Origin of the sequence: Burkholderia sp. BCC0322, from assembly GCF_902833045.1 — a bacterium.
Lineage (GTDB): Bacteria > Pseudomonadota > Gammaproteobacteria > Burkholderiales > Burkholderiaceae > Burkholderia.
Genome location: NZ_CADFDU010000002.1, coordinates 55,771 through 112,290, shown reverse-complemented (window position 1 = coordinate 112,290; position 56,520 = coordinate 55,771). Strand labels below are relative to the sequence as shown.

The 56,520-nt window shown below is 68.8% G+C and carries 51 protein-coding genes and 1 pseudogene (2 of these 52 cut by a window edge); 27 read left to right on the top strand and 25 right to left on the bottom strand.

Features of this window, described 5'->3' with window-relative positions; genetic code table 11:
- Positions 1-692, top strand: partial view of an MFS transporter gene (locus HWX39_RS06625; protein WP_175966358.1) — the 3' portion only. 520 nt of this gene lie to the left of the window's left edge; the window shows 692 of its 1,212 coding nt (coding positions 521-1,212); its start codon lies off the left edge, out of view; the stop codon is at positions 690-692.
- A 147-nt stretch (positions 693-839) separates the two neighbouring features.
- Positions 840-1,379 (top strand): DUF4303 domain-containing protein, encoded by a 540-nt coding sequence (locus tag HWX39_RS06620; protein ID WP_175966356.1) that lies wholly within the window; start codon positions 840-842, stop codon positions 1,377-1,379.
- Between the two features lie 70 nt (positions 1,380-1,449).
- Here HWX39_RS06620 and HWX39_RS06615 read toward each other — a convergent pair whose 3' ends face one another.
- From HWX39_RS06615 to cobA, 7 genes are all read right to left on the bottom strand, one after another.
- Positions 1,450-2,148, bottom strand: a complete 699-nt coding sequence (locus tag HWX39_RS06615; RefSeq protein ID WP_046548002.1) for a fumarylacetoacetate hydrolase family protein — start codon at positions 2,146-2,148, stop codon at positions 1,450-1,452.
- Between the two features lie 125 nt (positions 2,149-2,273).
- Entirely contained in the window at positions 2,274-3,215 is a 942-nt protein-coding gene (locus HWX39_RS06610) for a helix-turn-helix transcriptional regulator (RefSeq protein WP_175966354.1), read from the bottom strand.
- 119 nt (positions 3,216-3,334) lie between these two features.
- Positions 3,335-4,120 carry a YkgJ family cysteine cluster protein gene (locus HWX39_RS06605; RefSeq protein WP_175966352.1) on the bottom strand — a complete coding sequence of 262 codons (786 nt, stop codon included), beginning with the start codon at positions 4,118-4,120 and terminating at the stop codon, positions 3,335-3,337.
- Positions 4,121-4,130: 10 nt separating this feature from the next.
- The gene (locus HWX39_RS06600) at positions 4,131-4,778 is read right to left on the bottom strand and encodes a uracil-DNA glycosylase family protein (protein ID WP_175966350.1); all 648 of its coding nucleotides are present in this window, start codon (positions 4,776-4,778) and stop codon (positions 4,131-4,133) included.
- A gap of 122 nt (positions 4,779-4,900) precedes the next feature.
- A complete protein-coding gene (locus tag HWX39_RS06595) occupies positions 4,901-5,953 on the bottom strand; it encodes a CmpA/NrtA family ABC transporter substrate-binding protein (RefSeq protein WP_175966348.1) in 1,053 nt (350 codons plus the stop codon).
- Between the two features lie 5 nt (positions 5,954-5,958).
- On the bottom strand, positions 5,959-6,555 hold the full coding sequence (locus HWX39_RS06590) for an ANTAR domain-containing protein (protein ID WP_175966346.1): 597 nt from the start codon (positions 6,553-6,555) through the stop codon (positions 5,959-5,961).
- A gap of 153 nt (positions 6,556-6,708) precedes the next feature.
- Positions 6,709-7,479: a uroporphyrinogen-III C-methyltransferase gene (gene cobA, locus HWX39_RS06585; protein ID WP_175966344.1), complete on the bottom strand. Its 771-nt coding sequence runs from the start codon at positions 7,477-7,479 to the stop codon at positions 6,709-6,711.
- A 663-nt stretch (positions 7,480-8,142) separates the two neighbouring features.
- Between cobA and HWX39_RS06580 the strand changes: the two genes are divergently transcribed.
- Genes HWX39_RS06580 through HWX39_RS06565 form a run of 4 tightly spaced genes read left to right on the top strand, consistent with a single transcriptional unit; the run spans position 8,143 to position 16,698 of the window.
- Positions 8,143-9,471: an MFS transporter gene (locus tag HWX39_RS06580; RefSeq protein WP_175966342.1), complete on the top strand. Its 1,329-nt coding sequence runs from the start codon at positions 8,143-8,145 to the stop codon at positions 9,469-9,471.
- 21 nt (positions 9,472-9,492) lie between these two features.
- Complete coding sequence (gene nirB, locus HWX39_RS06575; RefSeq protein WP_175966340.1) at positions 9,493-12,090, top strand: nitrite reductase large subunit NirB; 2,598 nt, start codon at positions 9,493-9,495, stop codon at positions 12,088-12,090.
- 38 nt (positions 12,091-12,128) lie between these two features.
- Positions 12,129-12,476: a nitrite reductase small subunit NirD gene (gene nirD, locus HWX39_RS06570; RefSeq protein WP_175966337.1), complete on the top strand. Its 348-nt coding sequence runs from the start codon at positions 12,129-12,131 to the stop codon at positions 12,474-12,476.
- A 16-nt stretch (positions 12,477-12,492) separates the two neighbouring features.
- Entirely contained in the window at positions 12,493-16,698 is a 4,206-nt protein-coding gene (locus tag HWX39_RS06565; protein ID WP_175966335.1) for a bifunctional nitrate reductase/sulfite reductase flavoprotein subunit alpha, read from the top strand.
- Positions 16,699-16,741: 43 nt separating this feature from the next.
- Here the strand turns inward: HWX39_RS06565 and HWX39_RS06560 are convergent, their stop codons facing one another.
- Positions 16,742-17,518, bottom strand: a complete 777-nt coding sequence (locus HWX39_RS06560; protein WP_175966332.1) for an SDR family oxidoreductase — start codon at positions 17,516-17,518, stop codon at positions 16,742-16,744.
- Between the two features lie 4 nt (positions 17,519-17,522).
- Positions 17,523-17,960, bottom strand: coding sequence for a heme-binding protein (locus tag HWX39_RS06555; RefSeq protein WP_175966330.1), 438 nt, complete (start codon positions 17,958-17,960; stop codon positions 17,523-17,525).
- Positions 17,961-18,055: 95 nt separating this feature from the next.
- Here HWX39_RS06555 and HWX39_RS06550 point away from each other — a divergent pair, with 95 nt between their 5' ends.
- The 4 genes from HWX39_RS06550 to HWX39_RS06535 all read left to right on the top strand — a co-directional run bounded on the left by HWX39_RS06550 (position 18,056) and on the right by HWX39_RS06535 (position 23,785).
- A complete protein-coding gene (locus tag HWX39_RS06550; RefSeq protein ID WP_175967613.1) occupies positions 18,056-18,970 on the top strand; it encodes a LysR family transcriptional regulator in 915 nt (304 codons plus the stop codon).
- An 80-nt stretch (positions 18,971-19,050) separates the two neighbouring features.
- A complete protein-coding gene (locus HWX39_RS06545) occupies positions 19,051-19,485 on the top strand; it encodes a hypothetical protein (RefSeq protein ID WP_175966328.1) in 435 nt (144 codons plus the stop codon).
- A gap of 428 nt (positions 19,486-19,913) precedes the next feature.
- On the top strand, positions 19,914-22,508 hold the full coding sequence (gene mprF, locus HWX39_RS06540; RefSeq protein WP_175966326.1) for a bifunctional lysylphosphatidylglycerol flippase/synthetase MprF: 2,595 nt from the start codon (positions 19,914-19,916) through the stop codon (positions 22,506-22,508).
- Complete coding sequence (locus HWX39_RS06535) at positions 22,505-23,785, top strand: virulence factor family protein (RefSeq protein WP_175966324.1); 1,281 nt, start codon at positions 22,505-22,507, stop codon at positions 23,783-23,785. The genes mprF and HWX39_RS06535 overlap by 4 nt, the downstream gene beginning before the upstream one ends.
- An 80-nt stretch (positions 23,786-23,865) precedes the next feature.
- On the opposite strand, the gene HWX39_RS06530 is transcribed toward HWX39_RS06535, so the two are convergent.
- The 6 genes from HWX39_RS06530 to uxuA all read right to left on the bottom strand — a co-directional run bounded on the left by HWX39_RS06530 (position 23,866) and on the right by uxuA (position 30,773).
- Complete coding sequence (locus HWX39_RS06530; protein WP_175966322.1) at positions 23,866-24,297, bottom strand: DUF934 domain-containing protein; 432 nt, start codon at positions 24,295-24,297, stop codon at positions 23,866-23,868.
- Positions 24,294-26,078 (bottom strand): nitrite/sulfite reductase, encoded by a 1,785-nt coding sequence (locus tag HWX39_RS06525; RefSeq protein WP_175966320.1) that lies wholly within the window; start codon positions 26,076-26,078, stop codon positions 24,294-24,296. The genes HWX39_RS06530 and HWX39_RS06525 overlap by 4 nt, the downstream gene beginning before the upstream one ends.
- A 197-nt stretch (positions 26,079-26,275) precedes the next feature.
- Complete coding sequence (locus tag HWX39_RS06520; protein ID WP_175966317.1) at positions 26,276-26,671, bottom strand: hypothetical protein; 396 nt, start codon at positions 26,669-26,671, stop codon at positions 26,276-26,278.
- Positions 26,672-26,763: 92 nt separating this feature from the next.
- Complete coding sequence (locus tag HWX39_RS06515) at positions 26,764-28,197, bottom strand: PLP-dependent aminotransferase family protein (protein WP_175966315.1); 1,434 nt, start codon at positions 28,195-28,197, stop codon at positions 26,764-26,766.
- 129 nt (positions 28,198-28,326) lie between these two features.
- Complete coding sequence (locus tag HWX39_RS06510) at positions 28,327-29,637, bottom strand: MFS transporter (protein ID WP_175966313.1); 1,311 nt, start codon at positions 29,635-29,637, stop codon at positions 28,327-28,329.
- A 71-nt stretch (positions 29,638-29,708) separates the two neighbouring features.
- Complete coding sequence (gene uxuA / locus HWX39_RS06505; protein ID WP_175966311.1) at positions 29,709-30,773, bottom strand: mannonate dehydratase; 1,065 nt, start codon at positions 30,771-30,773, stop codon at positions 29,709-29,711.
- 264 nt (positions 30,774-31,037) lie between these two features.
- Here uxuA and HWX39_RS06500 point away from each other — a divergent pair, with 264 nt between their 5' ends.
- From HWX39_RS06500 to HWX39_RS06490, 3 genes are all read left to right on the top strand, one after another.
- Positions 31,038-31,760, top strand: a complete 723-nt coding sequence (locus HWX39_RS06500) for a FadR/GntR family transcriptional regulator (protein ID WP_175966309.1) — start codon at positions 31,038-31,040, stop codon at positions 31,758-31,760.
- Between the two features lie 158 nt (positions 31,761-31,918).
- A complete protein-coding gene (locus HWX39_RS06495; RefSeq protein ID WP_175966307.1) occupies positions 31,919-33,049 on the top strand; it encodes an extracellular solute-binding protein in 1,131 nt (376 codons plus the stop codon).
- Positions 33,046-34,836: a GGDEF domain-containing protein gene (locus HWX39_RS06490; RefSeq protein ID WP_175966296.1), complete on the top strand. Its 1,791-nt coding sequence runs from the start codon at positions 33,046-33,048 to the stop codon at positions 34,834-34,836. Before HWX39_RS06495 ends, HWX39_RS06490 begins: the two co-directional genes overlap by 4 nt.
- 85 nt (positions 34,837-34,921) lie before the next feature.
- On the opposite strand, the gene HWX39_RS06485 is transcribed toward HWX39_RS06490, so the two are convergent.
- The 3 genes from HWX39_RS06485 to HWX39_RS06475 all read right to left on the bottom strand — a co-directional run bounded on the left by HWX39_RS06485 (position 34,922) and on the right by HWX39_RS06475 (position 37,135).
- On the bottom strand, positions 34,922-35,221 hold the full coding sequence (locus HWX39_RS06485) for a DUF4148 domain-containing protein (protein ID WP_175966294.1): 300 nt from the start codon (positions 35,219-35,221) through the stop codon (positions 34,922-34,924).
- A gap of 280 nt (positions 35,222-35,501) precedes the next feature.
- Complete coding sequence (locus tag HWX39_RS06480; protein ID WP_027791787.1) at positions 35,502-35,756, bottom strand: hypothetical protein; 255 nt, start codon at positions 35,754-35,756, stop codon at positions 35,502-35,504.
- A gap of 53 nt (positions 35,757-35,809) precedes the next feature.
- Entirely contained in the window at positions 35,810-37,135 is a 1,326-nt protein-coding gene (locus tag HWX39_RS06475) for a D-serine ammonia-lyase (protein WP_244134933.1), read from the bottom strand.
- Positions 37,136-37,238: 103 nt separating this feature from the next.
- Between HWX39_RS06475 and HWX39_RS06470 the strand changes: the two genes are divergently transcribed.
- Complete coding sequence (locus HWX39_RS06470) at positions 37,239-38,195, top strand: LysR substrate-binding domain-containing protein (RefSeq protein WP_175967610.1); 957 nt, start codon at positions 37,239-37,241, stop codon at positions 38,193-38,195.
- Between the two features lie 369 nt (positions 38,196-38,564).
- Here the strand turns inward: HWX39_RS06470 and HWX39_RS06465 are convergent, their stop codons facing one another.
- The gene (locus HWX39_RS06465) at positions 38,565-39,413 is read right to left on the bottom strand and encodes a sulfite exporter TauE/SafE family protein (protein ID WP_175966290.1); all 849 of its coding nucleotides are present in this window, start codon (positions 39,411-39,413) and stop codon (positions 38,565-38,567) included.
- Positions 39,414-39,729: 316 nt separating this feature from the next.
- On the opposite strand from HWX39_RS06465, the gene HWX39_RS06460 reads away from it, so the two are divergent.
- Complete coding sequence (locus HWX39_RS06460) at positions 39,730-40,626, top strand: LysR family transcriptional regulator (protein WP_175966288.1); 897 nt, start codon at positions 39,730-39,732, stop codon at positions 40,624-40,626.
- A gap of 123 nt (positions 40,627-40,749) precedes the next feature.
- On the top strand, positions 40,750-41,382 hold the full coding sequence (locus tag HWX39_RS06455; RefSeq protein ID WP_175966286.1) for a LysE family translocator: 633 nt from the start codon (positions 40,750-40,752) through the stop codon (positions 41,380-41,382).
- Positions 41,383-41,454: 72 nt separating this feature from the next.
- On the opposite strand, the gene yddG is transcribed toward HWX39_RS06455, so the two are convergent.
- Positions 41,455-42,399, bottom strand: coding sequence for an aromatic amino acid DMT transporter YddG (gene yddG / locus HWX39_RS06450; protein WP_175966284.1), 945 nt, complete (start codon positions 42,397-42,399; stop codon positions 41,455-41,457).
- Positions 42,400-42,542: 143 nt separating this feature from the next.
- Between yddG and HWX39_RS06445 the strand changes: the two genes are divergently transcribed.
- On the top strand, positions 42,543-42,917 hold the full coding sequence (locus HWX39_RS06445; RefSeq protein WP_175966272.1) for a hypothetical protein: 375 nt from the start codon (positions 42,543-42,545) through the stop codon (positions 42,915-42,917).
- Between the two features lie 66 nt (positions 42,918-42,983).
- Here the strand turns inward: HWX39_RS06445 and HWX39_RS06440 are convergent, their stop codons facing one another.
- Complete coding sequence (locus HWX39_RS06440) at positions 42,984-44,669, bottom strand: metallophosphoesterase family protein (RefSeq protein WP_175966270.1); 1,686 nt, start codon at positions 44,667-44,669, stop codon at positions 42,984-42,986.
- Positions 44,670-44,987: 318 nt separating this feature from the next.
- Between HWX39_RS06440 and HWX39_RS06435 the strand changes: the two genes are divergently transcribed.
- The 4 genes from HWX39_RS06435 to HWX39_RS06420 all read left to right on the top strand — a co-directional run bounded on the left by HWX39_RS06435 (position 44,988) and on the right by HWX39_RS06420 (position 47,206).
- Positions 44,988-45,287 carry a YXWGXW repeat-containing protein gene (locus HWX39_RS06435; protein WP_175966268.1) on the top strand — a complete coding sequence of 100 codons (300 nt, stop codon included), beginning with the start codon at positions 44,988-44,990 and terminating at the stop codon, positions 45,285-45,287.
- 241 nt (positions 45,288-45,528) lie between these two features.
- Complete coding sequence (locus tag HWX39_RS06430) at positions 45,529-46,293, top strand: RNA polymerase sigma factor (RefSeq protein WP_175966265.1); 765 nt, start codon at positions 45,529-45,531, stop codon at positions 46,291-46,293.
- A complete protein-coding gene (locus HWX39_RS06425; protein WP_175966263.1) occupies positions 46,290-46,706 on the top strand; it encodes a hypothetical protein in 417 nt (138 codons plus the stop codon). Before HWX39_RS06430 ends, HWX39_RS06425 begins: the two co-directional genes overlap by 4 nt.
- Entirely contained in the window at positions 46,703-47,206 is a 504-nt protein-coding gene (locus HWX39_RS06420) for a periplasmic heavy metal sensor (RefSeq protein WP_175953836.1), read from the top strand. Before HWX39_RS06425 ends, HWX39_RS06420 begins: the two co-directional genes overlap by 4 nt.
- A 152-nt stretch (positions 47,207-47,358) precedes the next feature.
- Here HWX39_RS06420 and HWX39_RS06415 read toward each other — a convergent pair whose 3' ends face one another.
- Complete coding sequence (locus tag HWX39_RS06415; RefSeq protein ID WP_244134932.1) at positions 47,359-48,216, bottom strand: alpha/beta hydrolase; 858 nt, start codon at positions 48,214-48,216, stop codon at positions 47,359-47,361.
- A gap of 619 nt (positions 48,217-48,835) precedes the next feature.
- Here HWX39_RS06415 and HWX39_RS06410 point away from each other — a divergent pair.
- From HWX39_RS06410 to HWX39_RS06395, 4 genes are all read left to right on the top strand, one after another.
- Positions 48,836-50,230 carry a DUF1800 domain-containing protein gene (locus tag HWX39_RS06410; protein ID WP_175966261.1) on the top strand — a complete coding sequence of 465 codons (1,395 nt, stop codon included), beginning with the start codon at positions 48,836-48,838 and terminating at the stop codon, positions 50,228-50,230.
- On the top strand, positions 50,227-51,390 hold the full coding sequence (locus tag HWX39_RS06405) for a DUF1501 domain-containing protein (RefSeq protein WP_175966259.1): 1,164 nt from the start codon (positions 50,227-50,229) through the stop codon (positions 51,388-51,390). Before HWX39_RS06410 ends, HWX39_RS06405 begins: the two co-directional genes overlap by 4 nt.
- 62 nt (positions 51,391-51,452) lie before the next feature.
- On the top strand, positions 51,453-51,671 hold the full coding sequence (locus HWX39_RS06400; protein WP_175967606.1) for a YXWGXW repeat-containing protein: 219 nt from the start codon (positions 51,453-51,455) through the stop codon (positions 51,669-51,671).
- A 163-nt stretch (positions 51,672-51,834) separates the two neighbouring features.
- Positions 51,835-52,242 (top strand): lysozyme inhibitor LprI family protein, encoded by a 408-nt coding sequence (locus HWX39_RS06395; RefSeq protein ID WP_175966257.1) that lies wholly within the window; start codon positions 51,835-51,837, stop codon positions 52,240-52,242.
- Between the two features lie 46 nt (positions 52,243-52,288).
- On the opposite strand, the gene HWX39_RS06390 is transcribed toward HWX39_RS06395, so the two are convergent.
- Together HWX39_RS06390 and HWX39_RS06385 are read right to left on the bottom strand one after the other, a co-directional pair.
- Complete coding sequence (locus tag HWX39_RS06390; RefSeq protein WP_175966255.1) at positions 52,289-53,482, bottom strand: tyrosine-type recombinase/integrase; 1,194 nt, start codon at positions 53,480-53,482, stop codon at positions 52,289-52,291.
- A gap of 137 nt (positions 53,483-53,619) precedes the next feature.
- Positions 53,620-53,976, bottom strand: a pseudogene (locus HWX39_RS06385) (helix-turn-helix transcriptional regulator); the annotation flags it as partial.
- A gap of 172 nt (positions 53,977-54,148) precedes the next feature.
- Between HWX39_RS06385 and HWX39_RS06380 the strand changes: the two are divergent.
- Positions 54,149-54,529, top strand: a complete 381-nt coding sequence (locus HWX39_RS06380) for a DUF4377 domain-containing protein (RefSeq protein WP_175966253.1) — start codon at positions 54,149-54,151, stop codon at positions 54,527-54,529.
- Positions 54,530-54,538: 9 nt separating this feature from the next.
- On the opposite strand, the gene HWX39_RS06375 is transcribed toward HWX39_RS06380, so the two are convergent.
- On the bottom strand, positions 54,539-55,927 hold the full coding sequence (locus tag HWX39_RS06375) for a DHA2 family efflux MFS transporter permease subunit (RefSeq protein ID WP_175966251.1): 1,389 nt from the start codon (positions 55,925-55,927) through the stop codon (positions 54,539-54,541).
- 158 nt (positions 55,928-56,085) lie between these two features.
- On the opposite strand from HWX39_RS06375, the gene HWX39_RS06370 reads away from it, so the two are divergent.
- A protein-coding gene (locus tag HWX39_RS06370; RefSeq protein ID WP_175966249.1) for a LysR substrate-binding domain-containing protein crosses the window boundary here: on the top strand, positions 56,086-56,520 show its 5' portion. Its footprint extends 426 nt past the window's final position; 435 of the gene's 861 nt are visible here — the first part of the coding sequence; it begins with the start codon at positions 56,086-56,088; its stop codon lies beyond the right edge, outside the window.

The window sequence follows — 56,520 nt, the reverse complement described above, 5'->3', positions numbered from 1 at the left end:
GCGCGGCCGGCGTCGCGCTGTTCGTCTGGTGTGCGTTCGATCTCGTCGAAACCCATGCGAACCGGTCGTCGAGCCTCGCGCAGCAGCTTCGCGCGTATCCGGCGCTGCTCCGTGCGCGCCGTTTCTGGGCCTATGCGCTCTGCATGGCGTTTTCGACCGGCTCGTTCTACGCGTTCCTGGCCGGTGCGCCGCTCGCCGCGCAAACGGTGTTCGGCATCGCGCCCGCGGAGATCGGCGTCTACATGGGCACCATCACGGCCGGCTTCGTGTGCGGCAGCTTCCTGGCCGCGCGTTACGCGCGCCGCTACGCGCTGGCCACGACGATCCTGTGCGGGCGCGTCGTCGCATGCGCGGGGCCGTTGATCGGCCTCGCGCTGATGTTCGGTGGCGCGACGCAGGCGATTGCATGGTTCGGGCCGTGCGTGCTGGTCGGCATCGGCAACGGGCTGACCAATCCCGGGGCGCATGCCGGCGCGGTGTCGGTGCGCCCGGAACTGGCAGGCAGCGCGTCGGGGCTGGCGGGCGCGATGACGATCGCCGGCGGCGCCACGCTTTCGTCGCTGACGGGGGCGGTGTTGACGGCCGGCAACGCGGGCTATGCGCCGCTCGTGATGATGCTGTTGTCGGCCGCGATCGCGCTGGCGGCGGCCGTCTGTGTGCGGGTGTTCGATGCGAGGGAGGCCGGGCGGTGAACGGGGGCGCGCGGAACCGGGCACAGCTGAGGGCACGCTACCGTGCCGCCGGCGATTGGCGGACAATCGACCGAATATCGGGAGACGACGCACCCGCCGCACGCCGAGCACGCGCCGACGCGCGAAGGGCGACTGGACGAGGACGTGATGAGCGACTTTTCTGATTTCCAGCGTGACATTGCCGATGCCGCGAGAGCGACATTCCGGGCGCTGCGGGCGCAGCACCCGGACGAGCATTTCTACGCGTTCGCGCTGTATACCGACAGCGGCGCGATGACCGTGGTGCCGGCGGCCAATTCGGTCGAGGGGCTGCGCCGGATCCGCGCGCAACAGGCGATCCCGGACGACGACCCGTGGTATGTGTGGGGCTTTTCCGAATGGGCGTACGCGGCGGCGGAAGCGTCGCCGTTCAATGCGATCTGCGGCAAGCTTGCCGATGACGTGCTGAGCCCGCAGTTTGTCCGGTCGAGATTCCCGGAATTTTCGCGGCAACTGCATGCCGAGATGATCGGGGCGTTGCGCCTGCTCGATCGCGAGGGCCTGTTCGGCACGGGCGACGAAAGGGCGGCGATCACGCTGTTCGTGTCGATCAGCGACGACGACGCTGCCGAAGCGCTGGAAAACGAATCGGCGAAGGTGCTGAATCCGCCGGCCGTCGCCGACGCTTTCCTGCGCCGCTACGACTGACCGACATCGGGATATCGCACGGCGGCCCCGGGCAGGTGGCCGCCGTGCGTGCCGCGTGACGGCCTACGGCTTACGGCTTCGCGCCCACGACGAATTCGAACGTCGCGACGCCGTCGACGCCGCCCGTGACGCGGTCACCGGGCTGCAGTGCGCCAACGCCGGCCGGCGTGCCGGTGAAGATCAGGTCGCCGGCCTTCAGCTCGACCGAGCGCGACACATAGGCGATGACGTCGGGCACGGCCCAGATCATGTCGGCCAGGTCGCCTTGCTGGCGCGTGTCGCCGTTCACCGCGAGCCAGATGCGGCCCGTCGCCGGGTGGCCGGTGGCCGATGCCGCGCGCAGCGCGGTCACGGGGCCCGATGCGTCGAAGCCCTTGGCCCAGTCCCACGGGCGGCTCAGCTTCTTCGCTTCGGCCTGCAGGTCGCGGCGCGTGAGGTCGACGCCGACGCCATAGCCCCATACGTGCGACAGCGCGTCGGCCGGGTCGATCGACCGGCCGTCCTTGCCGATCGCGACGACCAGCTCGATTTCATGATGGAGGTCGTTCGTCAGCGGCGGGTAGGCGACGGTGCCGCTGGCCGGGACGATCGCGTCGGCCGGCTTCGTGAAGAAGAACGGCGGTTCGCGGTCGGGATCGGCGCCCATTTCGCGCGCGTGGTCGGCGTAGTTGCGGCCGACGCAGAAGACGCGGCGCACCGGAAAGCGCGCGGACGACTGGTCGACTTCGACGGAAGGACGCTCGGCAGCGTCGATGACATAAGCGGACATCGGATGGCCTCGTTCGGTGGGAAGACGGATGCCGCGCCCGTGCGGCGCACGGGCCGGCATGCGTGCAACGATACCCGACGCCCGTGCGGCCGGATGCGACGCAACTGCGTTTTACCGGGACAAAACTACGCGTCGGTGGCCGCCGGTGCGCCGTCGCCGTCCGGCAGCGCGGCATTCGCGTCGCGGTACGCCTTCGGCGACACGCCGACCCGCGCGCGAAAGCGCCGCGCGAAATACCCTTCGTCGCGGAAACCGACCGAGCGTGCGATGTCCGCGATGCGCCGGCTCGTGTGGGCCAGCAGCGACTGCGCGAGCGCGATCCGGCGCTCGGTCACGAGATCGGTGAAGGTGCTGCCGGTTTCCTTGCGGACCAGGTGCGCGAGGTAGTTGGGCGACAGGAACGCGGCCTCGGCGGTCGCGGCGAGCGTCAGGTCCTCGCGGGTCAGGTTGGCGCGCACGTGCCGCAGCACGCGCGCGAGCGCGTCGCGCCGGCCCGCGCGCTGGGCGCCGCGCTGCGCGAGCTTGTCGAGCGCACCCGCGTACTGCGTGCAGACGAGCCCGATCAGCTGCAGCAGGTAGCCGCGCAGCAGCGTGGTCGAGCCGAATGTGCGCACGCGATCGGTGTCGAGCATGCACAGCGCGAGGCGGCGCGCTTCGTCGTACGTATCGCCGGTCAGGATGAAGTCGAGGTGTTCCTGGAAGCGGAACGGCGTCAGCTCGGGAAAGCGGTGCGCGGGCACGTCCTCGAGGTCGAGCGGGTCGACGTCGAGATCGGCGCGCAGGAATGCCTGGCTGAAGTTGATCACGATGAAGTGCGCGCCTTCCGGATGCGGGATCAGGTGCTCGCGGTGCGGCAGCACGAACGCGAGCGCGCCGCGCGGAAACGGCCGCGTGACGCCGCCGATCCGCTGCTCGGTGTCGCCGCCGAGATTGAACTGGATCTGGAAATACGCGTGCCGGTGCGGCTCGGTGATCGCCTGGCGCGACGCCTGGTCGCGGATGTAGAAGTCGAGCCGGTCGCTGCGTTCGGGCATCCCGTACAGGCGCGGCGGGGCGGTGGAGGGCATGAAGGATTCTGCTGGTCGTGACGCGGTTGAGCCGCGATGGTACAGCGAACCGGGCGCGACGGCGATCCGTGCTGCCGTGCGGCTTCGCCCGGTGTCGCTCTCGGCGTGCCGCGCCGCGATCATTCGTCCGGGCGGAAGCCGAGATAACCGGCGTGCGGGCTGCCGCTGCCTGCACGCTGGCTCGCCGCGCCGACCGACACGAGCGCATCCACCGTCGACGCGCGGTTCGACACCAGCGTCCACGCGATGGCGTCGTCGGCGCCGGCCGGGGCCGACTCCGCTGCGCGCAGCGCCGTCAACGCGGCGAGCAGCGTGGCGGCCGGCGGCGCGTGGACCGCGAACCCTTCGTTGGCCACGGCCGCCGTATCGATCCCCAGCACCGTGCACAACCGCGCCCGCAGCGGCGTCTCGGCTTCGCTCGCCGCGCGCGAGCGCGCGATGCTCTCCCGCGTGGCCGCGTCGACGATCGTGCCGCCGCGGACGAACGGCGCCTGCTGCCACGCGTCGGGCGTGCATTGCTTGCCGGCCGGCACCAGCGGCACGAACGGATTCACTTCGGCCGGATAGATCCGGCACACGAGCGGGCGCTCGTCGTAGATCGCGCAGCGCAGGTCGTCGAGCAGGTTCGGGCACGGCCCGGCATGCGTCGCGGTGAGCATGACCGTGACGCGGACGGGCAGCGAGCCGCTGAGCGCCGCGGTCGAGCGCACGCGCTTGTATTCGGCGAACGCGTTGTCGGGCTCGGGTTCGACGAGCCACGGCATCGCGTCGCACAGCAGCTCCACGTGGCCGCCGCGCTGCAGCCACGCGGTGGCCTCGTCGATCGTCAGCGGAATGCGCAGGTCGTGGCAGCATCCGCCGCAGCCGTTGCAGGCAAAGTCGAGGTTGGTGGGGGTGTCGTTCATTCTGGATTCGCTACGGATAACGGGGAGGTCGCGAAGCGTCGCGACAGGGGGCGGTTGCATCGACGGCGACCAGCGGCGCGACCCGGCGCCGCAGCTCGGGCACGACCTCGGCGTCGAACCACGGGTGGTGCTTGAACCACGCCTGGTTGCGCGGCGACGGATGCGGCAGCGGCAACACGTCGGGGCCGTAGTCGCGCCACGCGTGGATGGTGTCGGTCAGCGTGGCCTTGCGCGTATCGCGCAGGAAATGTCGCTGCGCGTACTGGCCGACCAGCAGCGTGAGCCGGATCGACGGCAGCTCGGCGAGCAACCGGTCGATCCACAGTGGCGCGCATTCGGGGCGTGGCGGGTTGTCGCCGCTTGCGCCGCGGCCCGGGTAACAGAAACCCATCGGCACGATCGCGAAGCGCCTCTCGTCGTAGAACGTGCCGGCGTCGACGTCGAGCCAGCCGCGCAGCCGCTGCCCGCTTGCGTCGTCCCACGGGATGCCGCTCGCATGGACGCGCGCGCCCGGCGCCTGCCCGACGATCAGGATGCGCGCGTCGCGATGGGCACGCACGACGGGGCGCGGGCCGAGCGGCAGCCCGGCTTCGCAGGCACGGCACGCGCGAATTTCGGTGAGCAGCACGTCGAGCGGCGCGCGCGTGGGTTTCGGCATCGAATCAGGTCGGGGACGGAGTGGTCATGCGGCGTCACCCGGGAGCCGCGTGCCGGGCGCCGGCAGGCGGCCCGGACAGGCGTGGCGCGGGAGCGCGCGCCGCCTGCATCACGCGGCGCGCATCACGCCTGCGGCAGGCCCGGTGCGCCGCTTTCGGCGACGGCAGCATCATACAACGCGGTTTGCGCGATCGCCCGGGCGATCCCCGCGTCGTCGTGCGAACCGTCGAGCATGCCCCAGCGCCGGTATTGGGACAGGAACCACGCGCCTTCGCGCGGATCGGGGCGGTTCACGGCGCCGCCGTCGTGAAAGCGGATCGGCAGCGGCGGCACGGCGAACGGCCCTGATCCGTAGTCGCCGAGCAGGCGCGGCGCGATCAGCCGGGCCGGGACGCCGAGCGCATCGGGCGACGCGAGCCAGTCGGCCGCCTCGCGACGGTGCGCGGCGCTGTCGAGCCTTGCGCAGGCATCGACGAGCGTGCGGATCAGCGCGCGGGCAGTGGCCGGGTACAGCGCGACGAAGTCGCGCCGGGTCGCGAGCACCTTCTCCGGATGATCGGGCCAGATCTCGCTCGTGACGGCAACGGTTCGCCCCGCGCCGCAGGCCTCGGCCACGGCATGCCACGGCTCGCCGGCGCAGAAGCCGTCGAGTTCGCCGCTGGCGAGCGCAGCCACCATCTCGGGCGGCGGGATCACGACGCTGCGCACGTCGCGCAGCGGATCGATGCCGTGCGACGCGAGCCAGTGATTCAGCCACATCGCGTGCGTGCCGGTCGGAAACGTCTGCGCGAGGAGCGGCTTGCGGCCGAGCGTCGCAAACGCGTCGCGCACGCTGCCGCTGTGGCGATACGCGTCGGCGAGGCCGCGCGACAACGAGATCGCCTGGCCATTGCGATTCAGCACCATCAGCGCGGCCATGTCGGCCTGCGGGCCGCCGATCCCGAGCTGCAGCCCGCAGACGAGCCCGTACAGCGCATGGGCGGCGTCGAGCTCGCCGCTCAGCAGCTTGTCGCGGACGGCGGCCCACGACGGCTGGCGGCTGAGTTCGAGCGTGAGGCCGTGTCGCGCGCCGAGGTTCAGGCGGTGCGCGACGATCAGCGGGGCTGCGTCGCTCAGCGCGACGAACCCGAGGCGAAGATGCGCGCGTTCCGGCGCGACGGGGGAGGAGGTATCCATGGTGGTCATGACTCGGGTGACGCATCGAGCAGTTGCCGCGCGACGTCGACGATGCGCAGGCCCTGATCCATCGCACGCTTGCGCAGCGTCGCGTACGCGTCGTGTTCGGACAGCCTGCGCTGGTCCATCAGCAGGCGCTTCGCGCGGTCGATCAGCTTGCGCTCCGCGAGTTCGCGCTCGACGTCGGCGAGCCGGCGGCGCAGCGCGTCGTCATGCGAGAAACGGGCGAGCGCGACTTCGAGAATCGGTGCGAGGCGCTCGGCCGACAGCCCTTCGACGAGATACGCGCTGACGCCTGCGCCGACCGCCGCGCGGATCAGCGACTGGTTGGCATCGTGGCTGAACATCAGCACGGGGCGCGGCGCGGTGGCATGCATCACGGCAAGCTGCTCGAGCGTGTCGCGCGACGGTGAATCGGTGTCGATGATCACGACGTCCGGACGCTGCTCCTCGACGGCGGCCGGCAGGCGCGCGGGCGTCGCGACGTCGTTCAGCATCTCGTAGCCGAGGTGCGCAAGCGCATCGCCGAGCTCGCCGATCGGCTTGTCGGTATCGGTGACGAGCAGCACGCGCAGGCGGGCGGAAGAAGCGGACGCACTCATGACGCGACCGGCGGCGAAATCGCGGCGCGATGCGCGGTGCGGGGGCAACGGCCCCGTGCAGACATCGTGTCGGCGCCGCGCACGGCAGCCCGGCGGCCGGCGCCGTTGTCTTCGTGATAGGTGGGCGGCCGGTGCCGCGTGGTGTCGCGCATGCTACGCGGCCCGGGACAAGGCCGCCTCGATCGCGGCGCCCGCGTCCGGCACGTGCTGCACGGCCGCTTCGTCGATCGCGCCGCCGACGAGGATCACCGCCGGGCTGCCGAGCCGGGCTTCGTCGATGCCGCGCGCGAGACCGCCGAGCGTGCCGGTCCAGCGGCGTTCGTCGGGCGTGCCCGCCCATTGCACGGCCGCGGCCGGGGTCGATGGCGGCAGCACGGCGAGCAGGCCGGTGGCAATGCCGTCGACGCGGCTCATTCCCATGTAGATCGCGAGCGTGGTACCGGTCGCCGCGAGCTGCGACCAGTCGGGTTGGCCGTGGTCCTGACGGTGCGCGGTGACGAACGTGACGCCCTGGCAATGCTCGCGGTGCGTGAGCGAGATACCGAGGCCCGCGGCGGCCGCGAATCCCGACGAGATGCCGTTGACGATCTCGACCGGAATCGCGGCGGCGCGCAGGGTCGCGAGTTCTTCCCCGGCGCGGCCGAACAGCAGGGCATCGCCGCCTTTCACGCGCACCACGTGCGCGCCGCGCAGCGCGTAGCGGCACATCAGCTTCTCGATGAATGCCTGCGGCGTGGAGCGGCAGCCGCCGCGTTTGCCGACGCGGATCACGCGTGCCTGCGGGGCGAGTTCGACGATGCCGGGCGCGACGAGATCGTCGAGCAGCAGCACGTCGGCAGCCGCCAGTGCCTTCACGGCCTTCAGCGTGAGGAGATCGGGATCGCCGGGGCCGGCGCCCAGCAGCGTGACTTTGCCTGTCGTCATGTCGTGTTCCTGCGCCGCCTGCATCCGGCGGTCGAGTGGGTGTCGTTGCGGGCGGCGGCGGGCGGTCGAAATGCACCGGTATCCAGCCGTGCCGCGCACGGGAAGGACGCCGTTGTCCTGATCGGCCCGCCTGAATGACGGGCAGGGTTTGCGGGGACTGCCCACCGGCGCCGTTGCCGGTGTCATGCATCGGATGCAGCAATATCCGGGCCAATCGGCATGACACGTCACGCCGGCGCGGCGGGAACGGCGCGCACCGCGCCGCGCGATGGCGCCGTTCATGCAGGCGGCCGCCGCGCGCGGGCAGCCGCAACGCCGCATCGGCGTGCATCGTGCGCCGTCTGCGCGCACCGCGATATCGCACGACGACAGTGCTGCAGCGCACCACATCCGTGCGTCGCTGCATCACGGCGTGTCGCGTGTCGCGTGGCGTCGTGTGTCGCAAGACACCCGGCACGCCTTGCGCGGCGGGGCTGCGGGCCCGATTCGCGACGACATGGCACGGCGTTTGCATCACGGGGCTCGGGCGAATCAAAGGCGATTCGTCCGGCAGTACCGATTACAGACGCGCCCGGCAACGGGCTTCATGGGCAACGGCGTCCTACGCATCGGGTCTCGACGAGACCGGGTGCGCAGGACGCCGTTTTTCGTTTGGCGGATGACATGACCGACAAAGCTACCCGTATCGATCTCTTCAGCCTCCGCACCGCGCCGATGCGCGCGTTCCACCTGACGTGGATGGCGTTCTTCGTGTGCTTCTTCGCGTGGTTCGCGTGCGCGCCGCTGATGCCGCTGATCGCACGCGAATTCCATCTGACGGCGGCACAGGTCGCCAACATCAACATCGCCGCGGTGGCCGCGACGATCGCCGTGCGGCTGCTGGTCGGCCCGCTGTGCGACCGCTTCGGCCCGCGCCGCGTGTACGTCGGCCTGCTGCTGCTCGGCGCGATCCCCGTGTTCGCGGTGTCGTTTACGCACGACTACCTGTCGTTCCTGATCTGCCGGCTCGGTATCGGCGCGATCGGCGCGGGCTTCGTGATCACGCAGTACCACACGTCGGTGATGTTCGCGCCGAACGTGGTCGGCACCGCGAACGCGACGACGGCCGGCTGGGGCAATGCCGGCGCGGGCGCGACGCAGGCGCTGATGCCGCTGCTCGTCGCCGCCGGCCTGATGCTCGGCTTCAGCGAGGATTCGTCGTGGCGCATCGCGCTGGTCGTGCCGGGCGTCGCGATGCTCGTGATGGCCTGGGCCTACTGGCGCTTCACGCAGGATTGCCCGCAAGGCGACTTCGTCGCGCTGCGCAAGGAAGGCGTGACGGTCGACAGCGGCAAGAAAGGCGGCTGGGCGAGCTTCGTCGCCGCGTGCGGCAACTATCGCGTGTGGATGCTGTTCGTCACGTATGGCGCGTGCTTCGGCGTCGAGGTGTTCATCCACAACATCGCCGCGCTGTACTACGTCGATCACTTCAGCCTGTCGCTGAAGGACGCGGGCCTCGCGGCCGGCATGTTCGGGCTGCTCGCGCTGTTCGCCCGCGCGCTCGGCGGCTGGCTGTCCGACAGGATCGCCGCGCGCCGCAGCCTCGACGTGCGCGCGGCGCTGCTGTGCGCGCTGATCGTCGGCGAAGGGCTCGGGCTGATCTGGTTCTCGCATGCGCAAAGCGTCGGCATCGCACTCGTCGCGATGCTGAGCTTCGGCCTGTTCACGCACATGGCCTGCGGCGCGACCTACGCGCTGGTGCCGTTCATCGACCGCAAGGCGCTCGGCGGCGTCGCGGGGATCGTCGGCGCGGGCGGCAACGTCGGCGCGGTCGCCGCGGCCTTCCTGCTGAAGGGTGTCGGCGACGTGCAGCACACGCTGAGCCTGCTCGGGCTCGCCGTCACCGCGACCGCGCTGTGCGCGATGGCCGTGCGCTTCACCGAAGAACACAAGGCTCGCGAGGCCGAGCTGCGCGACCGCGCGCTGGCCGCCGCCGCGAACGCCGCCAATTGATCGAGCGAAGGAAACGTCATCATGAAACTCATCGTCATCGGTCACGGGATGGTCGGCCACAAGCTGCTCGAATGCATCGCGGCGGAAGCGGGCGCGTCGGCGGCGCTGCAGGTCACCGTGCTCGGCGAGGAACCGCGTCCGGCCTACGATCGCGTGCACCTGTCCGAATTCTTCGCGGGCAAGTCGGCGGACGACCTGTCGCTCGTCGAACCCGGTTTCTTCGAGCGTCATCCGCAAATCGACCTGCGCGTGAACGCGCGCGTCGCATCGATCGACCGCGCTGCGCATATGGTCACGCTCGCGTCCGGCGAAACGCTCGCGTACGACAAGCTGGTGCTCGCGACGGGCTCGCGCCCGTTCGTGCCGCCGATGCCGGGGCACGATCGCGCGGGCTGCTTCGTGTACCGGACGATCGAGGATCTCGAAGCGATGCAGGCGTGCGGCACGCACGCGAAGCGCGGCGTCGTGGTCGGCGGCGGGCTGCTCGGCCTCGAATGCGCGAAGGCGCTGCGCGACATGGGGCTCGACACGCACGTCGTCGAATTCGCGCCACGGCTGATGGCCGTGCAGGTCGATGACGGCGGCGGCCGGATGCTGCGCGCGAAGATCGAGGCGCTCGGTGTGACCGTGCATACGGGCAAGAACACGCTCGAGATCGCCGATGGCGAAGACGGCGCGCACCGGATGATGTTCGCCGACGGCACGCACCTCGATGCCGACATGATCGTGTTCTCGGCCGGCATCCGCGCGCGCGACGAGCTGGCGCGTGCATGCGGGCTTGAAATCGGCCCGCGCGGCGGTGTCGCGATCGACGACACATGCCGCACGAGCGACGCGGACATCTACGCGATCGGCGAATGCGCGGCGTGGAACGGCATGGTGTACGGTCTCGTCGCGCCCGGCTACGACATGGCGCGCGTGGTCGCGAAGCAGCTCGGCGGCAGCGCTGACGGCACGGGCACAGCCGCGTTCGCGGGCGCCGACATGAGCACGAAGCTGAAGCTGATGGGCGTCGACGTCGCGAGCATCGGCGACGCGCACGGCACGACGGCCGGCAGTCGCACCTACCAGTACGCGGACGAGCGCCGCCAGGTCTACAAAAAGCTCGTGGTGTCCGACTGCGGCAAGTTCCTGCACGGCGCGGTGATGGTCGGCGACGCGGCGGAATACGGCACGCTGCTGCAGATGATGCTGAACCGCATCGAGCTGCCCGAGTCGCCCGAATTCCTGATCCTGCCGTCGTCGGACGGGGCCGCGAAGCCGGCGATCGGCGTCGACGCGCTGCCTGCGGCCGCCCAGATCTGCTCGTGCAACAACGTGTCGAAGTCGCGGATCTGCACGGCGGTGGCCGACGGCGCGACGAGCCTCGGCGCGCTGAAATCGTGCACCGGCGCCGGCACGTCGTGCGGCGGCTGCGTGCCGCTCGTCACGCAGATCATGAAGGCCGAGATGAAGAAGCAGGGCCTCGCGGTCAACAACCATCTCTGCGAGCACTTCCCGCATTCACGCCAGGAGCTGTTCCACCTGATTCGCGTCGAGCGCATCAAGACGTTCGACGAACTGCTGCAAAAGCACGGCCACGGGCTCGGCTGCGACGTGTGCAAGCCGGCCGTCGCGGGCATCCTCGCGTCGTGCTTCAACGAGTTCGTGCTGAAGAAGGAGCATGCGGGACTGCAGGATTCCAACGACTACTACCTCGCGAACATCCAGCGCGACGGCACGTATTCGGTCGTGCCGCGCATGCCGGGCGGCGAGGTCACGCCGGAAGGGCTGATCGCGGTCGGCCAGGTCGCGCGGAAGTACGGGCTTTACACGAAGATCACCGGCGGCCAGCGTGTCGACCTGTTCGGCGCACGCGTCGAGCAGTTGCCGTCGATCTGGGAGGAACTGATCGCGGCCGGCTTCGAGTCGGGGCATGCGTACGGCAAGGCGCTGCGCACCGTGAAGTCGTGCGTCGGCTCGACGTGGTGCCGCTACGGCGTCGACGATTCGGTCGGCCTCGCGATCGACCTCGAGAACCGCTACAAGGGCCTGCGCGCGCCGCACAAGATCAAGTTCGGCGTATCGGGCTGCACGCGCGAATGCGCGGAAGCGCAGGGCAAGGACGTCGGGATCATCGCGACCGAGAAGGGCTGGAACCTGTACGTGTGCGGCAACGGCGGGATGAAGCCGCGCCACGCGGAGCTGCTCGCGTCCGATCTCGACCGCGCCACGCTGGTCCGCTACATCGACCGCTTCCTGATGTTCTACGTGCGCACCGCCGACCGGCTGCAGCGTACGAGCGTGTGGCGCGACAACCTCGAAGGCGGGCTCGACTACCTGACCGATGTCGTCGTGCACGACAAGCTCGGGATCGCGGCCGAACTCGAAGCCGACATGCAGCACGTGGTCGACACCTACGAGTGCGAATGGAAGAAGGCCGTCACCGACCCCGACACGCGCAAGCGCTTCCGCCACTTCGTGAACAGCGACGCGCCGGACGAGAACATCGCGTTCGTCGAGACACGCGGCCAGATTCGCCCCGCGACACCCGACGAGCGCGTGCGCGGCAAGGCCGTGACGATGCCCGTCGTCGCCGTGAGCGCGACGCAGGCCGTGACCGAATCCGCAACCGTTTGATCCCGACCGACACCTGCGTCTTTTCCAAGGAGCCCATCATGAACGATCGTCTTCCGCCGTCCTGGACCCGCGTGTGCCCGCTCGACGACATCGTGCCGAACACCGGCGTGTGTGCGCTCGTCAACGGCGAGCAGGTCGCGGTGTTTCGCGTCGCGCATGCCGAAGCAGGCGGCGTGTTCGCGATCGACAACGTCGATCCCGTGTCGCGGGCGGCCGTGATGTCGCGCGGGCTGATCGGCAGCCTCGGCGAGCGCGTCGTTGTCGCGTCGCCGCTGTACAAGCAGCATTTCGACCTGCGCACCGGCGAATGCCTCGAAGCGCCCGAGCAGTCGGTGAGCGCGTATCCGTCGCGGGTCGAGGACGGTTTCGTGTGGGTCGCGGCCTGAGCGCCCCGGAGCACGCATGAGTGCCACCCCCGTCAAGAGCGTGTGCCCGTACTGCGGCGTCGGCTGCGGGATGGTGCTGCACGTCGAGGCAGGCGAAGTCGTCAAGGTGTCCGGCGACGCCGACCATCCGGCCAACTTCGGGCGGCTGTGCACGAAGGGCTCATCGGCGCACGTCGCGTTGCGCCGGTCGGGGCGGCTCGACCGCGCGTTCTTGCGCCGGGCGCGCGAGGACGACCTGGTGCCGCTGCCGGCGCGCGACGCGATCGCCGAAACCGCGCGCCGCCTGCGCGCGGTGCTCGATGCGCACGGGCCCGACGCGCTGTCGTTCTACGTGTCGGGGCAGATGTCGATCGAGGCGCAATACCTCGTCAACAAGCTCGCGAAGGGCTTCGTCGGCACCCACAACATCGAGTCGAACTCGCGCCTCTGCATGGCGAGCGCGAGCACCGGCTACAAGCAGTCGCTCGGCGCGGACGGCCCGCCCGGGTCGTACCAGGATTTCGATCGCGCGAACCTGTTCTTCGTGATCGGCGCGAACATGGCCGATTGCCACCCGATCCTGTTCCTGCGGATGATGGATCGCGTGAAGGCCGGCGCGAAGCTGATCGTCGTCGATCCGCGCCGCACCGGCACGGCCGACAAGGCCGACCTGTTCCTGCAGATCCGGCCCGGCACCGATCTCGCGCTGATCAACGGGCTGCTGCACCTGCTGCATGCGAACGGACGCACCGATGCCGCGTTCATCGATGCGTACACCGAAGGGTGGGACGCGATGCCCGCATTCCTCGCCGACTACACGCCCGAGCGCGTCGCGGAAATCACCGGGCTCGCGCAAGCCGACCTGCACACGGCCGCGCAATGGATCGGCGACGCGCAGGAGTGGATGAGCTGCTGGACGATGGGGCTCAACCAGAGCACGCACGGCGTATGGCATACCAACGCGATCTGCAACCTGCATCTCGCGACGGGCAGGATTTGCCGCCCCGGCAGCGGTCCGTTCTCGCTGACGGGCCAGCCGAACGCGATGGGCGGCCGCGAGATGGGCTACATGGGGCCGGGGCTACCGGGGCAGCGCTCGGTGTTGTCCGACGACGATCGCCGTTTCGTCGAGAACCTGTGGCGCGTGCCGGCCGGCACGTTGCGCAAGGAGACGGGGCAGGGCACGGTCGACCTGTTTTCGCGGATGGCGGCCGGCGACGTCAAGGCATGCTGGATCATCTGCACGAACCCGGTTGCCACGGTGCCGAACCGGCGGAACGTGATCGCCGGGTTGCAGGCCGCCGAGCTCGTGATCGCGCAGGATGCATTCCTCGACACCGAGACCAACCGCTACGCGGACATCCTGCTGCCCGGCGCGCTGTGGGCCGAAGGCGACGGCGTGATGGTCAACTCCGAGCGCAACATGACGCTGATGCGCGCCGCGATCGCGCCGCCGGGCGACGCGCTGCCAGACTGGCGCATCGTCGCGGAAGTCGCGCGCGCGATGGGCTTCGGCGATGCGTTCGACTATGCGTCGGCGGCCGACGTGTTCGACGAGATCGTGCGCTTCTCGAATCCGGCGACCGGCTACGACCTGCGCGGCGCGAGCCATGCGGCGTTGCGCGACGGGCCCGTGCAGTGGCCGGTCGCGCCGGGCACCGCGCGCGAGCGGCACCCGATCCGCTACCTGAACGACGGCGTGAGCCAGACGCTGCGCCCTTCAGCCGACGGCAACGACGCGCCGCGCGTCGCGTTCCCGACACCGTCGGGCAAGGCGCGCTTCTTCGCCCGGCCGCACGTCGATCCGGCCGAACTGCCCGACGATACGTTCCCGATCGTGCTGAACACCGGGCGGCTGCAGCATCAATGGCACACGATGACCAAGACGGGCAAGGTCGCGATGCTGAACAAGCTCAACCCGCGCCCGTTCGTCGAACTGCACCCGGACGATGCGAGCGCGCTCGGCATCGCCGCGAAGGACAGCGTCGAGATCCGCTCGGCGCGTGGCCGCGCGGTGCTGCCGGCCGTCGTGACCGGGCGCGTGCGGCGCGGCAACTGCTTCGCGCCGATGCACTGGAACGACGTGTACGGCGACGACCTGTGCATCAACGCGGTGACGAACGACGCGATTGATCCCGAATCGCAGCAACCCGAACTGAAATACTGCGCGGTCGCGCTGCGGCGCGTCGAGACCGATGCGTTCGCGTCCGCCGCCGACGAGACGGCGCAACACGGCGCACGCGCCGACGACGCGCGGCCCGCGCCGGCGATGGTGCAGGCCGATGCTTCACAGGAACCCGACATGGCAGACATCGACACTTTCGCGGCCGCGCTCGGCGTGGCCGACCTCGCGCCGCCGCCGTTGACCGACACCGAACGGCTGTATGTGGCCGGCCTCGTCAGCGGGCTGAAGGCGAGCGCCGGGCGGCGCGAGGGCAGCGTGCCCGTCCTGCCGGCCGGCGCGCCGCTCGCGCCGCCGGTGCGGGTCTGGCTCGACGGCATGCTGGCCGGGCTGTTCAGCCGCTCGCTGCCGGCGAATGTGCCGGCGAATGTGCCGGCGAGTGTGCCGGCGACGCCTGCTCCGCCGGCCGATGCCGGCGCGTCCGCAGGCGTGCGGATCGTGCGCATGCGGCCGAAGGTCGTGCTGCTGTGGGCATCGCAGACCGGAAACATCGAATCGTTGACCGAGGATTACGCGACGCAACTGATGAGTGCCGGCTTCGAGATCCGCACCGCGTGCATGTCCGACTATCCGGCGGCGTCGCTTGCCAGTGCGCAATACGTGCTGCTGATGACGAGCACGTTTGGCGATGGCGATGCGCCCGACAACGGCAGCGAATTCTGGGAAGCGCTGCAGTCCGGCAGCGCCGCGCGCCTCGACGGCGTGCACTACGCGGTGCTCGCGTTCGGGGATCGCAACTACGACCAGTTCTGCGGCCACGGCCGCCGCCTCGACGCGCGGCTCGCGGAACTCGGCGCGGCGCGGCTCTGCGCACGCGTCGATTGCGACGTCGAATTCCAGCGCGACGCCGACCAGTGGCTCGAGCGCGTCGTCGCGCGGATCAAGGCGGCCGATGCGGCGCTGCACGCGGTGCCGTCCGGCGGGATGAGCCCGTCGGGGCTGCTGCCGACGAAGGCGCATCCGGCGCCGTCGAAGCTCGTTGCGAACCTGCGGCTCAATCGCCCGGGCGCCGCGAAGGACACGCGCTATGTGTCGCTGTCGACCGAAGGCGCGAACCTCGAATACGAAACCGGCGACGCGCTCGGCGTATGGCCGACCAACTGCCCGGAACTGGTCGACGAACTGCTGTCCGTCACCGCGCTGAAGGCCGACGTGCCCGTATCGGTGGCGGGTGTCGGCGACATGCGCCTCGGCGACGCGCTCGCGCATCACTTCGACATCACGCGCCCGCATCCGGACACGCTCGCGTTCATCGCGTCGCGCAGCGCGAACGGCGCGCTGAAGTCGCTGCTCGGCGACGACCGCAAGCGCGACCTGAAGCAATGGTTGTGGGGGCAACAGCTTGCGGACGTGCTGCACGAGTTCCCGGTCGAGCTGTCGGGCACGGAACTGGTCGGCATGCTGAAGCGGCTGCAGCCGCGCCTTTATTCGATCGCATCGAGCCCGAGCGCGCACCAGGGCGAGATCCACCTGACCGTGTCGGCCGTGCGTTATCACAACGGCCGGCGCGCGCGCAAAGGCGTCGCGTCGACGTTTCTCGCCGATCGCGCTGATGATGGCCGCGTGCCCGTGTTCGTGCAGAAGTCCGCGCATTTCCGGCCGCCGGTGAACGGCGACGTGCCGATCGTGATGGTCGGCCCGGGCACCGGCGTCGCGCCGTTCCGCGGCTTCCTGCACGAGCGGCGGGCACGTGGCGCGCGCGGGCGCAACTGGCTGTTCTTCGGCGAGCAGCACGCGCAGACCGACTTCTACTACGGCGACGAGCTGGGCGCGATGCACGACAGCGGCTTCCTGACGCGGCTCGACCTGGCGTTCTCGCGCGACCAGGCCGACAAGATCTACGTGCAGGACCGGATGCGCGAGCAGGGCGCCGAGCTGTTCGCGTGGCTGGAGGAAGGCGCGCACTTCTACGTGTGCGGCGATGCCGCGCGGATGGCGAAGGACGTCGACGCGGCGCTGAAGGCGGTGGTCGCCGAGCACGGCGGCATGTCGGACGAAGCCGCGAACGACTACGTCGCGCGGCTTTCGAAGGCGCGGCGCTACATGCGGGACGTGTACTGAACGCGCGGAGCGGCGGCGTGCCGTGCGCCGCTCCGCCGGCGGCTTACTGCTGCCGCTCCCACGCGCGCGCCTGTTCGGCGCGCACGAACGCTTCCGACGATGCCGGCAGCAGGTTGCGGAACGCGCCGCCGTCGCTGTCGATCACGTCGACCATCTTCGCGATCATTTCCTCCGGGTCGTGCTGTTCGAGCGGGAACGTCAGCCGCTCGGGCGTCACGGTATGCACGGCCGGGTCGCGCCAGCGTCGCGCCGTCTCCATCATCCGGTCGTTGAAGCCCGTGCTGTACGGGCCGGGGTTCACCACTGCGACCTTGATCCCGTGCGGCGCGAGTTCCGCGTGCATCGCCTCGGCCATCGATTCGACCGCGTGCTTCGACGCGCAATAGGCACCCGTGAACGGCCCCGTGATCAGGCCCGCGATCGATGAAACGAACACGATCTTGCCGTGCCGGCGCGCGAGCATGCCGCGCGCGATCTGCTGCGTGAGTTCGAGTGGCCCGAACACGTTCACGTCGAACAGTGCGCGGACGATCTCGACCGGCAGGTCCACCAGCGCGCCGGCTTCGCCGACGCCCGCGTTGTTCACGAGTACGTCGATGTCGAGCTCGGCCGCGCGGGCTCGATCGTGAGGCGACGTGACGTCGAGCTTGATCGCGCGCAGCGCGGTGCCGCGCTGCGTGGCGGCGGCCGTCAGTGCGTCGATTTCGGCGGTGACGCGTACGCCGGCCGTCACGTCGTGACCGCGTGCGGCGAGGCGCAGCGCGACTTCGCGGCCGAAGCCGGTGCCCGCGCCGGTGATGAGGATGCGTTTCGGTGCCATGTGCTTACCTGGTGGAGTGGAACGTTGCCGGAAAGCGGTCGCGGCAGTGCTGCGCGATCGCGGTGTCTTCGTCGACGCTGCCGCCCGAGATGCCGATCGCGCCGACGCAGCGCCCGTCGCTGTCGACGAGCGGTTCACCGCCGCCGAACGTGACGAGCCCGCCGTGGCTGTGTTCGATGCCGCGCAGCGGACCGTCGCCCGACATCGCACCCAGCACGCCGGTCGATGCGCGGAAGCGGACCGCCGTCAGCGCCTTGCGTTGCGCGAGATCGATCGCGCCGAGGAAGCAGTCGTCGGTGCGCGCGAACGCGAGCAGGTTCGCACCGGCATCGACGACGGCGATGGCGATGCCGGCGACCTGCAGCGATGCGGCGTGTGCCAGTGCCGCATCGATCGTGCGGCGGGCGGCCGCGAGCGGCAGCGCGGCGGTGAGCGGGTTCATGCGAGGCTCCGGTGGGAAGACAGTGCCAGTGTAGGCAGTCGCGGTATATGGGAGAATTCGCATTCCGCTCGAAGGCGTTTCAAGTTTTTTTAATGATGAGCAGACGCGATCCGATGGCCGGGCTGCACGTGTTCATGACCGTCGCGACGGCCGGCAACTTCACGCGGGCCGCCGCCGCACTGGGCCTGACGCCGGCGGCCGTCAGCCTCGCGATCGGGCAGCTCGAGGGCGAGCTGAACGTGAAGCTGTTCAATCGCAGCACGCGCGGCGTGAGCCTGACGGAAGCCGGCCAGCGCTACTGGCGGCAGACGGAGCCAGCGTACCGGCAGGTCATGCAGGCCCGCGACGAGCTGAAGGATGCGCGCAGCGAGCCGAACGGGGTGTTGCGCGTGACCGCGCTGCCGCTCGCGCGTGCGCGCGTGATCGCGCCGGTGCTCGCCACGTTCCGCGAGCGCTACCCGAAAGTCCGGCTCGAGATCCGCTACGAGAACGAACTGGTCGATATCGCGAAGGACGGGTTCGATGCGGGGATTCGCCTGGCCGACCGGTTGCAGCCGGGCATGATCGGCGTGCGGATCGCGCCGGCGTTGACGTGTGCGCTGGTTGCATCGCCCGGTTATCTGGCACGGTATGGCGCGCCGGCGTCGATTGCCGAGTTCGAGCGGCATGCGTGCATCCGTTTCCGGTTCTCGGAGAGCGGACGCCTGCACAAATGGCTGTTGCGCGACGGGCAGCGCGACGTCGACCTCGATCCGGACGGCGTGCTCGTGACGAACGACGCCGACGCGGTGATCGATGCGGCGCGCGAGGGTGTCGGCATCGCGTTCGCGTTCATGCGCGAGCGGATCGAGCAGGACTTGCGTGACGGCACGCTCGTCGAGGTGCTGCCCGGTGCATGCCGCACGCTGCCGCCGATGTGGCTGTACTACGTCAATCGCAAGCACATGCCGGCCAAGCTGCGCGCGTTCATCGACGTGCTGCGCGAACGCAACGGCGCGGACGACGCGTAGCCGCATCGGCCGGACGGCTGCAGCGATGCGGCCGTCGGCGCATGATGGCGGCTCCATCCACGAAGCCATGGAGTCGCGTCATGACGGCATTCCCGCATTTCCCGATTCGAACCCTTGCAATCGCTGCAGTGGTGGCCGGTGCCGCGATCGGCTGCGCACCGGCCATCGGCCAGACGTCGACCGTGCCGGCCGGATCGGCTGCCGCGACGCCCGACAACGCGGTACTGCTCACGGTATTCCTGAAACACGACCAGTCGCGCCCGCTTGCCGAGCTGAATGCGCAGCTCGCGAAGCAGGGGTTCTACAAGGCGTTTCCGCCGCCGGGCGTGGAGGTGGTGAGCTGGACCGTGACGATGGGGATCGGGCAGATCGTCGTGCTGCGGTTGCCGGCGTCGCGGCTGCGCGAGGTCAATCGGGTGCTGGAGGATACGGCGTGGGGCGCGTATCGGACGGAGTTCTATCCGACGTACGACTACAAGGCGATCGGGTTGGGGGAGCATGAGCGGGCGGAGTAATGGGGCCCGTGCGTTCCCGGCTCGGGAGACGGTAGGCGCCCGTCACACGGATCAACCAGTCCCCATTTCCGAAGTGGTGCACTGGCCCGTGAATCCGTCCTCGTCCACGCAGCCCGACCGGGAGAATTTCTCCCAATTCCGCTACCGGCCATTCATCTGATGAAAAAACCCGTCCGGTTCCCGGTATGATGCGCACCTTGCGTCGATCGGACGCACAATTTTTGATGCGATTTTTACGCACGCGGCACCACAAATCCGCACAATCCGAACTTGAAAGATTCTGTAATATAAATTCCGTATACTCGTAAGTTCTGATCCAGGCGCCGCCTGCCACTTCCTTCGGCCGACCGCCCAAGCAGAACAACCAGATACGTCGCCGCTTGGCCGTCTTGCGCCGCGACACGCTATGCACCACCACTGAACAATCTATGTCTTCCCGCCACTCTGGTTCGCCTGGCCGCGCCGCGGCGGCGATCGCCCGTGTCCGGGCGCTGATCCGCAACGAGCGTGTGCTGTCGCCGCTGCTCGCGCTCGGCATCGGCCTGCTGCTGATCGTGGTTTTCCAGCACCTGTCGGAATCCGTCGACTATCGGTCGGTGATCCGCCAGCTGCGTCACATGTCCGCCGGCGAGTGGGGCGCGTCGCTGGCCGCGACGGCCTTCAGTTATCTCGCGCTCGTCGCCCGCGACGCGGTCGGCCTGCGCTACGTCGCCGCGAAAGTGCCGCGCGTCGCGTTGTGGATCGGCGCGATCGCCGGGTCCGCGCTCGGTAATGCGACCGGCTTCGGCGCGCTGACGGGCGGCGCGGTGCGCGCACGCGTGTACGGCGTGTCGGGCGTCACGCCCGCGCAGATCGGCCGGATGACGGTGTTCACGAGCGGCACGCTGGCGCTCGCGATGGTGCTGATGACGGCGGTCGGCATGGTCTGCATGCCGGAAGCGCTCGCCGCGATGCTGCACGTCGCGCCCGGCGTGCTGACGTGGACCGGTGCGGCGCTGCTGGTGGTGCTGGCCGCGATGGTCGTGATGTGCGGCAACACCGCCCGCCCGGTCGTCACGCGCTTCAAGTGGCTGTCGTTCGACGTGCCGGCGCGGCGCGATCTCGTCGCGCAGGTCGTGTATGCGGTACTCGACGTCGTCGCGGCGGGCCTGACGCTGTGGGTGCTGCTGCCGGCCGCGCCGGTCGGCTTCCCGACCTTCATTACCGTTTACGCCGCGGCGTTGCTGCTCGGGATGATCGGCCATACGCCGGGCGGGATCGGCGTGTTCGAAGCGGCGATGGTCTTCACGCTCGGTCGCGAAGTGCCGCCGCACGCGATGGTCGCCGCGCTGATCGCGTATCGCGCGATCTATTTCGGCGTGCCGCTCGTGCTGTCGGCCGGCCTGCTTGCCGGTTTCGAAGGCCGCGCGCTGCGGCGCCGGCTCGTGACGCGGCAGGCCGTGCGCGTGTCGCAGCTCGCGCCGGTGTTCCTGAGCCTCGTGACGTTCGCGGTCGGCGGGATGCTGGTGATCTCGAGCGCGACGCCCGCGTTCTGGCACCGGATCGCGATCCTGCGCCACCTCGTGCCGCTGTGGGTGCTCGAAGGCTCGCAGGTGATCTGCAGCGTGCTCGGCGTCGCATTGCTGTTCGTCGCGCGCGGGCTGCTGCGCCGCCTCGACGGCGCATGGTGGATGACCTTCGCGCTGACGCTCGCGAGCCTCGCGCTGTCGCTGGCGAAGGGCCTCGCGTTCGTCGAGGCCGGCGTGCTCGGCACGCTGCTGGTGCTGCTGCTGGTCAGCCGTCGCCGCTTCAACCGCCATTCGTCGCTGCTGGCCGAGCGCTTCACGGTGAGCTGGTTCGTGTCGGTGGCGATGGTGCTGATGCTGGCCGTATGGGTGCTGTTCTTCGCGTTCCGCGACGTGCCGTACACGCGCGAGCTGTGGTCGCATTTCTCGTTCGACGCGCGTGCGCCGCGTGCGCTGCGCGCGACGCTCGCGGCCGGCGTGTTCGTCGCGCTGTTCGCGCTGTGGCAATTGCTGCGCCCGGCGCCGGGCCGTTTCGTGAAGCCCGCGGAGCAGGACCTGTCGGATGCCGAACGAATCATCCGCGCGCAGGAATGCAGCGATGCGGGCCTCGCGCTGATGGGCGACAAGTCGTTCCTGTTCTCGGAGTCCCGCCGGGCCTTCCTGATGTATGCGAAAAACGGCCGCACGTGGGCCGCGCTGCACGACCCGGTCGGGCCGCGCGAGGAGTGGCCGGCATTGATCAGCAAGTTCATCGCGCTCGCACACGCGCATAGCGGCCGCGCGGCGTTCTACCAGGTGCGTGCGAACGCGCTGCCGCTGTATCTCGATGCGGGGCTCACGCTGATGAAGCTCGGCGAGGAAGCGCATATCGCGCTCGACCGGTTCGACCTGAAAGGTTCGAACCGCTCGCACCTGCGCTACGCGCTGCGCCGCGGCGACAAGGACGCGCTGACGGTCGAGGTGATCGCGCCGAGCGACGTGCCGGCCGCGCTGCCGGCGCTGCGCGACATCTCGGACGGCTGGCTCGACAGCCGCGACGCGCGCGAGAAGAGCTTCTCGGTCGCCGCGTTCCACGACGGCTATCTGGCGACGCAGTCGGTGATGCTCGTGCGGCAGGCCGACAAGCCGATCGCGTTCGTCACGTTCATGACGACCGACCTCAACACCGAGGCGACGGTCGGCGTGATGCGCCATCTGCCGGAGGCGTCGCCGTACGCGATGGAATATCTGTTTACGCAGCTCGCGCTGCATCTGAAGGAAGCGGGCTTCCGCAAGCTGAGCCTGGGTATCGCGCCGTTCTCGGGGATGGGGGCGGCGAAGATGCCGTCGCCGTTGCACCGGATCGGCCTGATGGTCTGGCGCTTCGGCGGCCGCTTCTACAATTTCCGCGGCTTGCGCGCATTCAAGAGCAAGTTCGAACCGCACTGGGAGCCGCGTTACCTCGCGGCCTCGGGCACGGTCGGCGTGTTTGTCACGCTGGCGGATCTGTCATTGCTGGCGGGAGGTCGGCGTTCATGATGTTGAAGAAGGGAATCGCGCGGGCGGCAGCCGCCTGCGCGGGAATGATGCTGGCCGGCGCCGCGTGCGCCACGCAACCGGCCGCCGTGAAGGCCGAAACCGTGTCGGGCGGCCGCTACGGGCCCGTGACCGTGACCAAACCCAGCGGCCCGTTGCGCGGCTTCGTCGTGCTGTTCTCGCGCGAGGCCGGCTGGAACGCGGCCGACCAGCAGGCCGCCGATGCGCTCGCGAAGGCCGGTGCGATGACGGTCGGCGTCGATTCGGAGCGTTATGCGATGAATCTCGCCGCGAAGCCGGAGACCTGCCACCACCTCGACGGCGACGCCGAAGCGGTCAGCCACCAGCTCGAACGCCTCGCGCAATCGTCGCGTTATTTCACGCCGATCGTCGCGGGCGTGGGTCAGGGCGGCGCGATCGCGAAGCAGATCCTGTCGATGGCGCCGGAGAACACGATCGCCGGTGTCGTATCGGTCGATCCGGCCGCCAAGCTCGATCCGCGCTTCAAGCCGTGCCCGCCCGATCCGACGATCGTGCGCCGCGCGATGCCGGGCTTCGTCGAAACGGCGGCCACCGGCGATTCCGCGAAGCTCGTGTCGCTCGTCACGTCGCATCTGCGGGACACCACGAGCGGCGACGAACTCGACGTGTCGGATCTGCCGCTCGTCGAACTGCCGGCCAAGGGGGGCAACGGCCAGCTCGCGATCGTGATCTCGGGTGACGGCGGCTGGCGCGATCTCGACAAGACGATCGCCGAGGCGCTGCAGCGCGACGGCGTGTCGGTGGTCGGCATCGACAGCCTGCGCTATTTCTGGAGCGAGAAGCCGCCGGCGCAGGTGAGCCGCGATCTCGCGCGCGTGATGCGCACCTACATGGCGCGCTGGCATGCGAACCGCGTGGCGCTGGTCGGCTACTCGTTCGGCGCCGACGTGATGCCGTTCGCGTACAACCGGCTGCCGGCCGACCTGCGCGACAAGGTCGCCGTGATGTCGCTGCTCGGTTTCGCGCCGGCGGCCGATTTCCAGATCCGCGTGACGGGCTGGCTCGGCATGCCCGCGAGCGACAAGGCGCTGAAGGTCGCGCCGGAAATCGCGAAGGTGCCGCCGCAACTCGTGCAGTGCTTCTATGGCGCGGAAGAGAAGGACACGATGTGTCCGGCGCTCGTGAACACGGGTGCCGACGTAATCAAGACGCAGGGCGATCATCACTTCGGCCGCGACTATATCGCGCTCGAGAAGAAGATCCTCGGCGCGTTCGGCAAGCCGGTCGCGGCGCGCTGAACGCCGGCGCCCGCTTCGCGGCGGGCGCCGGCCGGTATAGCTTCCGGTTCATCGTACGGGCGGCCTGCGGGCCGCCCGTTTCATTTTCCGGCTGGCGTTGCCGCGTTCTGCTGCGGCATCGCCGTTCGCGCATCGTGCTGGTAGAAGCCCGGAAACCGGTCGAGCTGGCGCCGCGCGGCCGTGATGTCCGTGCCGTCGCCGAGCACCGCGCTCGAAAACCCGGTGCGTTCCATCAGCAGCAACTGGTCGACCAGCACGTCGCCGGTCGCGCGCAGGTCGCCGGCGAAGCCGTAGCGCTTGCGCAGCAGGTACGCCTGGCTGTATGCGCGCCCATCGGTGAACGACGGAAACGCCAGGTCGATGCGCGCAGCCCGAGCGATGTGTCCGGCGAGCGGCGGCAGTTCCTCGTCGTTGCCGATCGTCAGCGTTGCGTCGTCGTGCTGCGGCGTGTCGCCGGCGTGTTCGGCCGGCGTCAACAGCCGGATGCGTGCGGTAGGGTGCGCCTGCCTCATGCGTGCTCCTCCTGATGGCGCGCGGCGTTCGCGGCGGCCTTGAAGGGTTCCGTGCCGATGCGGCGGACGGTGTCGATGAATCGTTCGCTGCGACCGTCGTCGTCGATTCGTGCGTCGAGATACGCGTTGACGATCGCATCGACGACATCGACGATCTCGTCCGCCGAAAACGACGGGCCGATCACCTTGCCCGGCCGCGCGGGGCCGCTCGCGGTGGAGCCGTCCGAGCCGCCGAGCGTGACCTGGTACCACTCGGCGCCGTCCTTGTCGACGCCGAGGATGCCGAGGTGGCCGCTGTGATGATGGCCGCACGAGTTGATGCAGCCGCTGATGTGCAGGTCGATGTCGCCGACGTCGTGCAGCATGTCGAGATCCTGGAAGCGTTCGGCGATCGCATCGGCGATCGGGATCGAGCGTGCATTCGCGAGCGCGCAGAAGTCGCCGCCCGGGCACGCGATCATGTCCGTCAGGAGTCCGACGTTCGCGCTGGCGAGCCCGATCGCGCGCGCGTTTTCCCACAGCAGGAACAGGTCGTCGACATGCACCCACGGCAGCACGACGTTCTGCGTGTGCGTGACGCGCGCCTCGCCGGCGGAGAAGCGGTCGGCGAGATCGGCAAGCGCATCGAGCTGGTCCGGCGATGCGTCGCCCGGTGCCTGCAGGCGGCGCTTGAACGACAGCGTGACGATGCGAAGCGCCGGATCGCGGTGGTCGGCCACGTTGCGCGTGAGCCAGCGCGCGAAGGCCGGGTGGCGTGCCGCCTGGGCGGACAGGCGCTGGTTCGCGTCGCGCAGGCTGACCGTGCGCGGCTTGAGCCGCGGCGGGACGAACGATGCGGCGACGCGGTCGAACTCGACCTGCGCAATCGTGTGCAGCCCGCCGTCGTGATCGACGATCTGGCGAAACTCCTCCTCGACCTCGTCGATGTAGCGCTGCCCCTCCGTCTTCACGAGGATCTTGATGCGCGCCTTGTACTTGTTGTCGCGCCGTCCATAGCGGTTGTACACGCGGACGATCGCCTCGATGTAGTTCATCACGTGCTGCCACGGCAGGAATGCGCGCAGCAGCGTCGCGATCATCGGCGTGCGGCCCATCCCGCCGCCGACGCTCACACGAAAGCCGAGTTCGCCCGCATCGTCGCGCACGAGCTTCAGCCCGACATCGTGCCAGTCGGTGGCTGCGCGGTCTTCGGTCGCGCCGGTGATCGCGATCTTGAACTTGCGCGGCAGGAACGCGAACTCGGGGTGCAGCGTCGTCCACTGGCGCATCACCTCGGCGAACGGGCGGGGATCGGCGATCTCGTCCGGTGCGACGCCGGCGCGCTCGTCGCACGAGATATTGCGGATGCAGTTGCCGCTCGTCTGGATGCCGTGCATGTCGACGGTCGCGAGCAGGTCCATCACGTCGGCGGCCTTGTCGAGCGGAATCCAGTTGAACTGCACGTTGGTGCGGGTCGTGAAGTGCGCGCTGCGGGTCGGCAGACGCAGCGTGCCGAGCAAGGCCTGCGCATCGGATGCGGCGCGGTAAGTGGCGTCGTCCGGCACGTCGTAGTCGCGTGCGATCCGCGCGAGCACGCGCAACTGCGCGCTCGACAGTTCGCCGTACGGGACGGCCACGCGCAGCATCGGCGCGTGGCGCTGCACGTACCAGCCGTTCTGCAGGCGCAGCGGCCGGAACGCGTCTTCGCTCAGCGTGCCCTGCTGCCAGCGTTCGAGCTGGTCGCGAAACTGGGCGGCGCGGCTGTGCACGAGCGCCCGGTCGAAAACGGTATATCGATACATGACGTGATACGCGAGAGGAGCCGCGGCGCGAAGCGCGTGGCTCGGGAGAGAGGTTGCGACGGGTGTCGGGCAACCGCAGACAGCGTAGGGAACGCAGCGAGGCGGGACAAGCAGCAGATGGGGACGAAAAGGGCGCAGCAGATGGCCGGCGCGACGCCGGCGCGGGCCGGGCATGCGTGCGTGCCCGTGGCGGGTGTTTATGCGGCGGCGTCGACGACGAGCGCCGGATCGAGCGCGCGGATGCGTTGGTCGATGAAGTAGCCGCCGCCTTCCTGGTAGCGCAGGAACAGGCGGCCGCACGCGCGGCAGCGGTTGACGGTGCAGCGGTTGTACGGGAAATGGCGCAGTGCGATCGGCGCGTCGTCCGACGCGTAGCGCGTGCCGGCCGGGTGATGTTCGGCGTAGGTCGGCTCCGTCTCGCCCGGCGGCGCGAGCGTGGCGACTTCGGTCAGTTGCGTGTCCTGCAGCGACAGCGGCAGGGTCGTCCATCCGGCGAGCGGCGTTTTCGTGCAGGCGCACGGCCGCGTGACGTGCGCGGCTTCAGCGGCCAGTTTCAACAGCGCGTCGTGATCGAGGTAGGGCAGTTGACTCATGGGCAATCGTGAGGGACGGCGGGATCGGCACTGTAACCCGCGTGCGGGTTGCGTGCATCACCGTGACGCAGGCAGGGTGCACCGGGTGAGATTCAAGCGCCCTTGCGGACCGACGGCTGCGCGACGAGTTCACCGAGCACCCGGATCGCGCGCTCGATGTCGCGGCTCCACGGGTGGCCGAAGTTCACGCGCACGCAGCGCTCGAAGCCGTGTGCGGCCGAAAACAGCGGCCCCGGCGCGAAGCTGATCCCGCGTGCGATCGCCTGGCGATGCAGCTCCATCGCGTCGATCGCGTCGGGAAACGCGAGCCACAGAAAATAGCCGCCTTCGGGCCGCACCCACTCGACGCCGGCCGGCAGCCAGCGCCGCAGCGCGTCGTCCATCCGGTCGAGCTGCGCGTGTAGCGCGCCGCGCAACTTGCGCAGGTGCCGATCGTAGCCGCCATGCTCGAGATAGTTCGCGATGCCGGCCTGCGCGGGAATGCTGGCCGACAGCGTCGTCATCAATTTGAGCCGCTGCACCTTCTCCGCGAACCGGCCGGCAGCGGTCCAGCCGATCCGGTAGCCGGGCGCGAGCGTCTTCGAGAACGAACTGCAGTGCATCACGAGGCCGTGTCGATCGAACGCGCGCGCGGGCAGCGGATAGTCGGGGCCGAAGTGCAGCTCGCCGTAAACGTCGTCCTCGATCAACGGCACGTCGCGCGCGGCGAGCAACTCGACGAGCGCGCGCTTTTTGTCGGCGGACAGCGTGACGCCGGTCGGATTCTGGAAATTGGTCATGAACCAGCACGCGCGGATGTCGTGCCGGTCGAGCGCGTTCGCGAGCGCATCGAGATCGAGGCCCGTGTGCGGATCGACGGGAATCTCGACCGCGCGCAGGTCCAGCCGCTCGATCGCCTGCAGCGCCGCATAGAAACCGGGCGCTTCGACGGCTACGACGTCGCCGGGCCGCGTGACGGCCATCAGGCACAGGTTCAGCGCTTCGAGCGCGCCGTTCGTGACGACGATCTCGTCGATGGGTTGCGAGATGCCTGTCGCGAGATAGCGCCGTGCGATCTGCTGGCGCAGCGCCTCGTTGCCGGGCGGCAGGTCGACCACCGTGCTCCACGGGCTGACGAGCCGCGTGGCCTGCGCGAGCGATTTCGCGAGGCGCGGCAGCGGAAACAGTTGCGGCGACGGGAAGGCGGAGCCGAGCGGCACGATGCCGGGTTGCGTGGCCGCGTCGAGGACGGAGAACACGAGGCTGCTGATATCCACCTTGCGCGTGGCGCCGGCACGGCTTGCGCGGCGCTTGGCGGCGGGGCTCGTCGCCGGCGTGGCGCCCGGCGCGACGTAGTAGCCCGAGCGTTCGCGCGCGCGGATCAGCCCCCACTGTTCGAGCAGGTAGTACGCACGAAACACCGTCGACTGGCTCACGCCGTGCTGCGCGATGATCTGCCGCAGCGACGGCAGGCGCGTACCGACGGCGAGGTTGCCGTTGCGGATGTCGTCGGCGATCGTGTGGGCGAGGGTTTCGTAGCGTTTCATCGGCGAGGGTGGGGCGCGCCGTCGCCACGCGCGGGCCGGAGTGGCGCCGCGCCGGCGGGCGCGGCTCATTGTCCGATGCGCGGCCCGAAAAGGAAAGTGCGGGCGCGTCGGCCGCGCTTTCCTGCCGCGTCAGGCCGCGTTCGGCTCGACGTTCTGCGGGCTCGCACCGCCGCGCAGCGGCGGCAGCGGCTCGACCTTGCCGACGATGAACAGGTACGACAGCGCGCCGACCACGCACAACGCGCCGGCCACCGCGAGCGGCACGACGAACGAGCCCTTCGTGATCGACAGCATCACGCCCGTGAACGTCGTGATGAAGATCCCCGCGAGATTGCCCGCGAAATTCTGGATGCCGCCGAGCGATGCGACATGCGCCGGCGTCGGCGCGACTTCGCCGACGAGCGTCCACACGTTGGCGCCGGCGAACGACAGGCTTGCGTACGCGAGGGCGAACAGGCCGAGGCAGGCCCACACGTTCTCGACGAAGGCCGACAGTGCGATCGACGAGGACAGCAGCATGCCGAGCACGAGGCAGGTCTTGCGGGCGGCGGTCGCGCTCCAGCCGCGGCGGAACAGGCTGTCCGACACATAGCCGCCGAGCCAGCCGCCCGGAATCGCGAGCAGCGCGGGCAGCATGCCCCAGGTACCGAGCGACGCGAGCGAGAAGCCGCGCGACTGCAGCAGGTAGCTCGGGAACCACGTGATGAAGAAGTAGATCGCGAAGTTCAGGCAGAACAGGCCGATCATCATGCCCCACACGGTGCGGTAGCGGAACAGGTCGAGCCACGATACCTTCGGGCCGTCGGTTGCGGCCGCAACGGTTGGCGCGCCGCGCTGCGCGAGCAGCGCATCGACGGCATCGGGCGCGATTGCACGATGGCGTTCCGGGTCGCGATAGATGAACCACCACGCCAGTGCCCACACGATACCGATGCCGCCGGTGATTACGAACGAGCCGCGCCAGCCGACGATCGAGATCAGCCATGCGACGAGCGGCAGCGACAGCGCGGAGCCGACGCGCGAACCGCTGTCGAAAATGCTGCTCGCGAGCCCGCGTTCGCTGCGCGGGAACCAGTTGAACGCAACCTTCGCGAACGACGGGATCGCCGCCGCTTCGCCGACGCCGAGCATCAGCCGCACGCCGACGAGTTGCGCGAGGCCGCGCGCGGCGCCCGTCGCGACGGTGAACACCGACCACCAGCCGACCGCGAGCGCGAGGCTCACGCGCACGCCGACCTTGTCGATGAACCAGCCTGCCGGCAGTTGCAGGAACGCGTAGGTCCAGAAGAACGCGCTCAGCACGAGCCCCATGCCGACCGCGTCGAGGCCGAGGTCGGCGCGGATGCTGGGCGCCGCGATCGCAAGGTTCGCGCGGTCGATGAAGTTGATGACGTTGGCCAGGAAGCACATGAGGATCATGGCCCATCGGATGCGTGGCATGCGGTGTCTCCGCGCGGAATGTCGTGACGGGCCGCCGGCGATCCGCAGCGCCGGCGGCCTCGATGAGCGGGTTATCGCGTGGCTTGCGACGGCGTGCGGTCGAACTTCGCGAGCGCTTCCCACAGGCCGTTCAGGTAGACCGCGCCGAGCGCGCGGTCGTAAAGGCCGTAGCCGGGCTTGCCCGTCTCGCCCCAGATCATGCGGCCGTGGTCGGGGCGCACGTAGCCGGTGAAGCCGGTGTCGTGGTACGCCTTCACGATCGCGGCGATGTCGAGCGAGCCGCAGCTCGACAGGTGGGCGGTTTCCTCGAAATCGCCGTTCGCGTCGACCTTCACGTTGCGGATGTGCGCGAAGTGAATGCGGCCCATTGCGCCGAATTCGCGCACGAGCGCTTCGACATCGTTCTGCGGGCCCGCGCCGAGCGAGCCCGAGCACAGCGTCAGCCCGTTCGCGGGCGTGTCGACGATGCGCATGATTCGCGCGAGATCGTCGCGGTTCTTCACGATGCGCGGCAGCCCGAAGATCGGGCGCGGCGGATCGTCGGGGTGGATCGCCATCTTCACGCCGGCTTCCTCGGCGACGGGGACGATCGCCTTCAGGAAGTATTCGAGGTTCGCCCGCAGCGCGTGCTCGTCGACGTCGCGATACTCCGCGAGCAGTGCCTTCAACTGTTCGGGCTGGTAGCTCGAATCCCAGCCCGGCAGTGCGATGCCGTCGTCCGGATCGATCCGGCCGACCGCGTCGGTGCTGAACGCGAGGCAGGTCGAGCCGTCGTCGAGCGTCTTCGACAGCTCGGTGCGCGTCCAGTCGAACACGGGCATGAAGTTGTAGCAGATCACGCGCACGCCGGCCGCGCCGAGATGGCGAATCGTCTGACGGTAGTTGTCGATCAGGCGGTCGCGGCCCGGCTTGCCGAGCTTGATGTCCTCGTGGACGGGCACCGACTCGACGACTTCGAACCGCAGGCCGGCGCGCTCGATCGTCGCCTTCAGCGCGTCGATCTTGTGCGCGGGCCAGACTTCTCCCACCGGTTCGTCGTAGATCGCGGACACGATATGCGTGACGCCCGGGATCTGGCGGATGTATTGCAGCGAGACCGGATCGGACTCGCCGTACCAACGGAAAGACATCTTCACTGGAGCGGCTCCTGGCTGGCGGTTGATGCATCGGGCGGGCGGCGGCAGGCCGGCTCCGTCCCCGGTGTGCGGATTATGATTGGTATGCCAGTTGTGTGGGATAGTGGTTTACCAGTTGATGGGATCCAAACCGGCTGGCATGGCATTTCAGGAAGTGCCCATTGCGCCGGCGGAGATGCGGAACCGGATGCTGCCCGGAATTGGTGTACCATTTTGGCGATCCGGCGCCGCGACGGCGCCGGCCAGCCTGTTGCGAGCCTTTCGATGACCGATCTTTCCAGCCTGCCAGCCAGCCGCGATACCGATGCCGCGGACCGCTCCTATATCGGCCTTGCGCGGCAGATTCACGCGATGGTGGCTGCCGGCGCGTTCGAGGCCGGCGCGCGGTTGCCGTCCGAGCGCAGCCTGGCCGACCAGTTCGGCGTGAGCCGCACGCAGGTGCGCGAGGCGATCATCGCGCTCGAGGTGCAAGGGATCGTCGAAGTGCGGATCGGTTCGGGCATCTACGTATCGGCGGCCGACGCCGCGCGGCCGGTGACGTTCGAGGTGCCGCGCGGCCCGGGGCCGATCGAGACGTTGCGCGCACGCGGGCTGATCGAGGCGGAAGTCGCGGCGCTCGCGGCGACCGAACGCAAGGATGCGGATCTCGACCGGCTGTTCTTCTCGCTCACGACGATGCGCGAGCAGATGAACGACAAGGTCGCGTACGACGCGGCCGATCGCCAGTTCCACCTGCGTATCGCGGAATCGACCGGCAACACGGTGCTGCTGCACATGGTCACCGCGATGTGGGACTGCGCGCGCAGCGATCCGCTGTGGGACAAGATCGAGGAGCATTTTCACTCGACCGCTCTGCGCGAAGCGTCGCAGGAAGATCACCAGCGGATCTTCGCGGCGATCATGGCGCGCGACGCAACTGCTGCACGCGAAGCGATGCGTGCACACCTGTCGCGAGTGATCGCGGAATTCACGCAGGCGTGGCGCTGACGTTCGTTCCGGCAAGCAGAAGCGGGCCGGTGTAACGGCATCCGCACGCGGCGGCGTCGATGATGGCACGCGCCGTATCCGGCTTCTTCCAATTGCGCGACTGCAGGTTTTATGGTCTCGTTGCGGGATATCGCATCGACTCGAAAAAGGACAGTCGAATGCAGCCGGGCGATTCACGCGGAGTCCGATTGATCAGGGGAATCGGCGCACGTACGCGCGCACGTGTCGCCGTGCGCAGGCTGCTCATCAATTTGACGGTGAGCTTACTTTCCTCTTCGTTTGCGGCGTTCGCCGCGTCTCCCGAAACCGTCAACGACAACGTGCTGCGCGTGCTCGCATGGCCCGGCTATGCGGACAGCGACGTCGTCAGCGCGTTCGAAGCGCAATTTCACGTACGTGTCGAAGTGACGTTCGTCGACTCCGATGAAGCACTGTGGACGCGCATGCACAGCGCGGCGCCGCCGCCGTATGACGTGCTGGCCGCGAACACGGCCGAGATCCAGCGCTATGCGCACGAACGTTTGCTCGCGCCGATCGACCTGTCGCGCATCCCGAACCGGCGGCGGCAGTTGCCGAACTTCCAGCAACTCGCGACCATCGACGGGCTCGTGGAGGATGGCGCCATCCATGCGATCCCGTTCACGTACTCGTCGATGGGGCTGATCTACGATCGCAAGCAGGTGCCGGCCGCGCCGCGCTCGATGCGGGAGCTGTGGAACCCGCGCTACCGCGGCAAGGTGCTCGACTTCAACAGCGCGCAGCACAATTTTTCGTTCACGGCGCTGGCGCTCGGCTATCCCGATCCGTTTCGCCTGTCGAGCGCGCAGACGCTCGCCGTCGCGCACAAGCTGATCGCCCTGCGCCGCAACCTGCTGACGTACTACACGCTTCCTGAAGAGGCGACCGCGTTGTTCGTCCAGCATCGTGCGGCACTGATGTTCGGCAACTACGGCACGCAACAGGTCGAACTGCTGCGACGTGCCGGCGCCGACGTCGGGTACGTGATCCCGGATGAAGGCGCGCTCGCGTGGCTCGACTGCTGGGCCGTCACGCGCGGCGCGCAACATCCGGAGCTCGCGTTCGCATGGATCAATTACATGCTCGAACCGGCGATCAGCGCGCTGCTCACCGAACGCCAGGGCCTCGCGAATACGCTCGCGCCGCCGCCAGGTCTCGACACCGGGCACCAGCATCTCGTCTGGCTCCAGCCTGTCGAGGACATCGCGCGGCGCGAATCGCTGTGGAGCCGCATCGTGTCGGGCGACCGGCCGGAGCGGTTCGAAAAATGATCCGGCTCGGGCTCACGTCGAAGCTGTCGGTGCTGTTCGCCTGCATCGGGGTGATCGCGTCCGGCACGACCGGCTATTACACGTATCGCGCGAACCGCGCGATGCTCGTGCAGGAAGCGCAGCACAGCCTGTTGATGTCGACGCAACTGCTCGGGCAGCGTTTCACCACGGCGCTGTCCGACGTCGCCGACGATGCGCTCGTGCTCGCGCAATTGCCGTCGTGCACGCTGGTCTCGGGCGGCGACAACCGGGATGGCGCGCCACGCGCGCGGCTCGAGCAGGTGTTCTACAGCTTCATGAGAAATCACCCAGAGTACCTGCAGGTCCGCCTGATCGCGCGCGGGGATTTCGGGCTCGAACGCATCCGCGTCGATCGCGATGCACACGGCATCGTCGTATTGCCGGACAGTGCGCTGCAGGAGAAAGGGCAGTTTTCCTACGTATTCGATACGCTCGCGACGGCGCCCGGTCATATCTACCTGTCGCCGATCGTGATCAACCACGAGACGGGGTCGCACGCGGCCGAAGGGCTGCCGATCCTGCGCGTGGGCACGCCGGTCGTCGACGCGTCGGGCCAGGCGGTTGGCGCGCTCGTCGTCGATGTCGAGCTGTCGCGCGTATTCGAGCGGCTCGAACGCGACCTGCCGGACGACTATGAGGTGTATCTCGCGAACGAGTGGGGCGATTTTCTCGTGCACCCCGATCCGTCGCAGACGTTCGGCTTCGATCGCGGCAGGCGCGTGCTGATGCAGGACCGCTTCGCCGTCACGCGCGCGCTGTTCGACGACGCGCGCGCAAACGTTACCGTCAATGGCTTGACCGATCCCGCCGCGGCGCCGGGGCAGATGTTCGCGTTCGTGCGCACGCCGTTCGGACACGACGAGGGCAATCGCTTCGTCGTGCTCGGGATGGGACGCCCGCTGGCGGATGTGCTGGCGCCGGCCAGCATGCTCGGCGAACGGATCGTCCGGATGGTGCTCGTGTCGAGCTTGATGGCGGTGATCCTCGCGATCCTGTTCGCGCGTGCGATCACGCGGCCGCTGCAGACGCTGGCGCGCGCCGCGACGCACGTGTTCGACGATCCGGCCGCCGAGCAGCTGCCGGTCGGGCGTACCGACGAGATCGGCGTGCTCGCGCGCTGTTTCGAGAGCATGCGCGTCGAGATCCGCACGCAGGTCGCGATGCTGCGTGCGAAGCAGCTGGAGCTCACGCACCTCGCCGGGCACGATGCGCTGACCGAACTGCCGAATCGCATGCTGTTCATGGAGCGTCTCGATGCCGCGATCCGGCGTGCGGCCGCGATGCGCGAAGGGCTGGCCGTGATGTTCGTCGACCTCGACCGCTTCAAGCAGATCAACGACCAGCACGGGCACTCGGCCGGCGACCGCACGCTCGTCGCGGTCGCCAAGCGGCTGAGCCTCGTGCTGCGCAGCGGCGACATGGTCGCGCGGCTCGGCGGCGACGAATTCATCGTGCTGGTGACGGATGTGCGCTCACCGGCGGTGATCGGCGATATCGCGTCGCGCATCCAGCTCGTGATGGCCGAGGAACTGGAGTTTGGCGACCGGCGCGTGGCCGTCGGCGCGAGCATCGGCGTCAGCGAGTTTCCGGCTGACGGCGCGTCGGCCGAGGAACTGCTCGTCAAGGCCGACGCGGCGATGTACGCGGCGAAGGCGTCCGCGCAACGCGCGTTCGTGCGCTACCAGGATCTGGTCGGCAACGGGAGCGGCGCCGGCAGCGGGACGGACGAAGCGGCCGGCCGGGCCGCGTCGGGCGGCGGCCGGTGATACGTGCGATGCAAACGCCACGAGCCCGTCGCAGGACGGGCTCGTGGCTCGCGCGGACTGCGCGCGAAGGCGCGCAGCGGCAGGCTTAGTGGCCGAAGTAGATCGAGTCGCGCGGGTTTTGCACCTTGACGGCCGGTGCGCCACCCTGGACGGTCGCGGCCGGTTGCGCACCGTAGCCGCTGTTGTCGGCGGTGTGCACGCGGGCTTGCGCGGCCTGGATGTCGGCCGGGTAGTACGGGCTCGACTGGCTCGGCTTGTAGCCGGCGCTTTCGAGCTGGACCAGTTCATCGCGCACTTGAGCGCGGGTCACGGTGCTTTGGGCGAATGCGCCGAACGAGGCGGACAGGGCGACAGCGGCAACGACTGCGGAAACGAGCGATTTCATGATGACCTCCGATGTTTTTGGCTTTCCGCGTTCGACACCATGTCGTAAGCGGTTGATTACATCGTAGGCGCCGGTCGACCTAGGGTAAACGTGAGTTTTGGCGAAAGATCGTTGCAGCCTGGATAATAATTTCGAGATAAATGCCTTCTGTCCCTAATCCAGGTTGCCGGATTTGCAACGGAGCGGGGCGGACGCGTGCGGCACGGACGGGCGCCCGGCGGCGAAGGTGCGGGCGAAGGTGCGGGCGGAGAGGAGGCGGACGGGCTGCGACGCTGCCGGATCAGACGTCGTCGTCGATTTCCTTGCGCTCCCGGCGCTCCTCGTTGCCGCGGCGCGCGCGCAGGCGCTGGCGCGACAGCACGGCGATGACCTGCTGGGTCGGGGCGCCGGACGGCAGTTCGTTGCGGATGCGATCGGGCACCATGGGCAGGCCCGCGCGCTGCCGGCGCAGCGCCTTGGCGATTGCCCGGCGGCATTCGTCACCGTGGCAATCCCATTCATCGCGGATTCTCTGGCAATAACGGCATTGTTCCATCGAGACAGTCTAACGCGTCTTCGGGAACGAGGCGGGACGCCCGCCCCGACGCGTCACGCATGGGCTGCGGCACCGGCGAGCGCCTGCGCATGAGACTGGAAGCGGCGATGTTCTTCAGGCGGCACGAGCGAGCCGCCCGTCGCCCAGATGACGTGGGTCGACCGGCGCAGGTCGATCGCGTGGCGCTGCATGTAGTCGCGGCCGGCCGGGGATTGCGACAGCCAGCCGGGACCGCCGACGGCAGCGGCGGCCGACGGCTCGAGCTCGACGCCCGTCGCACGCTGGACCGCGAGCAACTGCGTGTAGAGCTGCGCGTCGCTGACGGTGAACACGCCCGACAGCAGCGACGCCATCAGCGGACTGACGAGGTGCGAGGCCTGCGCGACGGCCAGGCCATCGGCCTCGGTCCGGTTGTCGAGCCCCGCGTCGTAGACGGACACGGGCTTCCCGGGGCCGGCGGCCAGCTGGACCAGCATGCACGGCGACGCGACGGGTTCGGCGAAGAAGCAATGCACGTGCTCGCCGAACAGCGCCTTGAGGCCATACGCGATGCCGCCCGGTGCGCCGCCGACGCCGCACGGGAGATGGACGAAGAGCGGATGCGTCGCGTCCACGCGGCGGCCCGCTTCGACGAGCTGCGCGGCGAGATGCCGGGCGCTGGCCGCGTAGCCCAGGAACAGCATCAGCGAGCCTTCGTCGTCGACGAAGTGGCTGCGCGGCTGATTGCGTGCCTGCGCGCGTCCGGCCGCGACGGCCTGCGCATAGTCGCCGTCATGTTCGACGACGCGAACGCCGCGTTGTCTCAGGCGCGCTTTCTTCCACGGCTTCGCGTCGGTCGACATGTGAACGACCGATTCGAACCCCAGCGCGGCGGCCATCACGCCGATGCTCAGGCCGAGATTGCCGGTGCTGCCGACGATGACGGTGTTTGCGGCAAACAGTTCGCGTGCGGCCGCCGATGCGAGGATCCGCCGATCGCCCACGGGGTCGAGCAGCCCGTGTTCGATCGCGATCGACTCCGCGAGCGCGAGCACTTCATGAAAGCCGCCGCGCGCCTTGATCGAACCGGCGACCGGCAGCGCGTCGTCGCGCTTGATGAACCACGCGCCGTGTGCGTCCGCCGGGAGCGACAGCGCGCGCTGCAGGCGGTCGGCCGGCATCAGCGGCGATTCGACTTTTCCCGCGCTTGCCGCGAGTTCGGGAAACAGCTCGGCCATCAGCGGCTCGCAGCGCGCCAGCCGCGCTTCGGCCATCGCAATGGCGCCGCGCGACGGTGCGTCGTGCGGCAGCGGGCCGCCGGCATGGGGATTCAGCCATAGCAGCGGGTGGTGTGATTGCAGTTTGGCTAATAGATCGGCGGGCTGGAGCGTAATGGTCATGGATTGGCCTTGCATCGGATAAACGGAACATCTGGCCGGAATGCTACGATTCTGGACGGCTGCGCAAAAGCGCCGATTTCTAATGAATGCATTAGCCTGACTGATATCTATGCGACTCGACGGTTCGATCCTTGGTGCACTGCTCTGTTTTGAAACGGCCGGCCGGCTGCTGAGCTTCACGAAGACGGCACAGGCGTTCAACCTGACGCAAAGCGCCGTGAGCCAGCAGATCAGGAACCTGGAGGACCGGCTCGGTTATCCGCTGTTCGTGCGCCAGGCGCGCGGACTGAAGCTGACCGAGAAGGGCGGGATCCTGCTCGGGACGATGTCTGGCGCGTTCGTCGACATCAATCGCACGCTTCAGGCGCTTGGCATGTCGGATGCCCCGCTGCAGGTCAGTTGCCTGCCGTCGCTTGCGCTGCAGTGGCTGATGCCGCGCCTGTCCGAATTTCACCGGCAACAACCGAACGTGCCGGTTCGCGTGAAGGCCGAGTTTCAGGTGCTGGATCGTCAGGCCATGGAGACCGACGACATCGATGTGGCGGTGCGTTACGACCCGGTGCAGTACGAGCGGTTGCATGCCGAGGCCATGCTCGACGAAATCCTGTTTCCGGTCGCCACGCCGGCGTATCTGGCGCAGCATCCGGCCTTTGCCGGCGGGGAATCGCTGGATGGCGTCGTCCTGCTGCACGACGCGGCTCCGTGGGGCGGTGCACCCGAATTCGTCGAGTGGCGCACGTGGCTGGAGGCGGTTCGCCCGGCGTGGACGGCCCATCTTGACGGCCCGCAGTTCAATTTTTCCAGCCTGGCAATCACGGCGGCGCTGAACCATCAGGGTGTCGCGATGGGGCGCGCCGCGCTGGTGCATGACGAGATCGTGAGTGGACGGCTCGTGGATGTCTTCGGCAGGCACGTGCGTGCGCCGGCGCGCTACATGCTGTTGTCACGCAATCCCGACGATCCGCGTACCGTGGTGTTTTCGGACTGGCTCAAGGCCGAGTGCACGCGTTTCGATGCAGCGCGATCGCGTTTGCTTTCGCACGGAAGCAGGCGCGGGTAGCCGATGCTGTCGGATCGCTGAATCGGAGTGCGAAATAGAGGGGCGACGAATATGAACGCAAACTACAATTTCCCGTTCGTCTCCATACGGATTGCTTGCGCGGGGATCGGGCGGGCAACCGTTACTTGAGTTGCCAGATGCCCCAGATGGCGATCAGCAGGCCGAGGCCGAATCCGCAGCCGAGCAACACGTAGGTTTCCATTTCATGTCTCTGAAAGCGTGGCAGCGCCGATGCGGGCATCAGCGAGCGAGCAGCAAAGTCGGTGACGCATCGTCCGCACCGTCGGGCGGGGCGATACGCCGGGCCCGCGAATACTACGCCTGGCAGCTTTCAGAACGCATGCGTCATCGACGGCGGTGCGCCGGCTGCTAATTCTTGGCTGCGTGCGCGTTGCCCATCTGGGTAACGTGCGATCCGCCGTGCCGGAACACGCCCGATTTCCAGATCATCTGCGACGCCGCGACGAGCACGAACAGCAGCACGACCATCCTGAAGAGGCGCGGCGACATCCTGTCCCGCAGCGGGCGAACGAGCCACATGCCGGCAATGGCCGGGAGGCTGGCCGCTGCCGAGATCGCGAGGTCGGCGCCGCTCGCGTGCGCGGCGCCGCTGAACGTCGTGATCAGCGTGACGATAGACACCACGAGGATGATCGCGATCTGCTTCGTGAAGACGCGCCCGGTCGCGCCGGACGAAATCAGGTAGGTGGCGAGCAGCGGGCCGGGAACCGACGCGATGCTCTCCATCAGCGCTGCACCGAAACCGAGCGCGAAGCCGACAGGCTTTTGCCATGCGTCCGGCAGGTGGAGTTTCGGCGCGGCGAGCATCAGCGCCGCGGCCACGATCAGCAGCGCGCCGGACGCCGCCTGTGCATGCCCCGGATTGAGCGACAGCAGGATCGCCACGCCGACGATGTTGCCGATCACGGTGCCCGCGATCGGCGCGGCGATCTTGCGTGCCGTCGCCAGCAACTGGCCGCCTTCCAGCGCCTGCGGAATGTTGCCGAGGATGATCGGCATCGACAGCAGCAGCACCGCATGCCGGATCGGCAGGAACTGGCTGAGTATCGGCATCGCGATCAGCGGCACGCCGATGCCCGTGATCCCCTTGACCATGCCGCCCAGCAGCAGCGCAACGGCGATACCGGCCAGATCGAACGCGCTGAGCCCCTGCAGGCCGGAGACCAGCACACCTTCAGTCAGATTGAAATGCATCATGGCATGTCGCGGCATATCCGGCAGCGAGCGCTGTCGACAGAGCCCGTTGCGCTCGCGTGCGTGTTGCACGCATGTGTTCTGGATCGGCTAGAACCGGAAGTCGATTGCAGGACGCCGCGCAGTCGTGCGGCCGGTGCCGCGGGCAATCGCTATGCGGTTCGGGAATGCATCTTACCTGAGCGTTGTGAAGGACATTCGGCATTGGCCGCGGTGCGCTGCGGGTAGCGTCGGCGTGATCTTTTCCTGGGTTCAATATAATTCATGACGCTTTTCCATTTCATGCACGACATACATACCCTTGAACAAGGAGGCGTCGATGACGCTTGCCCAGTTGCAGGCCCTGGCGGCCGTGGTCGAACTCGGCTCGCTCACGGCCGCGGCCGACCGGTTGAGCCGCAGTCAGTCCGCGATCAGTCATGCATTGACCGAGCTGGAGGACATCACGGAGGTCAAGCTGCTCTGGCGCGACCGGCAGCCGGTCGTCCTGACGGCGGCGGGCGAACGCCTGTGGCCGTACGTGCAGAACGTGGTGCGGGAAGCGCAGCTGTTGCGCCAGCAGTTCAGCCTGTCGCGCGGCAAGCTCGAAGGGAAGCTGGTGGTCGCGTCGCTGCCGAGCGTGTCGCTGGCGTTCGTCGTACCGGCGCTCGAGGCGTTGAAGGAGATGCACCAGGGCGTGTCGGCGGTGCTGCTCGAAGGCACCGACAGCGAAGTCGAAGGGTGGATCGACGACGGAACGGCCGATGTCGGGGTGGTGGCCGGCACGAAGACGTTCGCGCACAATCTGCCGCTGCTCGACGAGGATTTTGTCGCAGTCGCGGCGGACGGCATGTTCGCCGGCCGCAAGAGCGTGTCGGCAAAGCAGTTGTCGTCGGCGCCGTTCATTTTCTCGAAGGCAGGATGCGGGCCGGTGATCGCGGATTACTTCGCGCGCGGCGGGGCACCGTTGCGGGCCGCGTTCAACGTGGTCGAGATGCGGACCATTCTGTCGATGGCGGAAGCCGGCATGGGCGTGTCGATCGTGCCGCGCATCACGCTCACGTACACGCCGTTCGGTGGCCGCGTGCTGGAACTGACGCCCAGGCTGCATCGCTCGGTGCGATTGTCGTGGAATACGGCCGGCAACGCGGTCGCAGACGAGTTCGTGCGGCTCGTCGACGCGCAACGCGCGAAGGCAGCGAAGGCGATCCACACGCGCGCGAGAAAGAGCCGGTAACGAACGGCCGGTGCGATGAAAAGCGCTCATGGGCGGCTTGAAGTTTATTCATGCAGATGGCGGTCGGGATGCAATACATTGTTCGAACTCGCCCCTGACCGCTTCGCCCCGAAGGAGATTTTCGTGCCGGCTGCCTCTACCTTGCTTGCTTTCGGACTCGTGTCGCTCGGCATGGTGCTGACGCCCGGGCCGAACATGATCTACCTGGTGTCGCGCTCGATCTGCCAGGGCCGCCGTGCGGGGCTGGTGTCGCTCGGCGGCGTCGCGCTGGGGTTCGTTTTCTATATGGTGTGCGCGGCGCTGGGCATCACCGCGCTGGTGATGGCCATGCCGTATGCGTACGACGTGTTGCGTTTTGCCGGTGCGCTTTATCTGGCGTACCTGGCGTGGCAGGCGCTGAAGCCGGGCGGTCGCTCGGCATTCCAGGTCAGGCAGTTGCCGCACGACAGCCGGGCCAGGCTGTTCGCGATGGGCTTCGTCACGAACCTCTCGAATCCGAAGATCGCGGTGATGTACCTGTCGCTTCTGCCGCAGTTCATTTCGCCGGGGCACGGCAGCGTGCTCGCGCAATCGCTGGCGCTCGGTTGCGTGCAGATTGCGGTGAGCGTCAGCGTGAATGGGCTGATTGCCTGCATGGCAGGCGGCATCGCGGGTTTCTTGGCCGGGCGGCCGGTCTGGGCGTCGGTCCAGCGCTGGTTGATGGGCACGGTGCTGGCCGGGCTCGCCGTGCGTATCGCACTGGAGTCGCACAGCTAGCGCGAGTGGCTGGCGGTTTGCAGGATCCCCGGGTGCTGTCGAGCGGCATCGCAATGCAAGCGCCCGGCATCGTCAGCCCTGGCAGTTGCCCTGCGCTTCGTTGCCGCTCCGAACGGGCGCGGCCTTTGCACTGCGCCGGCCGCGCGTCGCGAGCCAGCACAGGATCGACCCGCCGCAGACCATCGATGCCCCTTGCCAGAACTCGATCGACAGCGGCGCATGCAGCAGCGTCGCGGCGAGCATGGCGGCGAGCACCGGGGTGAAATACGACGCGCCGACGATGATCGTCACGTTGCCGTGCATGATGCCGGTGTTCCAGGCCGCGTAGCCGAACCCCAGCGCCGATGCCGCCAGCACGATGTAGATGACCGCATGCAGGCTGAACGTCATGCCGCCGCCGCCTTCGATCGCGAACTTGATCCAGAGCGCCAGCGCCACCAGCATGAAGAACGGCGTGACGCCGTTCTTGCCGTCGGCGAGGCGCGCCGTCACCGTGCAGTAGCCGGCCCAGATCAGCGCGCCGAAGAACGCGAGCCCGTAGCTCAGCGGGTTGTTCGCGACGTTGTGCAGCATGCCGGCCGGGTCGAGGCCCTGGTCGCCGCCGAGCACCCGGCAGATTCCGAGCATCGACAGCAGGACGCCGGGCACGACCAGCAGGTTCGCGCGCTGCTTGTTGAACACGATCGCGGCGACCAGCGTGAAGCTCGGCCACAGATAGTTGACCATCGCGACTTCGATCGCCTGCTGGCCGTTGCTTGCATAGCCGATCGACAGCGACAGGCACAGCTCGTACGCGACGAACAGCAGCCCGCCCCAGAGCAGATAGGTTTTCGGGAATTTGCTCAGATCGGGGAAGCCGATCGTCAGCAGCAGAAGCACGGATGCCACCGTATAGATCATCGCGGCGCCGCCGGTCGCGCCGAGGCTTTCGCTCACGCCACGAACGAGGGCAACCACGGAGGCCCACAACAACACCGCGCCGAGCCCGGTGAGCGTGGCCTTATTCTTGCGCTTCATGCGTCCTGCCTGTTTCAACATTCAAATTCGATTTCGGATGATTCGGGGCCGCCGGCATGAACCACGCATGCTTTCGGCATGCGGGACGGCCATTGCCGACGCAAACGCGTAGTTTAACGAGGTGAGGGAGATCGAGCCGCGGCGTGGGCGGCGATCGGCCTGAACTCGGCGACACCGGCAAGCGCCTGCATTATCGGCCCTTCGTGCACTGGGTGCGCGAGCGGTACGGGATCGACGGGGATGTCGTGGAAGGGATCGATTCGGCCGCGCTCGAACCGAGGCTGCATGATGGCCACATGTCGATGGCGTCGGTTCATCCTGGCATCCGGCACGACGGGTTCGAGCCGCCGTCCCGCGGCGGGCATCTGGTGCTCGTGTTCGGCGCGAACCGCGATACCGGCGACTGGCTGTTCCACAATTCGTCCGGGTTCGACGTGCGCACGCAGCAGAGCGTGGCGATGCCGCGCGCGATCTTCGACCGCTATTTCGCGAACCGCGGCATCCTGATCGCCCCGTAACGTTGCGTACGCAACTAACCGGACAAGCGAAACATCGGGCGCCCGTCGCAACGGGTGCCCGCCCGGTCAGCGCTCGTTGCGCTTCTTGCTCAACTCGATCGTCTCGAACAGCTCGTAGTCGGCGGTCGGGTGCTGGTCGGCGCCCGGCGCGTGGTAGTAGCGCATCGTGATCGTCGTGTGACCGCCCGGCTTGCCCGGGTCGTGATCGAACACGGCGATCCCGTAGCCGGTGCCCGTATCGCGGCGCGCGGACCAGATCGCATCCTCGAGCGCATCGGCCGGCTCGCGCACGAACGTGTTCGGCGCCGTGCCCGGCACCGGCCGGTTCGGCTTCGTGAACACCTTCGCCCGCGCAAAGCCGGTCGCCGGGTTCTCGCCGTACACGTCGAGCGGCGCGCTGGTGCCGCCGCCGCCGAGGATCAGGTGGATCGTGCCGTGGCTCGTGTCGAACGTCGTGCGGTCCGGGTCGTTCGAGCCGACCGGACGCGGCTGCAGCGTCTCGACGACTTCGCCGGTCGTCGCATCGACACCCGCGCGGTGATTGCAGCCGCGCACCGGGTAGCTGCGCTCGTAGTCGTGATCGTGGCCGCACAGCACGAGGTCGACGCCGTAGCGGTCGAACAGCGGCAGCCAGGCTTCGCGAATGCCCTTGTCGGAACCGTTGCCCGTCTTCGACGAACTGAGCGCGTCCTGGTGCATCTGCACGACGATCCAGTCGATATCGTCGTCATGCGCGGCATGACGCAGCGTGTGTTCGAGCCAGCGCGTCTGCTCGCCGTTACTGTAGCCGCGCACGTAGAACGACGTGCCGGGCTCGATCGGCGGGCGGCCCGTGCTCGCGGCCGGCACGAGCGGCGCGGGGCCGCCGACGAACGCGGCGGCGTCCTGGTACACGACGTCGTCCGCATCGAGCGACACGAACAGCACCGAGCTCACGCGGAAGCTGTACCAGCGGCCCTGGAAGCGCGTGCCGTTCTCCGGCAGCGTATAGCGCGCGAGATACGAGTCGAGCCCCTGCGGGCCGTTGTTGAACTCGATCTCGTGATTGCCCGGGCACGGCATCCACGGACGATTCGCGGCCGACGTCTGGTTGTTGTTGCCGAAATCGCGCCACACGTCGGGCTGGTGCGCGGGGTTCAGGTTCGCGTAGCAGAGGTCGCCGTTCAGCAGGTGGAACAGCGGCTGGAATTGCTCGACGGCCTGCACCGCGAAGCGGCTCTGCGGCGACGACAGCACCCACGCGCCGTTCGGCGTCGCGAGATCGCCGTAGCTCGTGAAGCGGAACGGCGCGCGGCCGCGCGGCGCCGTCGAGAAAGTCGCGGAGAACGGCTGCGCGGCGTTGCTGTCGTTGTCGGCCGTGATCTCGTAGCGGTAGCGCGTATTCGGCTTCAGCCCGTGCACGCGTGCGTGGTACGTAAATACCGTCTCGCCGTTCAGGCCGTCGGTGTACAGGCGCTGGACGCCGTGCACGGTGCGCGCGGGCTCGCCGTCGGCGACGATGCGCGCGCGCGGATTGACGGCCGACGCGAGCGATGCCCACGAGATCACGACTTCGGACGCCGGGTCGTTGCCCCACGTCAGGTGAACCTGTTCGGGCGTGCCGTCCGGGTTCGACGCGGCGGCCCTGGCTGCCGCGAGGCCGCCGGCGGCGGTAGCGAGGCCGGATACGCCGGCGAGTTTCAGGAAGCCGCGACGCGACACGGACGCGGCCGGCTCGTTCGGCTGGATCGGGGAGTTGTCCTGGTTCGACATGGTCGGTGTTTTCGTTGGTGGAGACGCGAGATGTGGAACCGCCTGGCCGCGCGCGCGGCCAATGCGTGAGCCGGAAACGAGCGGGATCCCGGTGCGAGTCATTGTCGGAGGGCAGTTTTGCCGAGTTGTGACAGCAGGGCAACCCCGCGCAAGTTTGGCTCATGCCCGGGCGTGCGGATCGTGCCATCCGGCCTGCGCCGACGTGCATCCGGCTCGGCCGAAATTTATTTGCCGCCACCGCGACGGATTCTGTTCGCCCGCGCCGTTTAACGCATGAACGGCCGCTACCGGTCGATACTCGTTACTTCGGAATCTTTCATGAAGCTTTCCACGTCATTGCGGTTTGCCACGGCATGCGTGGCCGCGCTGGCCGCGTCGGCGGCCTTCGCACAGGCCGTCATCGTCGCGCCTTACGCGCCGCCGCCGCCTCGCGTCGAAGTGATGCCGGCGCCACGCGCGGGCTACGTGTGGGACCAGGGCCACTGGCACTGGCGGCAGGGCCGCTACGTGTGGATTCCGGGCCACTGGCAAGTGGTTCGCGTCGGTTATCACTGGGTGCCGGGCCACTGGGCCGCGCGCGGCCCGGCGTGGCGCTGGGTTCCGGGCCACTGGGCCTGATGCGCATGCCGCCGCACGGCACGCGGTGCCGGCGCGGCGGCTGTCTCCCGCAACGTCATGAGGCGCAGCCATGCCTTTTCGAACCGTGGTGATACTGGCGGCCGCCGTCATCGTGCTGGCCGGCTGTGTCGTGGTGCCCGCGCGCCCGGCCTATTACCGGCCCGCGCCGGTCGTCGTATATTGAGCACGCCGGCCGCCGCTCGCGCGAACGGGCGGCCGGCACCCGATCGACCCGATCGCCATGCAGCCTGAAACGGATGCCGATGAAACGGACCTTGCCGAGGCCGTGCGCGATGCGCGCGGCGAGCCCGAGCCGCCAGTCTGGCGGGGCCGGGTAATGACGCGGCGCATGCAAGGAGAGCACGACGATGAGTTTCAGTCTGCCGGCGGGCGCACCGACGATCGCGCCGCGGCACAGACGCGCGATGCGCTGGAGCGCCCCGCGTTGAGCGACGTCGATCCGGACGCGGCCCTGGTCGCACGGGTCGGCGCGCGCGACGCGTCGGCCGTGCGCATGCTCGTCGCGCGCAAGCTGCCGCGGCTGCTCGCGCTCGCGACGCGCATGCTCGGCGACCGCACGGAAGCCGAGGATGTCGCACAGGAGACGTTCTTGCGGATCTGGAAACAGGCGCCGGGCTGGCGCGAAAGCGAGGCACGGTTCGACACGTGGCTGCATCGCGTCGTGCTGAATCTGTGCTACGACCGCTTGCGCGGCCGCCGTGAGGAGCCGGTCGAAGTGTTGCCCGACGTGCCCGATCCGCAACCGGAGCCGGCCATGCGTGCGGAGCTCCGCTCGCGCGACGCGCGCGTGCGGCAGGCGCTCGCGGCGTTGCCGACGAGGCAGCGCGAAGCGCTCGTGCTCCAGTACTATCAGGAAATGTCGAACGTGGAGGCGGCCAACCTGATGGGCATTACCGTTGACGCGCTGGAAAGCCTGCTCGCGCGTGCGCGGCGAAACTTGCGCGCGCAACTGGCGGGCGATTCACCTAGCGAGGACATCCGATGACACCCGAACGATTTCGCACCATCGTCGCCGCGTACGGCTCGGATGCGCGGCGCTGGCCGGACGGCGAGCGCGCGGCCGCCGAGGCATGGGCGCGCGCGCATCCGGGCGACGCATTGGCGGCGCTGGACGATGCGGCCGAACTCGATGCGTGGCTCGCCAACGATACGGTCGCACCGCCCGCACCGGCGCTCGTCGAGCGCATCGTCGCGACGGCGCCCGCACCGCGGCGCGCGCGGCGGCGCGGCGCCGTGTGGTGGTCGGGCGCGGCATTCGCGGGCGTGGGCCTGGCCGGCGCGCTCGCGGGTGCGGTGGCCGTGTCGATGCTGATGTTCGGCAGCGTGCCGCCTTCGCACGAGCCGGGCTATCTGACAACGACGTTCGGTGGGCCGAGCGTGGACTGGAGTGATGAATGAGTGAGCGTGGCTGGAAGTTCGTCCTCGTCGGCTCGGTCGTGCTGAACGTATTCATGCTCGGCGCGATCGGCGGCGGTGCGTATCAGTGGTTTTCGACGCATCGCGACCTGCGGGCCGCGGGTGCGCCTGCGTCGCGCACTGCATTGCGTTTCGCCGCGGACGAATTGCCTGACGCGCGCCAGCAGGCGTTCGTTGCGGCGCTGAAGGCGGCGCGCAAGGACGGCCGCGATTTCGCACGGGAAGGGCGCGACGACCGGATCACCGTGCTGGATCTGCTCGCCGCGCCGCAACTCGATCGGACGGCGATCGACGCCGCGCTCGAACGTACGCGTGCGGCCGATACCGCGCTGCGTGCGCAGGTCGAGCGCAGCGTCGTCGATTTCGCGGCGACGCTGACGCCGGACGAGCGTGCGAAGTTCGTCGACGGGTTGCGGCGTAGCGGCAACTGGCGGCTGCCGCCGAAGTGGCAGAAGCAGCAGGGCGACGCGGCGAGTCGATAAATCGGCAAGCAAACGCCGCGCGGGCGACGTGCGACGGCGTGCCCTGTCAGTGATGCGCAACGCGTACGCGGCGTGTCGATCGACAACGCTTGCAGGCACGCTTCAGCGAAGCGTCGCGACGCAACTGCGACGGCGCTACGCCGCGCGCACGTTCAACGTGCAAGCATCCACGCGGCGATCGCGTCGACCACGCCGCTCTCCAGGCCATTGAAGCCGTGATAGGCAAATGCCTCGCACGGATCGCCCCGGGACGTGCCGCCCGACACGATCATCAGGTCGGTTTTGGGCGACGCCTCCAGTTTCTTCATCAGCGCGTCCGTTTCGGATACCGGACAATATTTGCAGCCGTCATTCTCGTGGTGAACGACGAGCACCGGAATCCTGAGGCTGGCAAGGTTCATGTCCGTGACAGCGGTGCCGCCTCGATCGTCGCGGAGGATGGTGGATGTCAGCACGATACCGTCGGGCCCGCCGCCGCCGGCCAGCGCGATCGCAATGGCAGCGGCGGACTGGGTGCCGCGGCTCGTCCCGACCAGCCATACAGGTACGTGCAGTTGCTCCCGCAACCAGGCGATCACGGCACGCGCGTCGTCGGCGTGTTCCTTCGAGAGTCGAAAGCCGTTGAGGTAGGGCGCGGATTGCCGGTCACTCGGTGCGTCGATGACCGCGACGGCGATGCCGTCCTTCACGAACAACTGCCTGGTGCGGACGAGAAAGTTGCCGGTGCCCCACCCGAACCGTCCGGACGGCTCCAGTTGCAGCCCGCCGTGCCCGCCGGCATAGAGAATGGCCGCGGCCTTCGGTGCTTCCGGCGCGATGAAGAGAAACCGCTGAGTCACGCCGGGACGGGTCGGGACGTCGACCACCTTGGGCTCGTTCTGCGCGTGTGCCGGATAGCCGTGCAGCGTCAGCGCGACCGCAAGCAGCCACGCGCGGGTCCAGCGCGAGGGCGGACGCATCGAACCGAAACAACGAAACCGCGCACGCAAGCTGACGGGAAGAGTGGGCATCGTAGCGGTGGCCGGCGCAATCCGTCGTGGCAGGCGGGAATGCGGCAGCTTCTCCTGGTCGATGGAGTGGCGCCACGTCGACGCGAGACGTGGCGAGCGGTGGCTGCAAGAACGGTCGCCTTGCTGCCGACGCGCGACGCCCGATGCGATTCGACGAACCGAACGATTTCGCCGTGATTGCGCTTGAGGGCACACGCGTCGTTTTTCATGCGAACGTCGTTACACGAGTCTAGATCGCTTTTCGCGAAGGGCAAGCGCCTGGCGGCTTCGACGCGGCAAGCGGTGATTCGCAGGTGCCGGGCATCCGCGAGCGAGCGCGCCGATCCGAGCCGGTCAGGTTTGCGAAAGGTGAAACACCTTTCATCCGTATTTCGAAGCATGCCCAGCCTCCGGCAACGCACGGAGCGGCGATACGGCGGTACGGCGGCCGAGCGCCCCCGATTCGCCGCAACCGTCAGTAACCGTCAGTCGAATCCGTGATTGAAATTCGAGCTGCAACACGCACGCATTCAAAGCCGCGAGACAAACCCGCGAGACAAACCCGAAATATTTGCCTTCCGCGCGACGGATTTCCCGCCGACCGACGTTAAACACGGGTACGCATCGCGAGAGCCCTTTCATGGACCACCCGAACGACATCACACCGGCCGCCATCGCGCTGAACCGCTTCGGTCTCGGCGCGCGCGCCGACGAAGCGCCGCCTGCCGACCCGAAGGCGGCGCTCGTCGCGCAATTCGACCGTTACGACGCGCGGCCGGCCGCGTGGGCCGGCGAACCCGACGCGGTCGCGCTCGCGACGCGCTTTGCTAACGCGCGCAATGCGATGACCGGCAACGATCCGGCGACGAAGCGCGCGACCGAGCAGTCGATCCGGCGCGACGGCAACGACACGTACCGCAGCGCCGTCGTCGCGCGGATGAACAGTGCGCTGAATACGCCCGCGCCGTTCGTCGAGCGTCTCGTGCATTTCTGGGCGAACCATTTCGCGGTGTCGGTCGACAAGGGGCCGGTGGCGGCCTACGCGGGCGCGTTCGAACGCGACGCGATCCGCCCGCACGTGCTCGGCCGTTTCGAGGACATGCTGGTTGCCGTCGAACAGCATCCCGCGATGCAGCTCTTCCTCGACCAGGCGCGCTCGGTCGGCCCCGACAGCCCGGCCGCGCTGCGTGCCGAGGCACGCAATCCGGCGGCCAGACGGGGGCTCAACGAGAATCTCGCGCGCGAAATCATGGAGTTGCACACGCTCGGCGTACGCACGGGTTACACGCAAGCCGACGTGACGGAATTCGCACGCGCGCTGACCGGCTGGAGCATCGCCGGCGGGCGCGGCCCGCAGCCCGGCGATGCGGCGCCCGGCGCGTTCGTGTTTCGCCCGAAACTGCACGAGCCCGGCGTGCGTAACGTAATGGGGCGCAGCTACGACCAGCCCGGCGAAGCGCAGGCGCGCGCGATCCTGCACGACCTCGCGCATTCGGAGGCGACCGGCCGGCATATCGCGTTCCAGCTTGCCCGTCATTTCGTCGCCGACAATCCGCCGCCCGCGCTGACCGATCGGCTCGCCCGCGCGTTCGATGCGAGCGGCGGCGATTTGCCGACCGTCTATCGCGTGCTCGTCGATGCGCCCGAGGCGTGGGCGCCGGTCAACCGCAAGTTCAAGACGCCGTGGGAGTGGGCCGTGTCGTCGCTGCGAGGGCTCGGCTGGCACGACACGGGCGACCTGAAGGTCGCGCCGCTGCTCACGCAGCTTGGCCAGCCGGTGTGGCGGCCCGGCTCGCCGGCCGGTTACGACGATGTTGCCGCGAGCTGGGCCGCGCCCGACGCGCTCGTACGCCGTGTCGAGCTCGCGCAGCGGCTGGCCGCGCGCACGGGCGACCGGCTCGACCCGCGTGCGCTCGGCAACACGCTGCTCGCCGGTTCGTTGAGCGCGCCGACGGCGACTGCGTTGTCGCGCGCCGAAAGCGCGACCACGTCGCTCGCACTGCTGCTCGTATCGCCCGATTTCCAACGGAGATGACCATGGCACTGTCCCGCCGACAATTCCTGAGCGTGGCCGCCGCCGGCGCCGGCGCGATCCTCGTCGCACCGCGGATCGTGTTCGCGAACGTCGAGACCGATCGGCGCTTCGTGTTCGTGATCCAGCGCGGCGCGGCCGACGGCCTGAACATCGTCGTCCCGTATGTCGAGCCCGCGTATGCGTCGCTGCGCGGCCCGCTGGCGATCGACGCGTCGTCCGCGACGCGGCTCGACGGCACGTTCGCGCTGCATCCGTCGCTCGCACAGACCGCGCAGTTGTACCGCGACGGGCAGGCGTTGTTCGTTCATGCGATTGCATCGCCGTATCGCGACCGCTCGCATTTCGACGGCCAGAACGTGCTCGAGACGGGCGGCCGCGCGCCGTACCAGGTGAAGGACGGGTGGCTGAACCGGCTCGCCGCACTGCTGCCGGCCACGCGCGAAAACGCGATCGCTTTCGCGCCGACCGTGCCGCTCGCGTTGCGCGGCGCCGTGCAGGCCGCGTCTTACGCGCCGTCCGGCTTGCCGGCCGCGCCGGACGACCTGCTCGCACGCGTGTCGGCGCTCTACGAGGCCGACGCGCAACTCGGCCCGCTGTGGCAGTCGGCGATGGACGCGCGCGGCCTCGCCGGCGATGCGCATGCGCGGCAGGATCCGGCCGGGGTCGGCAAGCTCGCCGCGACGTTTCTCGCTCGCGACGACGGCCCGCGCATCGCGATGATCGAGACGGGGGGCTGGGACACGCACAGCGCGCAGAACGCACGGCTCGCGAATCAGCTGAAGGCGCTCGATACGATGCTCGCCGCGCTGCGCGACGGCCTCGGGCCCGCGTGGCAGCAGACCACGGTGCTGATCGCAACGGAGTTCGGCCGCACGGCGGCCGCGAACGGCACGGGCGGCACCGATCACGGGCAGGCGTCGGTCGCGATGCTCGCCGGCGGCGCGGTGGCCGGCGGCCGCGTGATTGCCGACTGGCCGGGGTTGCGGCCGGGCGACCTGTACGAAGGGCGCGACCTGAAACCGACCGCGTCGCTCGACGCGCTGATCTCGGGCGCCGCCGCCGAAAGCCTGCGGCTCGATCCGCGCCGCACCGCGTCCGCGCTGTTCGCGGAAAGCGGTGCGACGCGGCCGATGAGCGGGCTGATTCGGGGATCCGCCTGACGCGCGGTGTTGCCGCTTCGGCACTGAACCAACCACTACACAAAAAGGGAGAATCCTGGATGATCAAGATCCGATCCGTGTCGCTCGCCGTGCTGCTGACGGCCGGTGCGGCGCTGATGTCCGCATGCGTGGTCGAACCCGTGCGGCCGCCACAGCCGGCGCCCGTCGTCGAGGTGCCGCCGCCGATGCCTGCGCCGGGCTATCGCTGGGCGAAGGGGCATTACCGGTGGGCCGGCAACCACTGGGCGTGGGTGCCCGGGCATTGGGTGGGCGTGTACTGATCGAGTGTGACGCGCCGTGCGGCGCAGGTGCCGGGATGGCGAGCCGCGTATTGAAATGCGACGCGCGCTGACCTAAGCTCCCGGGTCGCTGCGACGGGCAGGCCCGTTCGCGCGCCAGGGCGAGCCGATCCGCGGCCGCCGCCTTCTTCGTTACGGCACCCACATGAAAGCATGGCTCGTTGCGCTGGCCGTCGCGGCCGGCATGACCGGCATGACCGGCGCGCACGCCGCGTCGTTCAACTGCGCGAAGGCGTCCACGTTCGTGGAGCGCGAAATCTGCGCCAATCCGACGTTGTCGCATCTCGACGATGCGCTCAACGCGGATTATCAGCGCATGCTCTACGATTTCAGCAACTATCCGGTCGAGGATCCGCCCGAGTACGAGCAGTTCATGGCGACGCAGAGGGCGTGGCTGAAGGCGCGTAACCGCTGCACGACGACGCAGTGCCTGGTCGACAGTTACCGCAAGCGCGTCGACGTGATGTGCGGGCAGATCGACTGGCAGGTGAAAAGCGACCGCGCGAAATGCCGCGGCAACGGTGGCCTCGGCGGGCTCGACCTCGACCACTGAGCGCGGACGCGCTGCGCGACCCGCGACTCATCGGATCGGTGCGCACCTACCACCCGATCCGGTGCTTCTCCTCCGTCTCGCGATGCCGCCAGTCGTCGTCCGCGTGCAGGTACTGGCTCGTCGTCGTGAGCGATACGTGGCCGAGGTTGTCGCGCACGAGCCGCAGGTCGACGCGGCCGTCGGCCATATGCGAGCCCGCGCTGTGTCGCAGCCAGTGCGCGGACGCCTGTTCGAGCACGCGCGCCTGTTGTTCGCCGGCTTCGCCGTTCGCGCGCAGCCGGTCGGCCGCGAGCCGGAACACCTGCTTCACGATCCGGTGCAGCGCTGCGCGCGTGAGCGGCTTGCGCGCGTGGCCGGCCGGCAGCACGAGCGGCGTGGGCTCGCCGTCGGACGGCAAGGCGGGCAGGCCATGCGTGCGCCGGTAACGCGCCAGCTCGGCCATCATTTCGTCGGTGGCCGGCACGAGCCGCTGCCGGCCGCCTTTGCCCGCGACATCGAGCCACCAGCGGTCGCGCCCGTCCGCATCGCGCCGGCAGAAGAACTGGCCCATCGTCGTATTGGCCGCTTCGGTGATGCGCAGCCCGCCGAGATACAGCAGGGTGAACAGCCAGCGCGCGCGATCCGCATGGAAGCTCGCCCGCGCGTCGTCGCGCGGCATCGCGGCGATGGCGTCCTTGACCGACTGCCACAGCGGCTGCCCGAGATGGCGCGTGACGCGCGGCGCGGGCCGGCGTTGCCGCTGCCGCGACAACGCGAGCGGATTGCCGGCCAGATAGCCGGCCTGCACGAGCCACGAGAACATCACGTTCAGGATCACTAATGCCTGCCGCTGGCTGGCCGCCGACAGCGGCCCGTAGAACGGCCGCCAGCGCGGATCGTCGCGCGGATGCTTGCGCCCGCCGTTCGCGCACCACAGTTCGGCCGGCTCGGGGGCGAGCAGGAACTGCCGGTAGACGACCAGATCTTCGTGCGTGAGCGACGACAGCGGCTTGCCGCACGCGATCACGGCCCACAGCAGCAGGCGTTCCGCTTCCTTGCGGTAGTTCTGGAACGTGGTCGGCGTATCGACGAAGCGGGCGAGCCAGGCGTGCACCGCGTCGAGGTCGTTGGTCGCGGCAATCTGCGGATGCGCGCTGGTCGAGCGGTTGGTGCCCGTGCGTCCGTCGAGCGCGGCCGGCACGGTCAGCGCATCGATCGGCAGCGGGCGCAGCGCGGTGTCGGACGGAACGGGCGAGGTCATGCGAAGTGGAGTGCGCGGCGCGGATCGTTCGCGTGGAGAAGGGCGGACGAACGCAGTGCGATCAGGCATATCGGGAAGCGTCGATGGTACACGATCGCCACGCGGTGAATCCGCCGTCGTGACGATGGCCACGCGCCTCACCCCAGCGACGGCACGCTGTTCGGCAACGTCCTGACGAGCGTCGCCTGCCGCGTGACATCCGTCTTCGAAAAAATCGCGCGCAGGTGCGAGCGCGCGGCGTGCTTGCCGATCGCGAGCGCGTCGGCCGCTTCCTCGAGCGTCTGCCCGTCGACGAGCGCGAGCGCCAGCGCGGTTTCGGCCGGCGTGAGTTCGAACCGCTTGCGCACGATGTCGTGCGACGGCTGCGACTTGCGTTCGGCATCGCGGATGAAGCTCGCGCACGCCGGCCGGCGCGGATTGTCTTCCGGCCATTCGCTGAGCGGCACCGCGCAGATCGGCACGCCGAGCGGCGGCTTGCCGGACGGGCGCGGCACGGGCGAGCCGCCGGCGGCGACGCGCACGGCGGAACGGGATCACCGTAACGTATCGGCTCGCGCGCGACATCCCACGAATGAACGCGGCGGAGTGCGTTCTGTAAGCTATTTGTGAACTTTCTTGCCGTGGGGGCCTCTAATCGGCCCTTCAACGCTTCGTGAGGAACATCCGATGATTCGCCAGTCCAGAACGCTGCTCGGCGCGGCCGTCATTGCCGGCAGCACGCTCCTCGCCGGATGCCAGACCGACGCGGTCGCCACGTCGCCGAACGCGGTGCGCCCGGCCGGCAGCCAGCCGGTGACCAAGATCGTCTATGTCGCGCCGCAATCCGCGCGCTGCACGGGCGTCGCGCCGATGGAGTGCCTGCAGGTGCGCAACGGCCCGAACGAGCCGTGGAGCCTGTGGTACGCCGGTATCGAAGGCTTCGCGTACCAGCCCGGCTACCTGTACACGCTCGAAATCGACGAATACCACGTCGCGCAGCCGCCGGCCGACGGATCGTCGATCCGCTGGGTGCTCAAGCGCGTCGTCGAGCGCCGCCAGGTGAACTGACGGCCGCGCTCACGCGGACGGGCGCGCTGCGGCACTGGCCGGCGGGGCGGCCGCATCGATCCGCCGGAACACGACGGACGACAGCAGCGTCACCACGCCCATGCATGTGAACGACAGCATGAACCCGTGCGCCATCGAGCCCCAATGGGCGGCGAACAGGTTGACGAGGCCGCCGCCGATCGATACGCCGAGCCCCATCGCCAGCATCTGCATCATCGTGAACAGGCTGTTGCCGCTGCCGGCGTCGGCATGCGACAGCCCCTTCAACGTCACGCCGTTCATCGCCGCGAACTGCATCGAGTTCGCCGTGCCGAACACGATCAGCAGCGCGCCTTCCAGTAGCGGCGCGGGCCGCGCCGACACCAGCGCGAACCCCGCGATCGCGCACCCGACGATCCCCGTATTCACGACCAGGAACGCCGCGTAGCCGAAACGCTTCACGAGCGGCGCGATCCAGCGTTTCGCGATGACGCCCGCGATCGCGGCCGGCAGCATCATCAGCCCCGACTGCAGCGGCGTGTAGCCGAGCTGCACCTGCATCAGCAGCGGCAGCATGAACGGCACCGAGCTCGTGCCGATCCGGCACAGCAGATTCCCGAGCAGCCCCGAACCGAAGTTCGGCTCGCGGAACAGCCCGAGCCGGAACAGCGGCTGCGTGCGCCGCCGAGCGTGCGGCAGGTAGGCGAGCGCGCTTGCCAGGCCGAGCACGGCGAGCCCGGCCGCCCACGCGGCGCGATGCGCGGACATCGGCGGGTCGATCGCGAGCGACAGCGCGATCATCGCGGCCGACAGCAGCGCACAGCCGACGAAGTCGAACGGCGGCGGCTGTTGCGCCTGGTCGTGCGGCAGGTAGCGCTGCACGGCGAGGAAGCCGACCACGCCGACCGGCACGTTGACGATGAACACCCAGTGCCACGAAATCGCCTGCGTCAGCCAGCCGCCGAGCGTCGGCCCGACGATCGGCCCGAGCTGGCCGGCGATCGACACGAATGCGATCGCCGCGACGTACTGTTCGCCCGGCACGCGGCGCAGCACGGCGAGCCGCCCGATCGGCAGCAGCATCGAGCCGCCGATGCCCTGCAGCGCGCGCGCGGCGACGAGCTGGCCGAGCGTATGCGACGCCGCGCAGCCGATCGACGCCAGCACGAACACGAGAATCGCGAGCGAGAACACGCGGCGCGTGCCGAACCGGTCGGCCAGCCAGCCGGACGCCGGCGTGAGCATCGCCATCGTCAGCGTATAGACGACCACGACGGGCTGCATCGCAAGCGGCGACGCGTGCAGGCTTTGTGCGATCGAGGGCAGGGCGGTGTTGACGATCGTCGTGTCGAGCGACTGCATGAAGAACGCAGCGGCGACGATCCAGAGCAGCGCGGAGTGTGTGGGTTCCCGGGACATGGCGAAATCGGTGGTGCAAAGGCCGGCGCGGGTGGCGCCTTGACGCGGTTGCGCGGCGCCTGCCGGTCTTCAAGCGCACGATGGTACCGATTCCGACGGTCATCGGGAAGCCGCCTGAAGGCGTTGACTGTCATCGGTAATGCCGATGACAATGCGCGATGCTCAATCCCGTCTGGCTCAACACGTTCGCGACCGTCACGAATTGCCGCAGCTTCACCGAAGCGAGCCGGCAGCTCGGGCTCAACCAGTCGAGCGTCAGCGAACACATCCGCCGTCTCGAAGAGAGCGTCGGCCGGCGGCTGTTCGTGCGCGACACGCATTCGATCGCGATGACGGCCGACGGCGAGGCGCTGCTCGTGCATGCGAACGTGATCCTGCAGGCGCTGAACCGCGCGGAATCGCAGTTTCGCAAGCCGAGGCTGCAGGGGCTGGTGCGGCTCGGTGCGCCGGACGACCTCGCGCTCGTCGCGTTGCCGGATGTGCTCGCCGGGTTTCGCGCCGCGCACCCGGACGTCGCGCTGGAGATCACCACCGGCATGACGAGCCGGCTCTATGAAGGGCTGGACGCGGGCGCGCTCGACCTGATGATCGGC

Bases quoted from the DNA above. Each gene is read 5' to 3' on its own strand.
- HWX39_RS06620 (WP_175966356.1), top strand. From the start codon at position 840: ATGAGCGACTTTTCTGATTTCCAGCGTGACATTGCCGATGCCGCGAGA.
- HWX39_RS06615 (WP_046548002.1), bottom strand. From the start codon at position 2,148: ATGTCCGCTTATGTCATCGACGCTGCCGAGCGTCCTTCCGTCGAAGTC.
- HWX39_RS06610 (WP_175966354.1), bottom strand. From the start codon at position 3,215: ATGCCCTCCACCGCCCCGCCGCGCCTGTACGGGATGCCCGAACGCAGC.
- HWX39_RS06605 (WP_175966352.1), bottom strand. From the start codon at position 4,120: ATGAACGACACCCCCACCAACCTCGACTTTGCCTGCAACGGCTGCGGC.
- HWX39_RS06600 (WP_175966350.1), bottom strand. From the start codon at position 4,778: ATGCCGAAACCCACGCGCGCGCCGCTCGACGTGCTGCTCACCGAAATT.
- HWX39_RS06595 (WP_175966348.1), bottom strand. From the start codon at position 5,953: ATGGATACCTCCTCCCCCGTCGCGCCGGAACGCGCGCATCTTCGCCTC.
- HWX39_RS06590 (WP_175966346.1), bottom strand. From the start codon at position 6,555: ATGAGTGCGTCCGCTTCTTCCGCCCGCCTGCGCGTGCTGCTCGTCACC.
- cobA (WP_175966344.1), bottom strand. From the start codon at position 7,479: ATGACGACAGGCAAAGTCACGCTGCTGGGCGCCGGCCCCGGCGATCCC.
- HWX39_RS06580 (WP_175966342.1), top strand. From the start codon at position 8,143: ATGACCGACAAAGCTACCCGTATCGATCTCTTCAGCCTCCGCACCGCG.
- nirB (WP_175966340.1), top strand. From the start codon at position 9,493: ATGAAACTCATCGTCATCGGTCACGGGATGGTCGGCCACAAGCTGCTC.
- nirD (WP_175966337.1), top strand. From the start codon at position 12,129: ATGAACGATCGTCTTCCGCCGTCCTGGACCCGCGTGTGCCCGCTCGAC.
- HWX39_RS06565 (WP_175966335.1), top strand. From the start codon at position 12,493: ATGAGTGCCACCCCCGTCAAGAGCGTGTGCCCGTACTGCGGCGTCGGC.
- HWX39_RS06560 (WP_175966332.1), bottom strand. From the start codon at position 17,518: ATGGCACCGAAACGCATCCTCATCACCGGCGCGGGCACCGGCTTCGGC.
- HWX39_RS06555 (WP_175966330.1), bottom strand. From the start codon at position 17,960: ATGAACCCGCTCACCGCCGCGCTGCCGCTCGCGGCCGCCCGCCGCACG.
- HWX39_RS06550 (WP_175967613.1), top strand. From the start codon at position 18,056: ATGAGCAGACGCGATCCGATGGCCGGGCTGCACGTGTTCATGACCGTC.
- HWX39_RS06545 (WP_175966328.1), top strand. From the start codon at position 19,051: ATGACGGCATTCCCGCATTTCCCGATTCGAACCCTTGCAATCGCTGCA.
- mprF (WP_175966326.1), top strand. From the start codon at position 19,914: ATGTCTTCCCGCCACTCTGGTTCGCCTGGCCGCGCCGCGGCGGCGATC.
- HWX39_RS06535 (WP_175966324.1), top strand. From the start codon at position 22,505: ATGATGTTGAAGAAGGGAATCGCGCGGGCGGCAGCCGCCTGCGCGGGA.
- HWX39_RS06530 (WP_175966322.1), bottom strand. From the start codon at position 24,297: ATGAGGCAGGCGCACCCTACCGCACGCATCCGGCTGTTGACGCCGGCC.
- HWX39_RS06525 (WP_175966320.1), bottom strand. From the start codon at position 26,078: ATGTATCGATATACCGTTTTCGACCGGGCGCTCGTGCACAGCCGCGCC.
- HWX39_RS06520 (WP_175966317.1), bottom strand. From the start codon at position 26,671: ATGAGTCAACTGCCCTACCTCGATCACGACGCGCTGTTGAAACTGGCC.
- HWX39_RS06515 (WP_175966315.1), bottom strand. From the start codon at position 28,197: ATGAAACGCTACGAAACCCTCGCCCACACGATCGCCGACGACATCCGC.
- HWX39_RS06510 (WP_175966313.1), bottom strand. From the start codon at position 29,637: ATGCCACGCATCCGATGGGCCATGATCCTCATGTGCTTCCTGGCCAAC.
- HWX39_RS06500 (WP_175966309.1), top strand. From the start codon at position 31,038: ATGACCGATCTTTCCAGCCTGCCAGCCAGCCGCGATACCGATGCCGCG.
- HWX39_RS06495 (WP_175966307.1), top strand. From the start codon at position 31,919: ATGCAGCCGGGCGATTCACGCGGAGTCCGATTGATCAGGGGAATCGGC.
- HWX39_RS06490 (WP_175966296.1), top strand. From the start codon at position 33,046: ATGATCCGGCTCGGGCTCACGTCGAAGCTGTCGGTGCTGTTCGCCTGC.
- HWX39_RS06485 (WP_175966294.1), bottom strand. From the start codon at position 35,221: ATGAAATCGCTCGTTTCCGCAGTCGTTGCCGCTGTCGCCCTGTCCGCC.
- HWX39_RS06480 (WP_027791787.1), bottom strand. From the start codon at position 35,756: ATGGAACAATGCCGTTATTGCCAGAGAATCCGCGATGAATGGGATTGC.
- HWX39_RS06475 (WP_244134933.1), bottom strand. From the start codon at position 37,135: ATGACCATTACGCTCCAGCCCGCCGATCTATTAGCCAAACTGCAATCA.
- HWX39_RS06465 (WP_175966290.1), bottom strand. From the start codon at position 39,413: ATGATGCATTTCAATCTGACTGAAGGTGTGCTGGTCTCCGGCCTGCAG.
- HWX39_RS06460 (WP_175966288.1), top strand. From the start codon at position 39,730: ATGACGCTTGCCCAGTTGCAGGCCCTGGCGGCCGTGGTCGAACTCGGC.
- yddG (WP_175966284.1), bottom strand. From the start codon at position 42,399: ATGAAGCGCAAGAATAAGGCCACGCTCACCGGGCTCGGCGCGGTGTTG.
- HWX39_RS06440 (WP_175966270.1), bottom strand. From the start codon at position 44,669: ATGTCGAACCAGGACAACTCCCCGATCCAGCCGAACGAGCCGGCCGCG.
- HWX39_RS06435 (WP_175966268.1), top strand. From the start codon at position 44,988: ATGAAGCTTTCCACGTCATTGCGGTTTGCCACGGCATGCGTGGCCGCG.
- HWX39_RS06430 (WP_175966265.1), top strand. From the start codon at position 45,529: ATGCAGCCTGAAACGGATGCCGATGAAACGGACCTTGCCGAGGCCGTG.
- HWX39_RS06425 (WP_175966263.1), top strand. From the start codon at position 46,290: ATGACACCCGAACGATTTCGCACCATCGTCGCCGCGTACGGCTCGGAT.
- HWX39_RS06420 (WP_175953836.1), top strand. From the start codon at position 46,703: ATGAGTGAGCGTGGCTGGAAGTTCGTCCTCGTCGGCTCGGTCGTGCTG.
- HWX39_RS06415 (WP_244134932.1), bottom strand. From the start codon at position 48,216: ATGCCCACTCTTCCCGTCAGCTTGCGTGCGCGGTTTCGTTGTTTCGGT.
- HWX39_RS06410 (WP_175966261.1), top strand. From the start codon at position 48,836: ATGGACCACCCGAACGACATCACACCGGCCGCCATCGCGCTGAACCGC.
- HWX39_RS06405 (WP_175966259.1), top strand. From the start codon at position 50,227: ATGACCATGGCACTGTCCCGCCGACAATTCCTGAGCGTGGCCGCCGCC.
- HWX39_RS06395 (WP_175966257.1), top strand. From the start codon at position 51,835: ATGAAAGCATGGCTCGTTGCGCTGGCCGTCGCGGCCGGCATGACCGGC.
- HWX39_RS06390 (WP_175966255.1), bottom strand. From the start codon at position 53,482: ATGACCTCGCCCGTTCCGTCCGACACCGCGCTGCGCCCGCTGCCGATC.
- HWX39_RS06380 (WP_175966253.1), top strand. From the start codon at position 54,149: ATGATTCGCCAGTCCAGAACGCTGCTCGGCGCGGCCGTCATTGCCGGC.
- HWX39_RS06375 (WP_175966251.1), bottom strand. From the start codon at position 55,927: ATGTCCCGGGAACCCACACACTCCGCGCTGCTCTGGATCGTCGCCGCT.